50 protein-coding genes (1 of these 50 running past the window's edge) are annotated in these 57,671 nt (G+C 67.6%); 43 read left to right on the top strand and 7 right to left on the bottom strand.

From position 1 onward, the window contains the following. Together ACIPUB_RS02240 and ACIPUB_RS02235 are read right to left on the bottom strand one after the other, a co-directional pair. A protein-coding gene (locus tag ACIPUB_RS02240; RefSeq protein ID WP_264268994.1) for a GNAT family N-acetyltransferase crosses the window boundary here: on the bottom strand, positions 1-534 show its 5' portion. 222 nt of this gene lie to the left of the window's left edge; the window shows 534 of its 756 coding nt (coding positions 1-534); its start codon is at positions 532-534; its stop codon lies beyond the left edge, outside the window. Further along, positions 531-2,552 (bottom strand): M3 family metallopeptidase, encoded by a 2,022-nt coding sequence (locus ACIPUB_RS02235; protein ID WP_407605897.1) that lies wholly within the window; start codon positions 2,550-2,552, stop codon positions 531-533. Before ACIPUB_RS02235 ends, ACIPUB_RS02240 begins: the two co-directional genes overlap by 4 nt. 79 nt (positions 2,553-2,631) lie before the next feature. Between ACIPUB_RS02235 and ACIPUB_RS02230 the strand changes: the two genes are divergently transcribed. The 10 genes from ACIPUB_RS02230 (at position 2,632) to ACIPUB_RS02185 (ending at position 13,988) form a co-directional block, all read left to right on the top strand. Beyond that, positions 2,632-3,894: a CapA family protein gene (locus ACIPUB_RS02230; protein ID WP_407605896.1), complete on the top strand. Its 1,263-nt coding sequence runs from the start codon at positions 2,632-2,634 to the stop codon at positions 3,892-3,894. A 136-nt stretch (positions 3,895-4,030) separates the two neighbouring features. Then, positions 4,031-4,702: a pyridoxal 5'-phosphate synthase glutaminase subunit PdxT gene (pdxT, locus tag ACIPUB_RS02225; protein WP_264268991.1), complete on the top strand. Its 672-nt coding sequence runs from the start codon at positions 4,031-4,033 to the stop codon at positions 4,700-4,702. A gap of 2 nt (positions 4,703-4,704) precedes the next feature. Continuing rightward, on the top strand, positions 4,705-5,460 hold the full coding sequence (locus tag ACIPUB_RS02220) for a YebC/PmpR family DNA-binding transcriptional regulator (protein WP_407605895.1): 756 nt from the start codon (positions 4,705-4,707) through the stop codon (positions 5,458-5,460). A 9-nt stretch (positions 5,461-5,469) separates the two neighbouring features. After that, on the top strand, positions 5,470-6,078 hold the full coding sequence (ruvC, locus tag ACIPUB_RS02215; protein WP_407605894.1) for a crossover junction endodeoxyribonuclease RuvC: 609 nt from the start codon (positions 5,470-5,472) through the stop codon (positions 6,076-6,078). Between the two features lie 120 nt (positions 6,079-6,198). Next, positions 6,199-6,819 (top strand): Holliday junction branch migration protein RuvA, encoded by a 621-nt coding sequence (gene ruvA, locus ACIPUB_RS02210; protein WP_264268988.1) that lies wholly within the window; start codon positions 6,199-6,201, stop codon positions 6,817-6,819. Between the two features lie 9 nt (positions 6,820-6,828). Continuing rightward, complete coding sequence (gene ruvB, locus ACIPUB_RS02205; protein ID WP_302266152.1) at positions 6,829-7,887, top strand: Holliday junction branch migration DNA helicase RuvB; 1,059 nt, start codon at positions 6,829-6,831, stop codon at positions 7,885-7,887. A gap of 175 nt (positions 7,888-8,062) precedes the next feature. Next, positions 8,063-8,518, top strand: coding sequence for a preprotein translocase subunit YajC (gene yajC / locus ACIPUB_RS02200; RefSeq protein ID WP_310287594.1), 456 nt, complete (start codon positions 8,063-8,065; stop codon positions 8,516-8,518). Positions 8,519-8,743: 225 nt separating this feature from the next. Next, a complete protein-coding gene (gene secD / locus ACIPUB_RS02195; RefSeq protein ID WP_264268985.1) occupies positions 8,744-10,477 on the top strand; it encodes a protein translocase subunit SecD in 1,734 nt (577 codons plus the stop codon). Then, on the top strand, positions 10,470-11,453 hold the full coding sequence (gene secF / locus ACIPUB_RS02190; protein ID WP_407605893.1) for a protein translocase subunit SecF: 984 nt from the start codon (positions 10,470-10,472) through the stop codon (positions 11,451-11,453). Before secD ends, secF begins: the two co-directional genes overlap by 8 nt. A 243-nt stretch (positions 11,454-11,696) precedes the next feature. Continuing rightward, positions 11,697-13,988, top strand: coding sequence for a RelA/SpoT family protein (locus ACIPUB_RS02185; protein WP_407605892.1), 2,292 nt, complete (start codon positions 11,697-11,699; stop codon positions 13,986-13,988). 24 nt (positions 13,989-14,012) lie between these two features. Here ACIPUB_RS02185 and ACIPUB_RS02180 read toward each other — a convergent pair whose 3' ends face one another. Both ACIPUB_RS02180 and ACIPUB_RS02175 read right to left on the bottom strand, forming a co-directional pair. After that, positions 14,013-14,657, bottom strand: coding sequence for a type IV toxin-antitoxin system AbiEi family antitoxin (locus tag ACIPUB_RS02180; protein ID WP_407605891.1), 645 nt, complete (start codon positions 14,655-14,657; stop codon positions 14,013-14,015). Between the two features lie 174 nt (positions 14,658-14,831). After that, positions 14,832-16,484 (bottom strand): DUF349 domain-containing protein, encoded by a 1,653-nt coding sequence (locus tag ACIPUB_RS02175; protein WP_407605890.1) that lies wholly within the window; start codon positions 16,482-16,484, stop codon positions 14,832-14,834. Between the two features lie 264 nt (positions 16,485-16,748). On the opposite strand from ACIPUB_RS02175, the gene hisS reads away from it, so the two are divergent. The 3 genes from hisS to ACIPUB_RS02160 all read left to right on the top strand — a co-directional run bounded on the left by hisS (position 16,749) and on the right by ACIPUB_RS02160 (position 20,907). Continuing rightward, positions 16,749-18,095 (top strand): histidine--tRNA ligase, encoded by a 1,347-nt coding sequence (hisS, locus tag ACIPUB_RS02170; protein ID WP_264268980.1) that lies wholly within the window; start codon positions 16,749-16,751, stop codon positions 18,093-18,095. A 226-nt stretch (positions 18,096-18,321) separates the two neighbouring features. Then, a complete protein-coding gene (aspS, locus tag ACIPUB_RS02165) occupies positions 18,322-20,124 on the top strand; it encodes an aspartate--tRNA ligase (RefSeq protein WP_407605889.1) in 1,803 nt (600 codons plus the stop codon). 456 nt (positions 20,125-20,580) lie between these two features. Further along, entirely contained in the window at positions 20,581-20,907 is a 327-nt protein-coding gene (locus ACIPUB_RS02160) for a PadR family transcriptional regulator (protein ID WP_407605888.1), read from the top strand. Positions 20,908-21,039: 132 nt separating this feature from the next. On the opposite strand, the gene dtd is transcribed toward ACIPUB_RS02160, so the two are convergent. Further along, complete coding sequence (dtd, locus tag ACIPUB_RS02155; protein ID WP_407605887.1) at positions 21,040-21,480, bottom strand: D-aminoacyl-tRNA deacylase; 441 nt, start codon at positions 21,478-21,480, stop codon at positions 21,040-21,042. Positions 21,481-21,670: 190 nt separating this feature from the next. On the opposite strand from dtd, the gene ACIPUB_RS02150 reads away from it, so the two are divergent. The 17 genes from ACIPUB_RS02150 to ACIPUB_RS02070 all read left to right on the top strand — a co-directional run bounded on the left by ACIPUB_RS02150 (position 21,671) and on the right by ACIPUB_RS02070 (position 40,244). Further along, positions 21,671-23,377, top strand: coding sequence for a DUF222 domain-containing protein (locus tag ACIPUB_RS02150; protein WP_407605886.1), 1,707 nt, complete (start codon positions 21,671-21,673; stop codon positions 23,375-23,377). Positions 23,378-23,640: 263 nt separating this feature from the next. Continuing rightward, entirely contained in the window at positions 23,641-25,266 is a 1,626-nt protein-coding gene (locus ACIPUB_RS02145) for an AAA family ATPase (protein ID WP_407605885.1), read from the top strand. A 242-nt stretch (positions 25,267-25,508) separates the two neighbouring features. Further along, the gene (gene rpsD, locus ACIPUB_RS02140; protein ID WP_264268975.1) at positions 25,509-26,135 is read left to right on the top strand and encodes a 30S ribosomal protein S4; all 627 of its coding nucleotides are present in this window, start codon (positions 25,509-25,511) and stop codon (positions 26,133-26,135) included. A gap of 158 nt (positions 26,136-26,293) precedes the next feature. Next, entirely contained in the window at positions 26,294-26,665 is a 372-nt protein-coding gene (locus tag ACIPUB_RS02135; RefSeq protein ID WP_264269198.1) for a DUF948 domain-containing protein, read from the top strand. A gap of 110 nt (positions 26,666-26,775) precedes the next feature. Further along, entirely contained in the window at positions 26,776-27,015 is a 240-nt protein-coding gene (locus ACIPUB_RS02130; RefSeq protein ID WP_407605884.1) for a hypothetical protein, read from the top strand. 150 nt (positions 27,016-27,165) lie between these two features. After that, positions 27,166-29,847: an alanine--tRNA ligase gene (gene alaS / locus ACIPUB_RS02125; RefSeq protein ID WP_407605883.1), complete on the top strand. Its 2,682-nt coding sequence runs from the start codon at positions 27,166-27,168 to the stop codon at positions 29,845-29,847. 17 nt (positions 29,848-29,864) lie between these two features. Continuing rightward, entirely contained in the window at positions 29,865-30,377 is a 513-nt protein-coding gene (ruvX, locus tag ACIPUB_RS02120) for a Holliday junction resolvase RuvX (protein ID WP_407605882.1), read from the top strand. A 172-nt stretch (positions 30,378-30,549) separates the two neighbouring features. Beyond that, complete coding sequence (gene mltG / locus ACIPUB_RS02115; protein WP_407605881.1) at positions 30,550-32,655, top strand: endolytic transglycosylase MltG; 2,106 nt, start codon at positions 30,550-30,552, stop codon at positions 32,653-32,655. Then, on the top strand, positions 32,652-33,566 hold the full coding sequence (locus ACIPUB_RS02110) for a shikimate dehydrogenase (protein ID WP_310287575.1): 915 nt from the start codon (positions 32,652-32,654) through the stop codon (positions 33,564-33,566). Before mltG ends, ACIPUB_RS02110 begins: the two co-directional genes overlap by 4 nt. A gap of 32 nt (positions 33,567-33,598) precedes the next feature. Next, positions 33,599-34,801 carry a chorismate synthase gene (aroC, locus tag ACIPUB_RS02105; RefSeq protein ID WP_310287573.1) on the top strand — a complete coding sequence of 401 codons (1,203 nt, stop codon included), beginning with the start codon at positions 33,599-33,601 and terminating at the stop codon, positions 34,799-34,801. Beyond that, entirely contained in the window at positions 34,798-35,340 is a 543-nt protein-coding gene (locus ACIPUB_RS02100) for a shikimate kinase (protein WP_310287570.1), read from the top strand. Before aroC ends, ACIPUB_RS02100 begins: the two co-directional genes overlap by 4 nt. 194 nt (positions 35,341-35,534) lie before the next feature. Then, on the top strand, positions 35,535-36,626 hold the full coding sequence (gene aroB, locus ACIPUB_RS02095) for a 3-dehydroquinate synthase (RefSeq protein WP_264268967.1): 1,092 nt from the start codon (positions 35,535-35,537) through the stop codon (positions 36,624-36,626). Beyond that, positions 36,623-37,294, top strand: coding sequence for a hypothetical protein (locus ACIPUB_RS02090; protein ID WP_310287566.1), 672 nt, complete (start codon positions 36,623-36,625; stop codon positions 37,292-37,294). The genes aroB and ACIPUB_RS02090 overlap by 4 nt, the downstream gene beginning before the upstream one ends. Before the next feature lie 179 nt (positions 37,295-37,473). Then, positions 37,474-38,034, top strand: coding sequence for an elongation factor P (gene efp / locus ACIPUB_RS02085; RefSeq protein WP_310287564.1), 561 nt, complete (start codon positions 37,474-37,476; stop codon positions 38,032-38,034). Then, positions 38,034-38,444 (top strand): transcription antitermination factor NusB, encoded by a 411-nt coding sequence (gene nusB, locus ACIPUB_RS02080; protein ID WP_264268964.1) that lies wholly within the window; start codon positions 38,034-38,036, stop codon positions 38,442-38,444. The genes efp and nusB overlap by 1 nt, the downstream gene beginning before the upstream one ends. A gap of 249 nt (positions 38,445-38,693) precedes the next feature. Further along, positions 38,694-40,091, top strand: coding sequence for an OFA family MFS transporter (locus tag ACIPUB_RS02075; RefSeq protein ID WP_407605880.1), 1,398 nt, complete (start codon positions 38,694-38,696; stop codon positions 40,089-40,091). Beyond that, positions 40,092-40,244 (top strand): hypothetical protein, encoded by a 153-nt coding sequence (locus tag ACIPUB_RS02070; protein ID WP_310287558.1) that lies wholly within the window; start codon positions 40,092-40,094, stop codon positions 40,242-40,244. Between the two features lie 124 nt (positions 40,245-40,368). Here ACIPUB_RS02070 and ACIPUB_RS02065 read toward each other — a convergent pair whose 3' ends face one another. Next, a complete protein-coding gene (locus tag ACIPUB_RS02065) occupies positions 40,369-41,589 on the bottom strand; it encodes a PrsW family intramembrane metalloprotease (protein ID WP_407605879.1) in 1,221 nt (406 codons plus the stop codon). A gap of 94 nt (positions 41,590-41,683) precedes the next feature. Here ACIPUB_RS02065 and pyrR point away from each other — a divergent pair, with 94 nt between their 5' ends. The 13 genes from pyrR to ACIPUB_RS02000 all read left to right on the top strand — a co-directional run bounded on the left by pyrR (position 41,684) and on the right by ACIPUB_RS02000 (position 57,230). Beyond that, complete coding sequence (gene pyrR / locus ACIPUB_RS02060) at positions 41,684-42,274, top strand: bifunctional pyr operon transcriptional regulator/uracil phosphoribosyltransferase PyrR (RefSeq protein ID WP_310287554.1); 591 nt, start codon at positions 41,684-41,686, stop codon at positions 42,272-42,274. Continuing rightward, positions 42,271-43,251, top strand: a complete 981-nt coding sequence (locus ACIPUB_RS02055; RefSeq protein WP_407605878.1) for an aspartate carbamoyltransferase catalytic subunit — start codon at positions 42,271-42,273, stop codon at positions 43,249-43,251. Before pyrR ends, ACIPUB_RS02055 begins: the two co-directional genes overlap by 4 nt. Before the next feature lie 31 nt (positions 43,252-43,282). After that, the gene (locus ACIPUB_RS02050) at positions 43,283-44,617 is read left to right on the top strand and encodes a dihydroorotase (protein ID WP_407605877.1); all 1,335 of its coding nucleotides are present in this window, start codon (positions 43,283-43,285) and stop codon (positions 44,615-44,617) included. Further along, entirely contained in the window at positions 44,618-45,175 is a 558-nt protein-coding gene (locus tag ACIPUB_RS02045) for a hypothetical protein (protein WP_407605876.1), read from the top strand. Further along, the gene (gene carA / locus ACIPUB_RS02040) at positions 45,172-46,365 is read left to right on the top strand and encodes a glutamine-hydrolyzing carbamoyl-phosphate synthase small subunit (protein WP_407605875.1); all 1,194 of its coding nucleotides are present in this window, start codon (positions 45,172-45,174) and stop codon (positions 46,363-46,365) included. Before ACIPUB_RS02045 ends, carA begins: the two co-directional genes overlap by 4 nt. Further along, on the top strand, positions 46,365-49,709 hold the full coding sequence (gene carB, locus ACIPUB_RS02035; RefSeq protein WP_310287540.1) for a carbamoyl-phosphate synthase large subunit: 3,345 nt from the start codon (positions 46,365-46,367) through the stop codon (positions 49,707-49,709). The genes carA and carB overlap by 1 nt, the downstream gene beginning before the upstream one ends. Next, positions 49,702-50,565, top strand: a complete 864-nt coding sequence (pyrF, locus tag ACIPUB_RS02030; RefSeq protein WP_407605874.1) for an orotidine-5'-phosphate decarboxylase — start codon at positions 49,702-49,704, stop codon at positions 50,563-50,565. The genes carB and pyrF overlap by 8 nt, the downstream gene beginning before the upstream one ends. Before the next feature lie 403 nt (positions 50,566-50,968). Next, positions 50,969-51,304, top strand: coding sequence for an integration host factor, actinobacterial type (gene mihF / locus ACIPUB_RS02025; RefSeq protein WP_264268953.1), 336 nt, complete (start codon positions 50,969-50,971; stop codon positions 51,302-51,304). A gap of 11 nt (positions 51,305-51,315) precedes the next feature. After that, complete coding sequence (gene gmk / locus ACIPUB_RS02020) at positions 51,316-51,894, top strand: guanylate kinase (protein WP_407605873.1); 579 nt, start codon at positions 51,316-51,318, stop codon at positions 51,892-51,894. An 87-nt stretch (positions 51,895-51,981) separates the two neighbouring features. Next, positions 51,982-52,245 (top strand): DNA-directed RNA polymerase subunit omega, encoded by a 264-nt coding sequence (gene rpoZ, locus ACIPUB_RS02015; RefSeq protein ID WP_217387924.1) that lies wholly within the window; start codon positions 51,982-51,984, stop codon positions 52,243-52,245. A gap of 113 nt (positions 52,246-52,358) precedes the next feature. After that, positions 52,359-53,648, top strand: coding sequence for a bifunctional phosphopantothenoylcysteine decarboxylase/phosphopantothenate--cysteine ligase CoaBC (gene coaBC / locus ACIPUB_RS02010; protein WP_407605872.1), 1,290 nt, complete (start codon positions 52,359-52,361; stop codon positions 53,646-53,648). Between the two features lie 160 nt (positions 53,649-53,808). Then, positions 53,809-55,014 (top strand): methionine adenosyltransferase, encoded by a 1,206-nt coding sequence (gene metK, locus ACIPUB_RS02005; RefSeq protein WP_310287524.1) that lies wholly within the window; start codon positions 53,809-53,811, stop codon positions 55,012-55,014. A gap of 167 nt (positions 55,015-55,181) precedes the next feature. Further along, positions 55,182-57,230: a primosomal protein PriA gene (locus ACIPUB_RS02000; RefSeq protein ID WP_407605871.1), complete on the top strand. Its 2,049-nt coding sequence runs from the start codon at positions 55,182-55,184 to the stop codon at positions 57,228-57,230. A 79-nt stretch (positions 57,231-57,309) separates the two neighbouring features. Here ACIPUB_RS02000 and ACIPUB_RS01995 read toward each other — a convergent pair. Then, positions 57,310-57,671 (bottom strand): alpha/beta fold hydrolase (locus ACIPUB_RS01995; RefSeq protein WP_407605870.1); only part of this gene is annotated, 362 nt, incomplete at its 5' end.

Genomic DNA, 57,671 nt, shown 5'->3' with positions numbered 1-57,671 from the left:
TCCGCCGAATGCCTGCTGGGCGAAGGCACGGCCCACCAGATCACCCTCGAGGGTGCGGGCTGTGGCCTGTTCTACACGGCGCAACGCCGGGTGTCCGGCGCTAAGGCCCGCGGTGGCCGGATCGCGCCACAGGTTGGCGACCTGGAGTTCCTTCGCATCGGGACCGACGGCCTCGGGGATGTCCGTGCCCAGGCGCACGCGCCCGTCCCAGGGCTCCTCGGGTCCCACCAGTTCCCCGGCATGCCAGGAAATCTGTGCGGCATCGGAGAATCCTGCGGCCTCCAGCGGGCCCGAGGGCGCACCGGAATTGACCCAGGCATCCACCCGGCGTGCACCGAGGCGGGTTCCCTCGGCCAGGCCCGGGCGCAGCCCGGCTTCCTGCGCGTGGGCTGGGAACAGCAATACCAGCCGCGCTCGGGCCGGCTGCCAGGCCCATGAGCATCCGTGGGTGGTGAAGAGTTTGCCGCCCGTGGCAATGGCTACCGCCTGGTGCCAGTGGGAGAGCGCCTCCTGGGCAAAACTAATGGTTGTCACGCTTTGATTTCCTTTGCCAGGCCGCGGCGAAGCAGCAACGGTTCGATCAGTGGCGGGCGGCCGCGGAAGATCTCATAGGACTCCAGCGGGTCCCGCATGTTGCCGCGCGAGAGCAGCTCCGTGCGGAACCTTTCCCCGTTTTCCCGCTTCGGCCCGCCGTTCTCGGTAAACCATTCAACGGTGTCGGCGTCGAGCACCTCTGACCAGATGTAGGAGTAGTACCCGGCCGAGTATCCGCCGTCGAAAATGTGCTTGAAGTACCCGGTTCGGTAGCGCGAGGGGACCAGATCCGGGATCAGCCCGGCCTCGGTGAGCGCCCGATGCTCGAATTCGAGCGGGTCCGCGACGAGTTCGCCGTCGGTGAGCGAGTGCCAGGCCAAGTCCAGGACGGCGGCGGAGAGGTACTCGGTGGTGGCAAAGCCCTCGCCCCACAGGGCAGCGGCCTCCAGCGCCTCGACCGTGCCGTCGGGCAGCGGTTCTCCGGTGCGGGTGTGTGACGCATAGCCTGGCAGCACCTCGGCGTGCAGGGCCCACATCTCGTTGACCTGCGAGGGGTATTCGACGAAGTCCCGCGGGACGCTGGTGCCGGCCAGCGACGGGTATGCGCCATTGGAGAAGAGCCCGTGCAGCGCGTGCCCGAACTCGTGGAAAAGCGTGTTGACCTCGTCCAGGCTCACCAGGGCAGGCTCGCTCGCCGCCGGCTTGGGAATGTTTAGGGTGTTGGTGACCACCGGAAGTTCGCCCAGCAGCGACGCTGATTCGCGGATGGAGTTCATCCACGCGCCGCCGGCCTTGGTGGATCGGGCAAAGTAGTCGCCCAGGAACAGGCCGAGTGTCGACCCGTCTTCGTTGAAGACCTCCCAGGTGCGCACGTCGGGGTGGTAGGTCGGCAAGTCGAAGCGCTCGGTGAAGCCCAGCCCGTACAGCCGGGTGGCGGCGGCGAACACGCCGCGCTCGATCACCGCATCCAGCTCGAAGTATTCGCGCAGCGCCGCGGTGTCCAGCGCGTGGCGTTCGCGCGCCACAGCCGCCGAGTAATAGGCCCAGTCCCAGGGCATGATGGGGGAGCCGGAGATCTTTTCCAGTTCGGCCGCCTCGGCGCGGGCATTGGCCACGGCGGGGGGGATGAGTTCGGCCAGCCGGCCGCGCACGGCGTCCAGGTCGGGGGCGGTGGCCTCCTGCAGCACGACGTCGGCGTGCGTGTTGTGGCCCAGCAGCCGGGCCCGAGTCGAACGCAACGACGCCATCCGGGCCGCCAACTCAAGGGTCCGGTTCTCTCCCTCCAGCCCGCGGTTCACCGAAGCCTCAAAGAGCCGGCGGCGGGAATCGGAACGCACCAGCCGCTCAAGCAAGGGCTGCGAGGTGGGCAGCACCAGGGTCAGCAGGTAGCCGTCGGCGTGGCCGGCGGCCCGGGCTGCATCGGCCGCGGAGGCACGTTCCCCGTCGCTGAGCCCTTCCAGTTCCGCGGCATCGGCAAAGAGCACGGCGGCCTCGTTCATGGCACCCAGGAGCCTGCGCGAATATTCGCTGGAGAGGTCGGTGATCTCGCTGTTCAGGGCACGCAGTCGTGCCTTGCTGGTCTCGTCGAGTTCGGCGCCGGCGGCACGGAAGGTGCGCAGGGTCTCGGCCACCAGCCGGGCATCCTCGCCCACCAGCCCGGCGGCATCCAGGGAGACCAACCGGGCGAAAAGTTCCTCGTCCAGGTGGATGCCATCTTCGTGCGCCGAGACCAGGGCCTGAAGCTCGGGGTCGATTTCGCGCAACTCATCGGTGCCGTGTGCCGAGAACACCGTCCAGTACGTCATCAGGGCCCGGCGCAGCAGCGCACCGCTGCATTCCATGGCCACGAAGGTGTTCTCGAAGGTCGGTGCCTCGGGGTTTTGTGCGATGGCCCGGAGTTCCTCCAGCTGACCGTCCACGCCGTGCCGGACCGCGTCCAGGTAGTGGGGAGCTTCCAGGGCTGAATAATCTGGGAATTCAAACGGCAAGGTGCTTCGCTCAAGCAACGGATTATGCATGCTGTTAACCCTGTCATAAGCCCGCGGTGCTGTCCGTTTCCCGCGCCGCAAGACCCGGCGCAGGGTTAGGCTTTTGGCTATGTCTCATCGATTCGTGCGCGGCACCGTTGGCCGAAGACGCGCAGCCCTGTGCGCGGCGTTGCTGCTCGTCTCCGCGTTGGGTGCCTGCGCCCCCGCGCCGCCTTCGCCGGGGCCCTCCGAAAGCACCGCGGCGACGGCTTCAAGCCTCTCCGCTCCCACCGGGCAGCCCGCGCCAACCGAAGCCGCGAGCGCGCCGGGGACCTCAACCAATGCCGCGTCGGCGTCCCCGAAGGCCCCTGATTGCCCGGGGGATGAGTGCATCGAGGTGGCCGTGGCCGGCGACATCCTGCTGCACCCGGCCTTGTGGGACCAGGCGGAGAAGGACGGGAAGGGATCGATGGACTTCGGGCCGCTGCTGGAGGGCATCGAACCGTACCTGGCGGACAGCGACCTGGCGCTGTGCAACCTGGAAACCCCGGTCGCCGCCCCGGGCGGTCCGTTCAAGGGGTACCCCATGTTCAGCGTTCCGCCATCGGTCATCCCCGCCCTAAAGGACGTCGGCTACGACGGCTGCACCACCGCCAGCAACCACTCCATGGACGCCGGCGTGCCAGGGGTCAAACGGACCCTGGATGCGCTCGATGCGGCGGGGCTGCTCTCCACCGGTTCGTACCGCAGCGCAGCCGAGGCCGCGAAGCCGTTGATGGTTGAGGTCGGTACCGCAAGGGTCGCCGTCATTGCCGGCACCTTCTCGCTCAACGGGGTCGCGGAGGATGCTCCGTGGCGGGTGGACGACATCGCCAAGGCCTCGCTGGTCTCCCGGGCAAAGGCCGCACGTGCGGCCGGCGCTGACATAGTCATGGCGGCGCTCCACGACGGTGCCGAATACAGCAGCGAGCCCACCGCATCTCAAATCACGCTGAATCGCTCGCTGGCCGAGAGCGGGGAATTCGATTTCATCTACTCCCACCACACCCACTCGGTGCTGCCGATCGAGAAGCACAAGGGCACCTGGATCGTCTACGGCCTGGGGAATTCGGTGGCCAAGCACGCAACCAGGACGGTGCTGAACCAAGAGGGCATCACGGCGAAAATGCAATTCGTGCGCACCGGGAAAAGCTGGAGTCCCGGGAAGCTGGTGTGGGCGCCTCACATCATGGCCCAGGACCCGCTGCGGTGGTGCGCGCTGCCCGCCGCCGACGGGGAACCCTGCACCACCAAGCGCCAGGACAGCGCCTCGCTCAAGCGCACCACCGACACCGTGAACTCCATGAACGCACGCACCGATGGCGCGAAAATGTGGTCGTTGCCACAACCGTAGCCGTCCGACGCGCCCGAGAGCGTCATCAAAATATTGCCGAAAGGCTGCCCGGGTTTACGCTGAGCTGTCCACGCGCTCCATCGCGGTGCGCCGGGCACCCACCATTCATTTCCACGAAACCAGAAAGTGATCCACGATGGCGCCACGTATTGGGGTTCTTGCCCTGCAAGGGGATGTACGCGAACACCTGGCCGCACTCGATTCACTGGGCGCGCTGGCGTTGCCGGTGAAGTCCCCGCGCGAGCTGGCAGACCTTGACGGGTTGGTCATTCCCGGCGGCGAATCAACGGTGATCGACAAGCTCTCGCGCATGTACGGCGTGGCCGAGGTGCTCAAGGCCAGGATCGCCGACGGGTTCCCGGTCTACGGGTCGTGTGCCGGAATGATCATGCTGGCCGACACCATCGCCGACCCGACAAGCAACCTCAAAGGCGAACCCCAGCAAAGTTTCGGGGGAATCGATATGGTGGTCAAGCGCAACGCCTTCGGGCGCCAGGTCGACTCCTTCGAGGTGGACCTGGCGATCCGCGGGCTCGAGTCCCTCCCAAGCCAGGACCCGAACCGGGTGACAGCACCGGTGCGGGCGGCATTCATCCGAGCGCCGTGGGTCCAAAGCGTGGGTGAAAAGGTGCAGGTACTGGCCAAGGTCCCCGCCGAAAACACGCCCTTGGGCGCGGATGGGCTTCGGGTGGATAGAATTGTTGCAGTACGTTCGGGAAATTTGCTGGCGACCTCCTTCCACCCTGAGGTGGGCGGAGAGCGTCGGATCCACGAACTCTTTATCCAAATGATCAGAGGAGACGCGTAAGCATGTCCGGCCACTCCAAATGGGCTACCACCAAACACAAGAAGGCTATCCTCGACAGCAGGCGTGCCAAGTCCTTCGCCAAGCTGATCAAGAACATCGAGGTCGCCGCCCGCGCGGGCGGCGCCGACATGGCCGGAAACCCGGGCCTTGAACTTGCGGTATCCAAGGCCAAGAAGACCTCGGTCCCCAGCGACAACATCGATCGCGCCATCAAGCGCGGCGCCGGCCTGACCGGTGAGGTCATTGACTACACCGAGATCATCTACGAGGCCCGCGGCCCGCAGGGTTCGGCGTTGCTCATTGAGTGCCTGACCGACAACAAGAACCGCGCTGCCTCCGAGGTCCGCCTGGGAATCACCCGCAACGGTGGATCGATCGCCGATCCCGGATCCGTTGCCTACATGTTCACCCGCAAGGGCGTCGTGGGCCTGCCGAAGAACGGCCTGACCGAAGACGACGTGCTGATGGCAGTGCTCGACGCGGGTGCCGACGAGGTCAAGGAAGCCGGGGAATCCTTCGAGATCCACTCCGAACCCACCGACCTGCGCTCCATTGTTGCGGCACTCGAGGAAGCCGGCATCGCCTACGAGAGCGACGAAATCGAATTCGTTCCCTCGATGCAGGTGGAACTGGATGCCGACTCGGCCCGCAAGTTCCTGAAGCTGGCCGACGCGCTCGAGGAACTGGACGACGTCCAGAACGTCTACTCGAACGCCGACATCAGTGCCGAGGTCATGGCAGAACTCGAACAGGACTAGTCCTCTTCCATGCCCTTAAGAGTGGTTGGCGTCGACCCCGGACTGACCCGTTGCGGTCTGGCCGTGGTCGACGTCGAGCCCAACCGTCGCGCCACGCTGATTGATGTATCGGTGGTGGGTACCCCTCCGGGCACCCCGCTGGACCAACGACTGTTGGCCATCGCCGATGGCATCGATGCGTGGCTCGACAAGCACAAGCCCGACGTGCTGGCCCTCGAGCGGGTCTTCAGCCAGCTCAATGTCAGCACCGTGATGGGCACCGCCCAGGCCTCGGGCGTTGTCATCGTTGCCGCGGCACGGCGCAACATCCCCGTCGCATTGCACACCCCCACCGAGGTCAAGGCCGCGGTGACCGGATCGGGTGCGGCCAACAAGAACGCCGTGGGCAAGATGGTGGCCAAGATCCTGCGCCTTGATGAGCCTCCCTCGCCCGCCGACGCCGCGGACGCCGCTGCCCTGGCCATCACGCACGGCTGGCGCGGTGCCGCATTCGGCTCCGCCGGCGCCGCCGCCTCCGCCTCGGGATCACGTCCCGCGGGCGGATCTTCGGGCCTGACCCCGGCCCAACGAGCATGGATCGCCGCAGAGGCCAAGGCCCGCTCGGTCAAGGCTCGCTAGCCAATTCGGCGCCTCCACGGGCGCAGCCTTCCGAACCTGTAAGCTGTTCGTAGATATATTCGCATGGCTGGCGTGTTCGACGAACTTCCGCGCGGCCCGGTACCACGGAGGAACGCCCACATGATCAGTACGCTGCGAGGAGTGCCGCAACAGGTCAACCTGAACAATGCGGTCATTGAGGTCGGCGGCTTCGGCATGCTGATCCAAGCCACCCCGCAGACGCTGGCCACCTTGCAGGTGGGCCGCGAAGCGCTGGTGCACACCTCCATGGTGGTGCGCGAGGACTCGATGACGCTCTTCGGCTTCGCCAGCGGGGACGAACGAGAGGTCTTCGAGGTCCTCACCGGGGTCTCGGGCATCGGCCCGCGCACCGGCCTGGCGATCCTCTCGGTGCACACCCCCGAGGAGGTCCGCATCGCCGCGAGCACCAAGGACACCAAGGCCTTCACTAAGGTCTCGGGCATCGGACCCAAGGGCGCCGAGCGCATCGTGTTGGAACTCAACGGCAAGCTCGTCCCCACCGGGGCCCCGGTGCCGGCAGGCAGCCCCGTGGCCGCCAGGTCCTGGGAACCGCAGGTCCTCGAGGCGCTGACCGGCCTGGGCTGGACGGAGAAGGATGCGGTCAAGGCCCTGGACGCCCTGACCAAGAACGACCCGCAAATCGTTGCAAGCGGCAGCGTGCCGGAAATCCTGCGGGCGGTGCTGCGTTCCCTGGGGCGCGGCAACCGGCCGGGAAACTAGGAGTAGGCCATGGCAGAAACCGGTGCGTTGACCGACGCCGGCTCGGAACCCGAGGAGCGGGTGCTCGAGGCGGCGTTGCGCCCCAAGAACCTGGACGATTTCGTTGGCCAGGCGCGCGTCCGCCAGCAGCTTTCGCTGGTGCTCGAGGCCTCCAAGATCCGCGAACGCACCGCAGACCACGTGCTGCTCTCGGGCCCGCCTGGCCTGGGCAAGACCACGCTGTCGATGATCATTGCCGCCGAGATGAACGCGCCGCTTCGCATCAGCTCGGGCCCGGCGATCCAGCATGCCGGCGACCTGGCCGCCATCCTCTCCTCGCTCACCGAGGGGGAGGTGCTGTTCCTGGACGAGATCCACCGGATGAGCCGCCCCGCCGAGGAAATGCTCTATATGGCCATGGAGGACTTCCGGGTCGACATCATCGTGGGCAAGGGTGCCGGCGCGACGGCGATTCCGCTTGAGCTTCCCCCGTTCACCCTGGTCGGTGCCACCACCCGTGCCGGCCTGCTGCCCGGGCCGCTGCGCGACAGGTTCGGCTTCACCGGCCACCTGGAGTTCTACAGCGTCGAGGAACTCGAGCTGGTGCTGCGCCGCTCGGCGATGATGCTCTCGCTGAAGGTCAATTCCGCGGCGTTCTACGAAATCGCCTCCCGCTCGCGCGGCACCCCCCGCATCGCCAACCGGCTGCTGCGCCGGGTGCGCGACTGGGCGCTGGTGAACCGGCTCGAAAGCATCGACGCCCGCGCAGCCTCCGCCGCCCTGGACATGTACGAGGTCGACGCCCGCGGTCTGGACCGCCTGGACCGTGCAGTGCTCCATGCCCTGTGCACCAAGTTCGGCGGGGGACCGGTGGGCCTCTCGACACTCGCGATTGCCGTCGGCGAGGAGACCGAGACGGTGGAGACCGTCGCCGAGCCGTTCCTGGTCCGCGAGGGCCTGCTCGGGCGAACCCCGCGGGGCCGCATCGCCACCGCGGAGGCCTGGAGTCACCTGGGACTCCGGATGCCCGCCGATGCCGTATTTGCCGGGCAGGCCAGCTTCGAGCTCGACGCTGACGACGAGGAATAGGCGCCGGCCAACGCCCCGCGCCGGCGCGAGCCATGATTCAGAGGACATTCGCAGGCCAAAACGCCTGCGCGGTCGGGGTTTGGCCAGAAAGTCCCTATAGTATGGAAAAGCCCACCGGCTGCGCAATTGCGATTGTGCGCGCCGTTGACCATGACTTAGAAACAGGTATTATCTCGTGACCGAAAACGTTTTGGCCCAAGCCGCTGCCGGCGGAGCGGCCCCGTTCGACCCGACCATGTTGATCATGCTCGCCGCCTTTGGCCTGCTGATCTTCATGATGATGCGTGGCCGTAAGAAGGCGGCCAAGGCTCAGGAGGAAATCCGCTCGAATCTTGCCCCGGGCGCCGAGGTGATGACCCAGTTCGGTCTCTTCGGCACCATCTCGAGCATCGACACCGATGAGAACAAGATCGTCCTGGAGGTATCCCCGGGCAGCTTCGTCACCGTGCACTCCCAGGTCGTTGCCAAGGTTGTCGCCCCCGAAGCGGCCGAAGCCGACGCCGTTGAGGTCCCGAACGATGCATCATCGCTGACCTCCGAGCAGGCCGGGAACACCGAAGCCGCCGACGTCGAAAGCCCCGAGGAGACCCTGCGTCGCCTCAACAACGACGACAAGGGCCCCAAGGCCTAACGGGGCCGTGCCCCCCGGGCACCCCCCTCACCCCCGTAGCAGTGAACGGTGGCCGGATTTCTGTGGGCCAAGGGCCCACAGGTGAGCAACCCGGCCTCGACCGAACTTCACCAAGCGGCCCGGAGCCGCCCCGGATCCCTCTGAGGGGGGAGTTGCGGCCGGCTTCGGGTTTTCCGCGGAATCTTCGTCCCCGCGAGGGCGACGGAACAACCAGAAAGCCCCACGATGTCATCTACTGGTCCGATCAAGCAGGCGCGTAAATCCCTGCTGTGGCTCGGCGTGATCTTCCTTATTTCGGCAGCCATCCTCATTACCGGCGTGCTGAGCGGGAAGGCAGCATTTGCCCCCAAACTTGCCCTCGACCTTGAGGGCGGCACCCAAATGATCTTGGCCCCGCGAGTTGAGGGCGGTGCCGCGGCAACGCAGGAGCAACTGGACCAGGCGGTGGAAATCATCCGCCAGCGTGTGGACGGCACCGGTGTGTCCGAAGCCGAGATCACCACCCAGTCCGGGCGCAACGTCGTGGTCTCCATGCCGGGCGTTCCGGACACCCGCACCCGCGAACTGATCCAGGCCTCGGCCAACATGGAGTTCCGTCCGGTCATCCTGGCCGGGCCCTTCACGGCCGTTCCCGAGGACCAGCGACTGCCGGAGGCGGAGCTTCCCAAGCCGTCTGCCGAGCCGGAGAACGGTTCGGACCTGAACTGGATCGACGCGGCCCTGTACCAGCAGTTCGAGGCCTACGATTGCCCCGCCGAGCTCGGCCAGGGATCCGAGGAATCGCACGACCCGTCCAAGCCGATGATCTCCTGCGACCCGGACATGGGACAGAAGTACATCCTGGGTCCAGTTGAGGTTCCCGGCGCCGACATTGCCGATGCCTCCTTCGGCATGGTCCGCGGCCAGCAGGGCGCGGTCACCGGCCAGTGGGGCGTGAACCTGGAATTCAACAACGAGGGCAAGACGAAGTTCGCCGAAGTCACCCAACGACTGGTTGGCATGCAGGGCGCGCAGAACCAGTTCGCGATCGTGCTTGACGGCACCGTGATCTCCGCCCCGACTGCAAACGCGGTGATCCCCGACGGGCGTGCCCAGATCACCGGCAACTTCACCGAGCAGAGCTCCAAGGCCCTGGCCGACCAGCTGAAGTTCGGCGCCCTGCCGATCAGCTTCGACATCCAGTCCGAGCAGCAGATCTCCGCGACCCTTGGTTCGGACCAGCTGCGCAGCGGCCTCATCGCGGGCCTGATCGGCATGGGGCTGGTGGCCATCTACTCGCTCTTCCAGTACCGACTGCTGGGCATGGTGACCATCGTGTCGCTGATCGTTTCCGGACTGCTGACCTATCTGGCGCTGGTGCTGCTTGGCTGGTCGATGAACTACCGGCTCTCGCTGGCAGGCGTTGCGGGCCTGGTGGTGGCCATTGGCCTGATCGCCGACTCCTTCATCGTGTACTTCGAACGCATCCGCGACGAACTGCGCGACGGACGTCCGCTGACCTCGGCGGTGGAGATCGGCTGGAAACGCGCCAAGCGGACCATTCTGGCCTCCAAGGCCGTGAACATCCTGGCCGCGGTGGTGTTGTACATCGTTGCCGTGGGCAACGTGCGGGGCTTCGCCTTCACCCTGGGCCTGACCGCAATTGTCGATATCGTCGTAGTCTTCCTGCTCACCCACCCGACCCTGCAGCTGCTGGCCAAGACCAAGTTCTTCGGCGAGGGGCACCGCCTCTCCGGGCTCGACCCGTCGCTGCTGGGAGCCGTGCCGCTCTACCGCGGTGCCGGACGCGTCCGCAGCTTCAGCCCCGAGGCGGAGGCGGCGCGCGGCAAGAAGAACGCCAATGCGGCCTCCGAGGCCGGGCGCCGGCAGACCATCGCCGAACGCCGCAAGGCCGCGACCAGCGTCTCGGCGCCCACCAAGCAGGACGAACCAGCCGGTAAGGATTCTTCAAATGGCTAATCTCGCAACATGGGGCAACGAGCTCTACACCGGCAAGCGGTCATACCCGTTCACCGGACGGCGCAAGCTCTGGCTGGCGCTCTCCGCGGTCCTGGTGCTGCTGGCCATCCTGGTCCCCGTCGCCAAGGGCGGATTCAACCTGGGCATCGAGTTCCGCGGCGGGTCCGAGTTCACCATCTCGAAGGTGGAACACACCGAGGTGCCCGCCGGGGAGTCCGCCGTCGTGGCGATCGCCCCGGACCACCACCCGCGGGTCACCAACATCGCCCCGAACACCATGCGCGTGCAGACCGACAAGCTCACCGACGACCAGACCCTGGACGTCGCCGAGGCACTGGCCGGCGCCTACGGCGTCACCAAGGCGGAAGTGACCTCGACCTTCGTCGGCCCCACCTGGGGCGCGGACATCTCCAAACAGGCAATCATCGGCCTCATCGTGTTCGTTGTGCTGGTGGCGTTGCTCATGGCAGCCTACTTCCGCACCTGGAAGATGTCGCTCGCGGCAATCATCGGGCTGCTCCAGGTCGTGGTGATCACCGCCGGGATCTACTCGCTCTCCGGCTTCGAGGTCACGCCCTCGGCGATCATCGGCTTCCTGACGATCCTGAGCTATTCGCTCTATGACACCGTGGTGGTCTTCGACAAGGTGCGCGAAAACACTGCCGGGTTCGAAGGGCAATCCAAACGCAACTTCGAGGAACTGGTGAACCTGGGCATCAACCAGACCCTGGTGCGTTCCATCAACACCTCGGTGGTTGCAGTGCTGCCGGTGGCCTCGATCCTGTTCATCGGTTCCTACCTGCTGGGTGCCGGCACGCTGAAGGACCTGTCGCTGGCGCTGTTCATAGGCATCATCGTCTCGGCTCTCTCGACGCTCTTCGTCCAGGCTCCGCTCTACTCGCTGCTGCGCGACGGCGAACCGGAGATCGAACGCCACAACAAGAAGATCGAGGCAAGCCGACTGGCGAACGCCTGATCGTTGCCTGCGCACCGGGTTCATCCGGTGCATTGGACGGCGGGGCCACCGGAGGATGACTCCGGTGGCCCTGCCGTCCGCCTTTGGCCCGGAAGTGCTATAACCTAGCAAGAGGAAGTTGGAGTGGCCTTCGCCCGCGCTGCCCGCAGCGGCACCCGGAACGAGGGCCTGTTTCGACTTCCCGTGAACTTATTGCGGCGCCAGCGCCACGGCGACGGACCCTGATCGAAAAGGAGGCACCAGATGGCCGAGAACCACGGTGTCATGATGCCAGGGGCCCCGAATCCCGCACCCAGGCGCGGGACGATCTCCCGGTTGGTCCGCCTGGCCGGACGCGGGCCCAGCGCCCAGCCCCCGACCCTGGAACCGTTGCTGCGCACCGTGCGCGCCCAGAACCCCAAGGCAGACCTAGACCTGCTGGCCCGAGCCTACGCCGTGGCCGAACGTTGCCACGAGGGCCAGAAGCGCAAGAGCGGTGACCCGTACATCACCCACCCCGTGGCGGTGGCCACGATCCTGGCGGAAATGGGCATGACCGGGGCGATCCTTGCCGCGGCCCTGCTGCACGACACCGTCGAGGACACCGACTATTCCCTGGAGACCCTCACCCGCGAGTTCGGCGAGGAGATCGCCAAGCTGGTGGACGGGGTCACCAAGCTGGACAAGGTGCAGTTCGGGGAGGCTGCGCAGGCGGAGACCGTGCGCAAGATGGTCATCGCGATGTCCAAGGACATCCGCGTGCTGCTGATCAAACTGGCCGACCGCCTGCACAACGCGCGCACCTGGCGCTATGTCTCCCCGGAGTCCAGCGCCAAGAAGGCGCGCGAGACCCTGGAGATCTTCGCACCGCTGGCCCACCGACTGGGCATGAACACCGTCAAGTGGGAACTCGAGGACCTTTCCTTCGCCGCCCTGCACCCCAAGGTGTACGAGGAGATCGTGCGCATGGTCGGGGAACGGACCCCCGAACGCGAGAAGTACCTGGGCACGGTGCGCAGCGCCATCGCCGAGGACATCTCCGCCGCCCGGCTCAAGGCCACCATCAGCGGCCGGCCCAAGCACTACTACTCGATCTACCAGAAGATGATCGTGCGCGGCAAGGACTTCGATGACATCCACGACCTGATGGGCGTGCGGGTGCTCGTTGACACGGTCAAGGACTGCTACGCGGTGCTGGGGTTGATGCACGCGCGCTGGACCCCGCTGCCGGGACGGTTCAAGGACTACATCGCACTGCCCAAGTTCAACCTGTACCAGTCGCTGCACACCACCGTGATCGGGCCCGACGGCAAGCCGGTGGAAATCCAGATCCGCACCCACGACATGCACCAGCGTGCCGAATACGGCGTGGCGGCGCACTTCAAGTACAAGCACGGCGCCCCTTCCGACGGCCGCTCGGTCGAGGAACAGGACATGGACTGGCTGCGCAGCCTCATGGACTGGCAGAAGGAAACTTCCGACTCCAACGAGTTCCTGGACTCGTTGCGCTACGAGATCAACACCGCCGAGGTCTTCGTCTTCACCCCCAAGGGACAGATCATGTCCCTTCCCGTGGGATCCACGCCGGTGGACTTCGCGTACTCGGTGCACACCGACGTCGGCCACCGCACCATCGGCGCGCGTGTGAACGGCAAGCTGGTGCCGCTGAATTCCGAGCTTCACCACGGTGACATGGTGGAGGTCTTCACCTCCAAGGCCGAAAACGCCGGACCCTCCCAGGACTGGCAGGGCTTCGTCAAGAGCGCCCGCGCGCGGAACAAGATCCGGCAGTGGTTCACCAAGGAACGCCGCGAGGAGGCCATTGAGAAGGGCAAGGAGCAGCTGACGAAGGCGCTGCGGAAGAACAATCTTCCGCTGCAGAAGCTGATGACCCACGACGTGCTTTCCGCCGTCGCCCAGGAGCTGCGCCACCACGACATCTCCGCGCTCTATGCGGCAGTCGGCGACGGGCACACCTCCGCGCAGAACGTCATCGAGCACCTCACCGCACTGGTCGGCGGGGAAAACGGCGGCGTCGCGGAGGTGCTGGAGGAAACCCCCATCTACGCGGTGCCGGGCCGGTCGGTCGATTCCGACGCCGGGGTCATCGTCCCGGGCGCAGGAGAAGTGCTGGCCAAGCTGGCACGCTGCTGCACGCCCGTGCCGCCGGACCCGATCCGCGGGTTCGTCACCCGAGGCTCCGGGGTGTCGGTGCACCGGACCGACTGCGTGAACCTCAAGCAGCTCGAGGAGCAGCCCGACCGGCTGGTCGAGGTGCAGTGGGCGCCGACCAAGTCCAGCGTCTTCCTGGTGGAGATCCTGGTCGAGGCGCTGGACCGCAAGTCGCTGCTCTCCGATGTGACGCGGGTGCTCTCCGAGAACCACGTGAACATCCTGGCCGCCAGCGTCTCCACCTCGCGCGACCGCGTTGCGTTCTCCCGCTTTGCCTTCGAGATGGGTGACCCGAAGTACCTCAGCCACGTGCTCAATGCCGTGCGCCGGATCGACGGGGTGTACGACGTGTACCGCACCTCGGGCGGGACCCGCCGCTCCTAGCCGCCGGTCCCGGCTCGCACGCCTTCAGCCCGCCGCGGGCAGCTCCGTGTCCATCAGGCGGGTGATGGCCATCAGCGCGCGGCGCCGGCCCGGCCGGCGCACCTGCGCGTTGATCTGCTCGAACATCTCCCGGTACCCGCAGCGCAGGCGGGCCGAGTCGTTGATGGCGGCCAGGACCGGCAGCGATTCGCGCAGCTCGCAATTGAAGGCAATGTCCATCGCCGTGCGCAAGGGCGAGGTGACGGCGATGCCTCCCACCGTGCAGATCTGGTCTTCGTCCATGGCACCTTCGCTCAGGCGCAGCACCATCCGCGGCGTTGGCGCGCAGGGCCGGTGGTAGCGCGGCACCACGATGTCCAGTTCGCGCGGCATCGGCGCGCAGCCATAGACCCATGCCGCCGTGCACTTGCACAGGGCACGGCCGGGCACCAGTTGCTCCCCGGCCACCGCAGCGGCCACCCCCGCGCGGGTCACCGAATTGTCCGGGTGGGCGGCGGAGACGTAGGCTCCGGGAAGCATCTCGCGCAGGGACCCGCGCAGCCTCAGCGCCTGCAGCTCGTTGAGGGTGAACGGCGCATCGACGAGGATGACCTGCGGGGCGCCGCGGGCCGGGGCGGGGTGCAGGAGTTGTGGTTCGGCCGGTTCGCTCCGGGGGATTGTGCGTTCCATTCCCCCACTCTCACAGGCGCGGGTGCCAGGAGGCAGGGGAGTGGCGGAAACTGTGGATAACCTTCGAGCACCCCCGACGGCGCGGGCATCCGCTTCCGTGGGGGATTAAACGCCGCCGGGCGGGTGCGGTTCGAACGAACCGTACCCGCCCGGCGGAGCAGTGCGTGCGTGCCGTTACTGGAAGTCCGCGGAGGACTTCTGCAGGGTCTCGAGCCACAGGCGACGCGCGTCCAGGGCTTCCTGGGCGGCCTTGATCTTGGACTCGACGCCCGTGGCCTGCGCCTTGGCCAGGTCCTCCTCGAGGCCGGCGATGGCCTCCTCGAGCTGGGTCAGCATGGAGTTCGAGCGTGCCTTGGTCTCCGGGTTGGACCGGCGCCACTGCTCGTCCTCGGCCGAACGAACGGCCTCCTCGACCTGGCGAAGCGAGGACTCCACGCGCTGCATGTCGGCACGCGGAACCTTGCCCGCGGCCTCCCAGCGGTCACGGATCGAATCCAGCGACTTCTTGGTCGCGGCCAGGTCCTTGATCGGCAACAGGGCCTTGGCCTCGACCAGCAGGGCCTCCTTGACGATGAGGTTCGCGCCGAACTCCTCGTCGATGGCGGCGTTCGCGGACTGGCGGGCCTCGAAGAAGACGTCCTGCGCGGCGCGGAAACGTGCCCACAGGGCGTCGTCGTCCTTGCGCGAAGCGCGCTTGGAGGCCTTCCACTCATCCATCAGGCGACGGTATTCACCGGCGGTCGGTCCCCAGTCGGTCGAACGCGAAAGTTCCTCGGCGCGTGCGATCAACGCTTCCTTGGCGGCCTTGGCCTCGGAGTTGGTGGCATCGAGCTGCGAGAAGTAGGCCCGGCGGTGGCGGTCGAAGGTGGTGCGGGCGCCGCGGAAGCGCTTCCACAAGGAATCCTCGGTCGATCGTCCCAGGCGAACGCCTGACTTCTGCGCGGTCTTCCAGGCGTCGAAGAGGTCGTTCATGCGGTTGGAGCCTTGCTTCCACTGCACGGTCGACGGATCCGTGGCGGCCAGCGCCTCGGCCTCGGCGACGATGGCCTCGCGGGCGGCGAGCTCGGTGGCGCGCAGCTCCTCATTGGCCTTGCGCTCGGTGGCAACCAGTTCGGCGACGGCGGCGCGGGCGGTCTCGATGCGCGCTTCCAGTGCCGGGATGTCCCCGACCATGGCACGCTCGGCCACCGTGGCGGCGAGGTGGTCCAGGGTCTTGTTCATGTCAGAGCTCGGGGCCTTGGCGGCGACGCGCTGCTCCAGGAGCATGAGCGAGGAGACAACCTCGTCGTGCTTGCGCACGAAGTAGGCCAGGGCCTCTTCGGCGGTGGCATCCGGGTACTGGCCTACCGGGTGCTCGGAGCCGTCGACGAGAAGGAAGACATGGCCGTCCTCCGAAACGCGGCCGAACTTGGCGGCTTCCTCCGGCGGGGTGGTGAACGTCGGGGGAGCGGCAACGGGTGCGGCGACCTTCGCGGCGTGCTTGCCCGATGGGCGCGCGGACGGGGCCATGGCAGCCGGGGTCGGCACGGCATGTGCCGCGGGCTTGGCTGCTGCCGGCGTTGCCTCGGCGGCTGGTGCTTCCTGAGCCGCTGCTTCCTCAACTGCCGGGGCTTCCGTTTCGGGTGCCTCCGCTGCCGCTTCGGGTTCTGCAACCGGGGTTGCCTCGGCAACGGGTGCTTCCTGCGCTGCCGGGGCTTCCGTTTCCGGTGCCTCCACTGCCGCTTCAGGCTCTGCAACCGGGGTTGCCTCTACCGTGCTTTCGGTTTGCTGCTCCTCGGCCGCTGCTGCTGGCTGGAGATTGTCGTCGGATTGCTGACTGGTGGTCACCGCTGAAACTCTTTCGCTAAGGTTCGGCCCCGGTTATGCGCCGGGACACAACTGTCTCCGCCACTTTACCTGCCATGTCCCAACCCCCGGTACTCCTGCGCCGCAAAACCCTGACGCATTCGCGTCGTTTCGCCATCGGCGCAGTGGCGCGCCATTAGACTTGGTTCCCTACGTGCCCGCCGCCGAAGGCCGAATCCCTCGGACCGGCGGCCCGCGGACCGTGGCAACCAACCAGTTTTCCCCCTCACTAGGAGTACAGACTTCATGGCACGCAAGGCCTCACTATCCGGCTTCCCCGAATGGCTCCCGCAGGAGCGTGCGGTGGAGCAGCATGTATTGGACACGCTGCGTCGGATCTTCGAGCTGCATGGGTTCGGCAACATCGAGACCCGCGCCGTGGAAACCGTCGGACAGCTGCTGCGCAAGGGCGAGATCGACAAGGAGGTCTACGGCCTCTCCCGCCTGGCCGCCGAGGAATCCGCCAAGCACGACCCCAACGCGCTGGCCCTGCATTTCGACCTGACGGTCCCCTTCGCCCGCTACGTGGTGGAAAACGCCGGACACCTGGCCTTCCCGTTCCGCCGCTACCAGATGCAGAAGGTCTGGCGCGGCGAACGCCCGCAGGACGGCCGATTCCGCGAATTCACCCAGGCCGACATCGACGTGGTGGGCGACGGCGAACTGCCCTTCCGCTACGACGTGGAACTGGCCCTGGTCATCGCCGAGGCGCTTTCCGCCCTGCCCATCGGGGACTTCCGCCTGCGCGTGAACAACCGCAAGCTCGCCGAGGGCTTCTACCTGGGCCTGGGACTCGAGGACACCGCCGGCGTGTTGCGCTCCATCGACAAGCTGGAGAAGATCGGTGCCGAGAAGGTGGCCGAGCTGCTCAAGACCGAGCTCGGCGCCAACGACGAGCAGGCTGCCGCTGCCCTGGCACTGGCGCAGATCTGCACCGCAGATGTCTCCTTCGTCGGGCAGGTCCGCGCACTGGGTGTCACCCACCCGCTCATGGAAGAGGGCCTTGACGAGCTCACCCAGGTGATCGAGGCAGCCGTGTTGCGCGCCCCGGGCAAGGTCGTCGCCGACCTGTCCATCGCCCGCGGCCTGGACTACTACACCGGCACCGTCTACGAGACGGTCCTGGTTGGCCACGAATCGCTCGGCTCGATCTGCTCCGGCGGGCGCTACGAATCCCTGGCCTCCACCGGCAAGAAGAACTACCCGGGCGTCGGGCTGTCCATCGGCGTGACCCGCCTGGTCTCGCGCATGCTCGCCGAGAACACCGCCGTAGCTGCACGTTCGGTGCCCAGCGCCGTGTATGTCACCCTGGCCAACGACGATTCCTGGAACGATGCCCAGGACGTGGCCGCCGAGCTGCGCTCCCGCGGCATTGCCTGCGAAGTTGCCGCCAAGGCGGAGAAGTTCGGAAAGCAGATCAAGTACGCGGACAAGCGCGGCATCCCCTTCGTCTGGTTCACCACCGCCGAGGGCACCCACGAGGTCAAGGACATCCGCACCGGTGCCCAGGAAACGGCGGACCCGGCCCTGTGGACCCCTGCGGCCGAAGACCTCAACAACCTGGTGGGTGCGCCGGCCCCGGCCGTGGCCTAGCCAAACCCCTCTGCCGAGTCACGAAAGCGGGTGCCGCCTGCCTCCGCCTTCGTGACTCGGCACACACCTTTCCCGGTTCCGTGGTTGCCACCGACCGCATGCCGGTAAACTCGCACATAGATTCTTCCCAATTCCGCGCTCCCCATGGGGGTGTGCCCGTGCCGCGGGCGCCCGCCCGTGACCGGAAACCCACGCGGAAATTTGCACCTTTGTAGAAAGGAATGCAGTGCTACGCACTCATCAGCTCGGCACCTTGACCGCCGAGCACATCGGAGAAACCGTCACCCTCACCGGTTGGGTGGCCCGCCGCCGCGACCACGGCGGGGTCGCCTTCCTTGACCTGCGCGACGCCTCGGGCTTCGCCCAGGTCGTGGTGCGCGAGGAAGAGGTCTTCCACCCGCTGCGCAACGAATTCGTCCTGCAGATCACCGGCAAGGTCGAGCGCCGCCCCGAGGGCAACGAGAACCCGGCGCTGGCCACCGGCGAGATCGAGGTCATCGCCGAATCCGTCGTCGTGCTGAACACCGCCGCGCCGCTGCCGTTCCAGATCGACGAGCACGTCGAGGTCGGCGAGGAGGCGCGCCTGCGCCACCGTTACCTGGACCTGCGCCGCCCCACCCCGAACCGCAACATCCGCCTGCGCTCCGAGGCCAACCGGATTGCCCGCAACCTGCTGCACGACGACGGCTTCGTGGAAATCGAGACCCCGACGCTGACCCGTTCCACCCCCGAGGGCGCCCGTGACTTCCTGGTCCCGGCCCGCCTGGCGCCCGGGTCCTGGTACGCCCTGCCGCAGTCCCCGCAGCTGTTCAAGCAGCTCTTGCAGGTCGGTGGCTTTGAGAAGTACTACCAGATCGCCCGCTGCTACCGCGACGAGGACTTCCGCGCGGACCGCCAGCCGGAGTTCACCCAGCTGGACATCGAGGCCTCATTCGTCGAGCAGGACGACATCATAGCCGTGGGCGAGGCCCTGGTGAAGGAACTGTGGAAGCTGATCGACGTCGAGATCCCGACGCCGATCGCCCGCATCACCTACCACGAGGCCATGGCCAAGTACGGTTCGGACAAGCCGGACCTGCGCTTCGGCCTCGAGCTGAGCGACATGACCGAGTTCTTCAAGGACACCGAATTCGGCGTCTTCAAGGCCCCGCACGTCGGTGCCGTGGTCATGCCCGGCGGCGCCTCCCAGCCCCGCCGCACCCTGGATGGCTGGCAGGAATTCGCCAAGCAGCGCGGCGCCAAGGGCCTTGCCTACGTGCTCTACAAGGAGGACGGCGAACTTGCCGGCCCCGTTGCCAAGAACCTGACCGACGTTGAGCGCGCCGGCCTGGCCGAGGCCACCGGAGCCAAGCCCGGCGACTGCATCTTCTTCGCCGCCGGTTCCAAGAACGAGGCCCGCGCACTGCTCGGTGCCGCCCGCGTGGAAATCGGCCACCGCACCGGTTTGATCAAGGAAGGCGACTGGGCATTCGTCTGGGTCGTCGACGCACCGATGTTCGAGCCCGCCGCTGCAGCCGTCGCCTCGGGCGACGTGGCCGTCGGCTCCGGCGCCTGGACCGCCGTGCACCACGCCTTCACCTCCCCGAAGCCAGAATTCATGGACACCTTCGACACCGACCCGGAGAACGCACTCTCCTACGCCTACGACATTGTCTGCAACGGCAACGAAATCGGTGGCGGCTCGATCCGTATCCACCAGCGCGACCTGCAGGAGCGTGTGTTCAAGATGATGGGCCTGGACCAGGAAGCGGCACAGACGAAGTTCGGCTTCCTGCTCGAGGGCTTCAAGTACGGCGCCCCGCCGCACGGAGGAATCGCCTTCGGCTGGGACCGCGTGCTGCAGCTGCTCACCGGCTCGGACTCGATCCGCGACGTCATCGCCTTCCCGAAGACCGGTGGTGGATTTGATCCGCTGACATCCGCTCCGGCTCCGATCACGGCCCAGCAGCGCAAGGAGGCCGGCGTCGACTCGAAGCCGGAGGCCAAGAAGGCCGACTCCAACGAACCTGCCCCGGCCGAAGCCAAGTAGTCCGCGCCGCTCCTAAGCGGTTGCCGGAAGGGCGTCCACCATCATGGTGGGCGCCCTCTTGCTTGCCTGCGGGGTTTTGCGCGGGGGAGCGGCAGGGTGTCACGCGGCAGGCCAGGGCAAATCCGGCTGGCGTGGCGGGGAGGCCTTGGGAATGGAATCGGTGCCTTGTCGGAGACCGATTTATTGAGTCCGGCGTTTGCTGTGCTGTCGAATCCTTGACGTGCACTGACGACGTGTGAAACAAGGCGTGGAAAACAGGTGCGAAAAGTGGACAACCTTAGTATTATTAATTATCTAGATAAATTTTTGACTTAGTCCGTCTTTTGGCGGCGTGCGTCATGACGGTACCTCGCCTCCACAGAACGGCCACGACATGAACCCCTTGATCCCGGCATGCTCACGCCGTTTCGACCCGAATCATGGTGCCGAACAACGCCGCACGGCAGGGGAGCGGTCATGCTGAGCCGCGACAAGGAGTTTCCCGGTGCGTGGCAACGGGCGCTGCTGCCGTTGAGCCTGCTCGATGCGTTGGAGGCAGGACCCAACCACGGCTATGCGCTGGAGCGGATGCTCGAAGCGCGCGGGTTCTCTCCCATCAAGGGATCGACGCTGTACCCGGCCCTGGTCAAGCTGGAGGCTGCGGGACTCATGGACAGCATCTGGGAAGACGGCGACGGGGCACCGGGCCGCAAGGTCTACACGCTGACCGGCACCGGCCGTGGCCATCTGGCCGCCCAACGCGAACTCTGGGCCTTCTTCCAGGATGCGGTGCTGCGGGATTGAACACGTGCCCGAATGTCGAGGTGCATCAGCCGTGCCGGCGAGCACGGCCGACCCTCCGCGTTGCCGATGCCCGGGCTCCCACTGCCCTACAGCAGCAGGGCTGACCAGGGCGCCGGAGGAGGTGGGACCGGCTCAGCCGGGCAGGTCGTCGGTGTCGACGATGAGGGTGTAGGGTCCTGAATTCACCAGCGACACCTCCATCATCGCGCCGAAAACGCCGGACTCGACATGCGCCCCGAGCTTGCGGAGCTGATCCATGAACTCCTCGTACAACGGTTCGCTCACCGCGCCGGGAGCCGCAGCGGTCCAGCCGGGACGCCGCCCCTTGCGCACGTCCCCATACAGCGTGAACTGGCTGATGACCAGCAACGGTGCCCCCAGGTCCTCGCACGATTTCTCGCTCTCCAGCATGCGCAGACGCCACACCTTGGCCGCGAGCTTGGCCGCCAACGCCGGAGTGTCGCCGTGGGTCACGCCCAGCAACACCACCAGCCCGGGTCCGTCGATCTTCCCGACCACCAAACCCCCAACCTCGACCGAGGCCCGGGAAACCACCTGCAACACAGCCTTCATGCATCTGCCTTCTCATCGTTGTCCATCGCCGCGGTGCACTTTCGCCGCGCTAGTGCCGCCGAACGTAGCGAGCCTATCGTTTTGCCCGGGCCCGGGCACATTCGAGCGACGCAGGGACGCCGCCCCACTTCCCCGCACAGCCGGGACGATCCCGGGGCAGGGGCGGGCCGGAAAGCGGACACTGGTGGACATGGGCACACCTCTAGCTACGCCCCTTTCGGCGCAGGAGTTGACCGCGGAGCTTGGCCGGAAGATGGCCGCCGCGGCACTTGCCCTGTCCGAGGTCACCGCGCAGCTGGGACAGGTCGCGCTCGATGCCGCCTCCGGTGCGGCGATGATGGGCCTGCTCGAGCGCAGCCACCGCGCCATCGCCTATGGCCAGCTCGTGGTCGTCCAGCGCGCCGCAGCCGCCGAGGTTCACCGACTTGAACCTGTCATCGCCCAGGAGATCGACGAACTCGTGGCCCACCCCGAGGAGCTGGCAAGGGGCACCGCCGCCATCCCGACCGAACAATTGCGCCCCGGGATGGCGCCGCACCGCAACATCCTGGCCTACATGCAGGCGCACCTGCATATTTCCAGTTCCGATGGCCGACGCCGCATCACCGGCGCCAAGCTCCTGGTGGCCCCGGCCAAGCCAGTGAACGACGACGGGCCCTCGGCGGCACCCAGCTACCCTATTCTGGCCAGGGCCGCCGCCGACGGCAGCGCCGACGTCGGCAACCTCGCTTCCGTCGCCGGCCGGCTCGACTCCATGCAGCCGCGCATCAAGCCGCGGCCCGACGCCGGCAAGGTCAACAACGCCATCGAGGAATCCCTGGTCCTTGAGGCACGCAACGGCGAGCCCAAGATGTGCGGCAAGGCACTGCAGGACTGGGGCAGCTTCCTGGCCGAAAACGGGACTCCCCTCAGCGATGAGGAAATCCGTGCCAGGCGGGGCTGCTTCTACCGGGGATTCCGTGACGGCAGCGACGAATACCTGCTGCGCTGCGATCCCCTCGACTCGGAAACCATCGTCGCCTTTGGCGAGGCTTGGACCAATCCCCGCTCGCTGAAGGCCCCGCCGTACTCCGCCTCCACGAACCCCGGTCCCGCCACGTCCGCCCCGGATGACGACACTGCCGCCCCCGCCGGTGGGGCCGCCACCGGGACCCCGCGCTTTTCCCCGGCGGGCGCACCCGCACCGGGGTGGGCCGTGCCAGCAGATGCCGGGGACGAGGACATCCCGCTGAGTGGAATGGCCTGCGGGCTTCCCCCGGAAGGCTCGGGGCTCGCGGCCCTGACGGCACAGGACCCACGCACCAGCCCGCAGCTGCTCCTCGATGCCCTCGTTGCCGCATGCTCCGGAGCATTGAACGGCACCGACATCAGCGAAACCGGCGGCATGCGAGTCAAGATCGGCGTCCTGATCGGCTACCGCAGCCTGCTGGGCCAGTGTGAAGAAGCGGGATTGACCGCACACAACCGTCCCATCTCCGCGGCCAACATCAGGAGACTCGCCTGCAATGGCGACATCCTGCCGGCTGTCCTCGGAGAGAACGGGGAGGTCCTCGACCTGGGCCGCCAAGTCCGCGGCTTCTCCAAGGCCCAGCGCAAGGCCATCGCCATCAGGGATCGCGGGTGCATCATGCCCGGCTGCACGCGGCCCGCCTCGACCTCCGAATGCCACCACGTCATACCCTGGCTCGAAGGCGGCGAAACGAACGTGGGAAATTCGGCACTCCTGTGTGAATACCACCATGTCCAGGTGCATGCGGGACTCATTACGCTTAAGTCGATCGATGGTGTTCCCTATGTCATCGCCATCGACGGACAACCTCGCGGCGCACCGCAGCGGAACCTTTACTGGCACCCCGAGCTTCGCACCGTCGGATTCACGGCGCCCCTGTTCGACTAGGGCCGCCAGCGATTCGCGACGGTGGCGCGCCGGTCGTGCCGCACCAAACTCCCGGGTGTTGTCTTTCCTGCTGGTGGGGTTGTCCCCAGCGCCACCGTTGGGACTGATGTGACAGCACCCGGGCCCTACCGCCGCCGAAGCGCCGTCAGACGCTTTGGGGCGCACCGATGCATCCACGGCCCCATCAAGCCCCGCCGAGGGGGAAAACCACCCTAAGCGGGGGCGGGGAATCGTCGGCGGCAATGCTGAACTAGGCTGGTGGAGTGAACGATCTGCTCAGTGCCTTGGGTGACGACGAGGAAAACGACGAAGAACATGTGCGCCCGCGCGCGCCCTTGGCGGTACGCATGCGCCCGCGCTCGGTCGAGGAACTGGTTGGCCAGCAGCACTTGCTCAAGGCCGGCTCCCCGTTGCGGCAACTGGCCGGCATCGACGGGCCGGGCCCCTCCGGCCCCTCAAGCATCATCCTCTGGGGTCCGCCCGGCACCGGAAAAACCACCATCGCCCACGTGATTGCCCGTGCCCCGGGCCGCCGCTTCGTCGAGCTCAGCGCCATCACCGCTGGAGTCAAGGACGTCCGTCGCGTCATGGACCAGGCACTGGAGGACCGTGACCTGCGCGGCTTCACCACCGTCCTGTTCCTTGACGAGATCCACCGCTTCAACAAGGCCCAGCAGGACGCCCTGTTGCCGGGGGTGGAAAACCGCTGGGTCGTACTTGTGGCGGCAACGACGGAAAACCCGTCGTTCTCCGTCGTCTCCCCGTTGCTCTCGCGCTCATTGCTGCTCACGCTGCGCCCCCTGGTGGAGGGTGACATTGCCGCGCTCATCACCCGCGCCCTGGCCGACGAACGTGGATTCAACGACGAGCTGATCCTGGACCCGGCGGCACTTGACCATCTGGTGCGCATGGCCGGAGGGGATGCGCGCCGGGCGTTGACCGCCCTTGAGGCCGCCGCCGGAGTGGCGTGGAGCGCCGCCGAGTCACACGGACTGCTGGCCCGCCGCACCGCGCAGAAGTCGGACGCGGAACCCGCCGGCGAACCTTCGGACGCACAGCCGGGGAAGGACCCGGCGGAGGAAACGCCCGGAGCACCGCAGGAGCCTGACACTGCCAGTGGCCTGGAAGCCGAGACCAGCGACGGGGACCGTGACGCCGATCCGGGCACGGACGGGAGGCCCGCGGCCGACTCCGCCGAGGAGGCCCCCGATGGCGGTGGACTGAGTCCCACTGGCCAGATCATCATCACCATCGAGCACACCGAACGGGCCATGGACGCAGCGGTGCAGCGCTACGACAAGGCGGGGGACCAGCACTACGACATCATCAGTGCCTTCATCAAGTCCATCCGCGGTTCGGACGTGGATGCGGCCCTGCACTACCTGGCAAAGATGTTGGAGGCCGGGGAAGACCCGCGCTTCATCGGCCGGCGCATCATGATCAGCGCGTCGGAGGATATCGGCATGGCCGATCCCAGCGCCCTTCAGACGGCCGTCGCCGCGGCCCAGGCTGTTCAGCTCATCGGCATGCCCGAGGCCCGGCTCATCCTGGGGCACGCCGTCGTGCACCTTGCCACGGCTCCGAAGTCCAACGCCGCCTACAACGCCATCAACGCCGCCGTCGCGGATGTCAGGGCCGGCCGTGGCAGGGGAGTGCCCATGCATTTGCGCGACGCCCACTATACCGGCGCCCAAGGGCTGGGTCACGGCAAGGGCTACCAGTATTCGCATGACGCCCCGCATTCGGTGGCCACCCAGCAATATGCACCCGATGACCTGCTGGGGGTCGATTACTACAAGCCCACCGCCAACGGGGTCGAACGTTCCATCGGTGAGCGAGTTGAACGCATCCGCGGAATCATCCGGGCCAAGGACCGCCGGACCAAGTAATCGATAGCGGGCAGCGGGCAGATCTCACATGCCCGCCACCCGCCGAAGGTTAACATTGGGTTTGGCGGCGGTGGTAGGATTGATCCTTGGCTGGCAAGCTGTCCAACCGCACACCACCCGAAACCTCGGTCTCGGACGGTGCGCAACGTGGCAGTTGTAGTGCATAGGGAAGCGGCTTCCCACAACTCTCCATCATGGAGGCCAGACCCAATGACAGCCGCTCACAAAAGATAAGGACACTCGTGGCTAACAACACTCGTGCCCGCCGCAAGGTTCGCCTCTCGCGAGCCCTCGGCCTTGCCCTGACTCCCAAAGCTGAAAAGTACATGGAGCGTCGTCCCTACGGTCCGGGCCAGCACGGCCGTGCCCGCAAGAAGCAGGACAGCGACTACGCAGTGCGTCTTCGCGAAAAGCAGCGTTTGCGCGCCCAGTACGGCATCCGCGAAGCACAGATGACCCGTGCCTTCGAAGAAGCCAAGCGCACTGCGGGCCTGACCGGTGAAAACCTGGTTGCCCTTCTGGAAATGCGTCTGGACGCCTTGGTTCTGCGTGCAGGCTTCGCCCGCACCATCGCCCAGGCCCGCCAGCTGGTTGTGCACCGCCACATCATGGTCAACGGCCAGCGCGTGGACCGTCCGTCGTACCGCGTGTCCGAGGGTCAGCTGATCCACGTTCACGAGCGTAGCGAAAAGATGGGCCCGTTCCAGATCGCCGCTGCAGGCGCCCACCGCGATGTTCTCCCCGCCGTTCCGGCCTACCTGGACGTCAAGCTTGAAGCCCTTCAGGCCAAGCTCGTCCGCAAGCCGAAGCGCTCCGAGGTTCCCGTAACCTGCGAAGAGAACCTCGTCGTCGAGTACTACGCACGCTAAATCCGTCGGGTTCACGCCCAACGAATTGAGCTTGCAACACGAAGCCCGTGGCCACGCGCCGCGGGCTTCGTGTTATCCAAGACGTTTCGGTTCCGTGCTATCGCCAACCTTTCGGTAAGGTGGAAAAGCACATGTCACCAACCGTAGAGGAAAAGCACATGACAGGGTCGGATATCGCCGGACTCATCGCGGCAGGCGTTTTTGCCGTGCTGGTGGCACTGCTTGCCATCCCCATCTGGAAGCTCGGCAAGGTGTTCGATGAGCTCCGCGCCGCAGTGAAGGACGTCTCCGACGGCACCACCCCGCTGCTGACCGAGGTCACCAGTACCGTGGCCACCACCAACGACCAGCTGCGCAAGGTCGACGGCATCACTTCGCACGTCTCCGACGCATCGGCGAACATCAGCGCCTTGTCCTCCTTGACCGCAGCCACCGTCGGGCGGCCGCTGATCAAGGTTGCGGCATTTACCGCCGGGGTCCGTTCGGTCCTCGACACCAAGCCGAGCGGCAAGGGACGACGCTCGCGCTGAATCCTGCCCGCGGCAACAAGGGCACCGGTCGCGGCCGCCTGCCGGTACGTGCCATGCAGCAGCACCAGGCAGGGCACGAACCAACCATCCACGAAACGAGGAAACCGCAGATGAAGAAACTATTCTGGGTCGGCATCGGCATCGGAATCGGCGTCGGCGTCCTGACCGCCCGCAAGCTCGGCCAAGCCAGGGATCTTGCCAGCTCCGACGGGCTGAACCGCACCGTTGGGCGCATCAGCGATTCGCTGCAGGAACTGGCCGAGGCCTTCCGCACCGGCATGAATGAACGCGAAACGGAATTGCGCCAGGCCCTGGGCCTGGATGAAACACCCGACCCAAGCCACCACTAGACTTATTTTCGTGGCACGCGTGCCGGTCGCCTCCGCCATGGGGGTTCCCGGCACCACGCAGTTCCCCGGCCGATAGGCCCCGGGGGAGCGGCACGTGTATGCCACACCCGAGCACAGCGCCCGTAAGCACGAAGGGATCGAAGAGGAACGATGAAATCGCAGGAAATTGCACGCCGGTGGGTCGACTACTTTGAGTCGAAGGGCCACACCGCGGTTCCCAGCGCCTCGCTGGTCTCCTCCGACCCGTCGTTGCTGTTCACCGTCGCCGGCATGGTGCCGTTCATCCCGTACCTGACCGCCCGCGAGGAGCCGCCCTTCAGCCGGGCCACCTCGGTGCAGAAGTGCATCCGCACCGGCGACATCGAAGAGGTCGGCAAGACGGTGCGCCACGGCACCTTCTTCCAGATGTGCGGCAACTTCTCCTTCGGGGACTACTTCAAGGAAGGCGCGATTTCCTACGCCTGGGAGCTGCTGACCAGCTCCGTCGCGGACGGCGGCTACGGCCTGCCTGCCGAGAAGCTGTGGATCACGGTCTACCACGAGGACACCGAGGCGCTGGAAATCTGGCGCGACAAGATCGGCATCCCGGAAGAGCGCATCCAGAAAATGGGCAAGGCCGACAACTACTGGTCCACCGGCCAGCCAGGCCCCGCCGGCCCCTGCTCGGAAATCTTCTATGACCGCGGACCCGAGTACGGCATCGAGGGCGGCCCGGAGGCCGACGACACCCGCTACATCGAGATCTGGAACCTCGTGTTCATGCAGTACCAGCGCGGCGAGGGCACCGGCAAGGACAGCTTCGAGATCCTGGGCGAACTGCCCAAGAAGAACATCGACACCGGCCTGGGACTCGAGCGCCTAGCGCTCATCCTGCAGGGCGTCGAGAACATGTACGAGACCGACCAGGTCCGTCCGGTGCTCGACAAGGCAGCTGAACTCTCGGGCAAGGCATACACCTCCACCGAGGATCCCGCAGACCCGCACCACGCCGACGACGTGCGCATGCGCATGGTCGCCGACCACATCCGTTCCTCGCTGATGCTGATTTCCGATGGCGTCTCCCCGGGCAACGAGGGCCGCGGCTATGTGCTGCGCCGCCTGATCCGCCGCGCCGTGCGCGCCATGCGCCTGATGGGTGTGGAAACCGCAGTGCTCCCCGAGCTGCTGCCGGTCTCCCGCGACGCCATGAAGGGCGTCTACCCGATCGTCGAAACCGACTTCGAGCGCATCGCCCGCATCGCGTACGCCGAAGAACGTGCCTTCCTGCGCACCATCGCCTCCGGCACCACGCGCCTGGAAGAGGCACTGGAGGTCTCCAGGTCCAAGGGCGGCTCGCTCTCCGGTGAGGATGCGTTTTCTCTGCACGACACCTACGGTTTCCCGATCGACCTCACCCTGGAAATCGCCGCCGAGGCGGGCCTGGCCGTTGACGAGCCCAGGTTCCGCGAGCTGATGAACGAACAGCGCACCCGCGCGCAGAAGGACGCCAAGGCAAAGAAGGCCGGCCACGCCGACCTGACCGTCTTCACCCAGCTGCACGACGCGGGCGACGTCATCTTCACCGGCTACGAGGAACTGACCAGTGAATCCACCGTGCGCGGCATCGTGCACAACGGCTCCCTGGTGGAGGTGGCCGAACAGGGCCAGCAGATTGAACTGGTCCTCAACGAGACCCCGTTCTACGCCGAGGCCGGCGGACAGGCCGGCGACGTCGGACTGATCACCGGAGACGGCTTCGTGCTCGAGGTGCTCGACGTGCAGGCCCCGATCCGCGGGCTGAACGTGCACCAGGCGATCGTGCGCGAGGGCGAACTGCCCGCCAACGCCAGCGTGCTGGCCGAGGTCGACCGCCAACGCCGCCACTCCGGGGAACAGGCGCACTCCGCCACCCACCTGGTCCATGCTGCACTGCACGAGATCCTGGGCCCCGACGCCCTGCAGTCCGGCTCCTTCAACAAGGCCGGCTACCTCCGCTTTGACTTCTCCTGGACCGAGGCGCTCTCCACAGCTGCCCGCAACGAGATCGAAGAGGTCGTGAACCTGGCCATCCGCAACAACCACCAGGTGAACACCAACGTCATGCCGCTGGCCGAGGCCCGCGCCATGGGTGCCATGAGCCTGTTCGGCGAGAAGTACGGCAACACCGTGCGCATGGTGGAAATCAACGACGCATGGAGCCGTGAGCTTTGCGGTGGCACCCACGTGGGTGCCACCGCGCAGATCGGCACGCTGACGCTGTTGGGCGAAGCCTCCGTGGGTTCGGGCAACCGGCGTGTCGAGGCCCTGGTGGGCATGGAGGCCTTCCGCCACGGTGCTGCCGAGCGCGCCCTGGTGTCCGAGCTTTCCTCGATGTTCAAGGTCCCCGCCGCACAGCTCAATGAGCGCATTTCCGACACTGTTGCGAAACTGCGCACCGCCGAAAAGGAAATCGAGAAGCTCCGCGGCGCGCAACTTGCAGCCCAGGCGGGCGCCCTGGTGGCCAAGGCACGGGAGATCAACGGGATCAAGGTCCTGGCCCACGATGCCGGCGAGGTCCCCTCGGCCGAAGCCCTGCGCACCCTGGCCCTCGACCTGCGGGACCGCCTTGGCTCGGAGGCGTCCACCGTGGCGCTGGCCGGCGCGGCCAACGGCCGCCCGCTGGTACTGGTCGCAACCAACGACGAGGCCCGCACCAAGGGTGCCAAGGCCGGTGCCCTGGTGCGCACCGCGGCCAAGATCCTTGGCGGCGGAGGCGGCGGCAAGGACGACGTGGCACAGGGTGGCGGCCAGGACGTGGCCAAGATCGCCGAGGCGCTTGACGCCATGGTCCGCTCGATCCAGGAGCTGTCATAGCCTCGGCGTCCGGCCCCTTGGCACCGACCCCGCGTCCCGGGGTGCTGCTTGGCGTCGACGTGGGCATGGCCCGCGTCGGCGTCGCGGCCAGCGACCGTGACGGGGTGCTCGCCACCCCGGTGAAGACGCTGAAACGCGACGTGAAGAAGTCCAGCGACATCTCCGTACTGGTGAAGCTGGCCGCCGACCGGGAGGCCACACAAATCTTTGTGGGCCTGCCGCGCTCGATGTCGGGCGGGGAAACCGCTTCCACCACCATGGCGCGTGATTATGCCCGTGACTTGGCGAATGCGCTTTTGCGTTCCGGCTCGAGCGTGGACGTGCGACTGGTGGATGAACGCCTGACCACCGTCAGTGCGCACCGTTCGCTGCACGAAGCCGGACTCGACGGGCGCAAGCACCGCGCAGTCGTTGACCAGGTCGCCGCGGTGGAGATCCTCCAGCAGGTCCTCGAAATGCGCCGCAACGGCCAGCACTCTCCGGGGCAGCTGGCAGCGCCCGACGTCCAGGGGACCGGCGATGACGACTGAGGCGGGACGAGGCACCGCCCCCGGCCAGGGGCCGGCAAGGCCCGACGACCGCGATGTACTGCCCGAAAACCCCGCTTTGGGTTACGATCGCATGAGATCTCAATCGGCTGAAGAAGTGGGCCCGCGTCGCCCCTCGGCTACTACGTTGCCTGCGGGCATGGGAGAATACCGCATGACTAACGAATCGTTCAACGATTCTCCGCGCCGCGATTCCGGGGTATCACCCCGGCGTGCAGCACGTGCCGCGCGCGAAGAGGAAGATCGCACTCGCAGTGCGGCAAGGCCCCCCGTCCCGGAGCAGGAAACTGGCCGGCGGAAATCCACGGAGCCCGCCACGGGCCCGGCGGCTGGCGCCGGAAGCGCTTCCCGGGAACCCGACCGCCATGGCTCGGCCCACCACTACGCCGCGGCCCCTGATCCGGAATCCTCGGCGGCGACCACCGCCGATGAGGCCGCCAAGGCCAAAGCCGACCTCAAGGCGGCCACGGACGCGGCGCAAGCCGAGGAAGCCCGACTCCAGGTAATTGAGGAAGCCCGGGTGCTGGCCGAGGGGGAGCGCACCAAGGCTCTTGACGCCGCCCAACGGGCACGGACCCAGAGCGCCCAACGGGCGCGCAAGGAGGCCATCGAGGCCCAGCGCGCCGCCGCGGAACGCGTCCGCCAGACCCTTCGCGCCAACGCGGCGCCGCTGCGCGACAGGTCGGCAGCCGCCCGAAGTGCCATCACCCCCGCCTCGGCCGCGGCCGCGCCGCTGGCGGAGGACCGGAACCAGGCCAACCCCGCCGGGAACACGCCCTATGACCAGGCCGAGCGGCGGGAGCTGCCCGTGAGCCGGAACATCGCAGAGGTCCCCGATCCATCCCCGGCCAAGGTTCCTGCCCCGGCCGGTTCCCCGGTTCCGCCCCCGGCCCCGTCCAAGCCCCCCGTCGTGAAAACAGATCCGGCCGCCAGGGAAACCCGGCCAGCGACGATGGGCGCGACAATGACCGCGCCAGCGGGCAGGCCGGAAGCCGCCGCGGCGAATCCCTCCCACGAGGATCCGGACCCACACTCCGAGCAGGTCGACTACACCGGCGAATCCCACCACAACGGAGTCGACGAGGCACCGGTGGACCGGCACGTTCCACCGGGGTACAACGCCGTTGACCCCGCCGAGCCGTTCGCACGCCAAAACCTGTTCCTGACCTCCACCGCGACAGACCCCCAGGTCCGCAAGGCCCGGCGCCGCCGCCGCAACTGGATCGTGTTCGCGGTGCTCCTGGGCTTCTTCGCGGCCATCTTCGGCGTCGTGATCTTCCTTCAGGGAGTCCTGGACCGGCTGAGTCCCCCGGACTTCCCTGCGCCCGGTGGCGAGGCAGTCACCTTCGAGGTGAAATCCGGCTGGGGTCCCCAGCAAATCGGCCGCGAACTCGAAAGCCGGGAGATCGTGGCCAGCGACAAGCTCTTCCTCGAGGCCATCCAACTGGTGGAGACCGAGAGCCGCGAGATCCACCCGGGCACCTACGAGCTGCGTCGCGAAATGCCGGCCCTGTCCGCCGCCGAGATCCTGATCGGCGAACCCGCCGCGAAGGTCTCCTACGTGGCCATCAAGCAGAACACGCGCATGAACCAGGTGCTGGAGGATATTTCCGAGGCCACAGACCTGCCGCTCAACGAACTTCGCCGACTCGCCGAGGACCCCGCGGCCTTCGGCATCAGTGCCGATGTCCCGAACCTGGAAGGATACCTGCATCCCGGTGAATACCGGTTCCCGCTGGATACCGATTCCAAGACGGTGCTCAAGGCGATGGTCGATGCGACCGCCAAGACGTTGATTGACAACGGAATCACCGACGCCGCCCAGCAATACCACGTGCTGCAGGTCGCCTCGATCCTGCAGGCCGAGGCGCGGCCAAACGACTACGGCACCGTGGCCGGGGCACTGGAGAACCGCCTGCACACCAGCAACACCGAGACCAACGGCCTGCTTCAGGTCGACTCGACGGTGATCTACGGGCTGGACAGGTACAGCCTGCAAATGACCGAAGCGGAAAAGAAGGATGCGGGCAACGCCTACAACACCTACATCCACAAGGGCCTGCCGCCGACGCCGATCGGTTCCCCGGGAGACTCGGCCATCAAGGCCGCGGCGCACCCGACCCCGAACGACTTCTACTACTGGGTCACGGTGGACACCAACAGCGGAGAGACGAAGTTCGCGAAGACCTACGCCGAACACCGCGTCAACCAGAACGAATTCCGCGCCTGGTGCGCCGCCAACACGGACGTTTGCAAGTGAGTTCCGCCGCGGCCGCGTGCCGTGCGGCGGTGCTCGGCCACCCGATCGGGCACTCCCGATCCCCGCTGCTGCATTCGGCGGCCTACCGGGCGCTGGGAGTGGACATCGACTACACCGCGATCGACATGCTCCCGCAGGAAGCCGGGTCCTTTGCTGCCCGGCTGCGCACGGAGCCCGGATGGGTCGGCGTCTCGGTCACCATGCCGCTGAAGGCTGCGCTGATCCCGCACCTGGACGTGCTCTCGGAGCGCGTGCTGCGCCTGGGTGCGCTGAACACCGTGGTGGTCGAACACCTTGCCGGTTCCGTCCGGCTGACCGGGCACAACACCGACGTCGACGGGATCGTGCGTGCGATGGAGGAAGTGCTTCCCGCGCGCCGTGGCGACGACGCGCCCCGGGAGAATCCCCGCGCTGCGATCCTGGGCGCCGGCAACACCGCATTGGCGGCGCTGGAGGCCTGTGCCCTGCTCGGGTACACCCACGTGGACCTGGTGGTCCGCAACCCGCAGCGCGCCGCCGCCGCACTGGTCCTGGCCGAAACGCTCGGCCTGGCCTGCGCCACGGTCGATGTTGCAGCTGCCGCGGCCCGGCTGGCTGACTACGGGTCCGTCATCTCCACACTTCCCGCCCATGCCGCGGACTCGCTTATCGCCCCGCTGGGACTTGGCCTGACACCTGCCCGGTCAGGCGTGCTGGCCCCCGGTGCCGTATTGCTGGATGTCGCCTACGACCCGTGGCCCTCGGAGATCGCGGCCGCCTGGGAGGCCGCCGGCGGCACCGTCGTGTCCGGAATGTCGATGCTGGTGCACCAGGGCGTGGAGCAGGTCAAGTACTTTTCAGGAATTCAGGACGCCGACTGGCGCCACGTCACAAATGTGATGTGCGACGCAGTGGGCCTATCCCGGCCCTAATCGGAGCGCGGGGACATGGCAGGATGGAGTACATGTTGCGTTGGTTGACGGCGGGCGAATCACACGGCCCCGCATTGGTTGGAATTATCGAGGGACTGCCCGCGGGCATTGCCATCTCTTCACAGGATGTGCGCGATGCCCTCGCGCGCCGGCGCCTGGGCTACGGCCGCGGCGCCCGGATGAAGTTTGAGCAGGACCAGGTCTCCTTCATGGGCGGGGTGCGCCACGGCGTGACCCAGGGCGGCCCGGTGGCCATCGAGGTGGGAAACACCGAGTGGCCCAAGTGGGAAAAAGTCATGAACCCGGACGCAGTCGATCCCGAGGAGTTGGCCTCGATGGCGCGCAACGCGCCGCTGACCCGCCCGCGCCCCGGACACGCCGACTTCACCGGCATGCAGAAGTACGGATTCGACGACGCCCGCCCGGTCCTCGAGCGCGCCTCGGCCCGCGAGACCGCCGCCCGCGTGGCGCTGGGCTCGGTGGCCGCGAACTTCCTGGCCCAGCTGGGCGTCGAACTGGTCTCCCACACCGTCTCGGTCGGCACCGTCGCCTCCCCGGAAGGTGCCCGGCTGCCGCGTGCGGCCGACGTGCGCGCCCTGGATGCGGATCCGCTGCGCTGCTTTGATACCGACACCTCCGAGGCCATGGTCGCGGAGGTCGACGCCGCCCACAAGGAGGGCGAGACCCTCGGCGGCATCGTCGAGGTGCTGGCCTACAACCTGCCCCCGGGCCTGGGTTCCTACGTGCACTGGGACCGCCGCCTGGACGCGCGCCTTGCAGGAGCGCTCATGGGCATCCAGGCCATCAAGGGCGTGGAGGTCGGCGACGGCTTCCTCACCGCCTCCCGCCGCGGCTCGGCCGCCCACGACGAGATCGTGCGCGGGGAAGACGGCGTCATCGACCGCTCGGGCAACAAGGCCGGCGGCATCGAGGGAGGCATGAGCATCGGCGACGTGCTGCGCGTGCGCGCGGCCATGAAGCCGATCGCCACCGTCCCGCGCGCGCTGCGCACCATCGACACCGCCACCGGCGAGGCAACCACCGCGCACCACCAGCGCTCGGATGTCTGTGCTGTCCCGGCCGCCGGCGTGGTCGCCGAGGCCATGGTCGCCCTGGTGCTGGCCCAGGCCATGCTGGAAAAGTTCGGCGGCGACTCGCTCACCGAGGTCAAGCGGAACCTGGAAAACTACCTCGGGGCCATCCCGCAGAACCTGGGGTCGGTCCGCCTTCCATGAGCACCCCGATCTTCCTGATCGGGCCGATGGCCAGTGGCAAGAGCGCCATCGGGGCGATCCTCGCCCGTCTTCTGGGCGGCACCCTGGTCGACACCGACGCGCGCGTCATCGCCGCCCACGGCCCGATCCCCGACATCTTCGCCGCCCACGGCGAGGCGGGCTTCCGCCGCTTCGAGACCCAGGCACTGGCCGATGCCGTGCCCCCCGCCCCGCGTGGCAACTGCGCGGCGGACGGCGCCGCGCCGGCCGTCGTGGCCACCGGGGGAGGTGCAGTGCTTTCGGCCCGGAACCGGGCGGTCATCGCCACGGGATTCAGCGTGTACCTGCTCACCGACGCCGCCACGGTCGCCCCGCGCATCGGGGCCGACATGACCCGGCCGCTGCTCGGCGACTCGCCGCTGGAATCATGGATCCGCATCTTTGCCCAGCGCAGCGGACTCTACGAGGCCACGGCGACCTTGTGCATCGACACCAGGGGGCGGACGACGGAGGAAATCGCCGAGTCCATCCTCACTGCCTACCGTGATGCCGGACACTGAAACCCCATCTGGCAGGCCTCAACACGTACGCTTAAGTTTGGCAACGGACGCAACGACGCGCCCCGAGCACGGCTAGCCAGTCACCCGCGATGACGGGGTGACGCGTTTTCACTCTCGCGCCGACGGCCCGCAGCAGCACCGCGCAAGCGGAGTTCGGCCCCGGCGCGCTACGCAGCACTTTGGAGGATCCAACGATGAACCCAGCACCCACGACGATTCAGGTCACCGGATCGGCTCCTGCCGAGAACTACGAGGTGATCGTGGGCAACGGCCTGCTGGGCCGCCTGCCCGGCCTGCTGGGCGAACGTGTCAAGAAGGTCCTCATCATCCACCCGCGCGCCCTGCGTGCCACCGGCGACATCGTCAAGGACGAGCTCGAGGCCGCCGGCTACGGCGCGATGAGCGCCGAGATCCCCGACGCCGAAGAGGGCAAGCACATCGAGGTCGCCTCCTTCTGCTGGCAGGTGCTGGGCAAGAACGACTTCACCCGCTCGGATGCAATCGTCGCCGTCGGCGGCGGCGCGGTCACCGACCTGGCCGGCTTCGTGGCCGCCACCTGGCTGCGCGGCACCAAGGTCATCCACATCCCGACCTCCCTGCTGGGCATGGTCGATGCCGCGGTGGGCGGCAAGACCGGGATCAACACCGCCGAGGGCAAGAACCTCGTCGGCGCCTTCCACCCGCCGGCCGGGGTGCTGGTGGACCTGGACACGCTGTCCACGTTGCCCAAGAACGAGCTCGTTACCGGCTTGGCCGAGGTCGTGAAGTGCGGCTTCATCGCCGATGAGCGCATCCTCGAGCTCATCGAGGAGGACCCGGCCGACGCCACCGACGCCACCTCGCCGCGCCTGCGCGAACTCATCGAGCGTGCCATCGCGGTGAAGGCCAAGGTCGTCTCCAACGACCTGCGCGAATCCGGGGAGCGCGAATACCTGAACTACGGGCACACCCTGGCCCACGCCATCGAGCTGGCCGAACGCTACTCGATGCGCCACGGCGCTGCGGTGTCCATCGGCATGGCCTTCGCTGCCGAGCTGGGCCGCAGCGTGGGACGCACCTCCGACGCGGTTGCGGACCGCCACCTGTCCATCCTCAGGACCCTGGGCCTGCCCACCACCTACCGCGGGGACCGCTGGCAGACCCTGCTCGACGGGATGCGCCGGGACAAGAAGACCCGCGGGGACCTGTTGCGCTTCGTGGTGCTCGACGGCATCGGCCGCCCGCGCATGCTCGATGTCCCCGACACCTCCCTCTTGTTCGCCGCCTACCAGGAGATTGCAGAATGAGCACCGCCACGCACATGGACCTGACCCACACCGAGGCACTGCTGCAGGTGCCCGAGGGCGGACTGGCCAGCGCCCCGCGGCAAAACATCGAATCCGGGATCCCCGGGGTGCGGCTGAACCCCACCCTGATGCGCCACGAGATCTTCGACGCCGAGCTTGCCGAGGAAGTCCTGCGAACCGGTGCCCCCAGCTCCCAGGTGGTGGTGCTGCTGGCCAAGGGCGAGCTGCGCGCCGCGAGCGAACTGGTTGCCGAGACGCGGTTCATCGACCCGCAGAACTTCGCCATGCGCGTGCTTGACACCTCGCTGACCCGCGCTGCAGGCGACGCGCCCCGGGCCGTGAACCGGCTGCGAGCCCTGCTGACCGAGTTCAAGGACACCGAGCACGAGTCGATCCTGCAGCAGCACCTGGGCTTCGCCTACGTCGAGAGCGGGGACGTGCTGGCAGCGGCCAACCGCTTCCGCAAGGCCCTGGACCTGCGCACCGCAGCGGATGCCGATGCGCACCTCATCGAGTCCTCGCGCGCCTGCCTGGAATCGGTGCTGGAACACACCGCGAAAACCGCCGGAAGCGCCGATGCCCCGCATCCGGCGGCGGTGAATGCAGCCGCCCAACACCCGGCACCGGCCACCGCAGCGATTGCGCTGCAGCCCCCCGCGGCAGGCTAGGACGCGCGGCGTCCGGAAAATCACTACCGCGGGGAAACCCGCAGCGCCAAGTCGTGCGCTAAGCTTAATCTTGGATTTTTGACAACACGCCTGAGGTCGCCGCCTGGCGGCGACCTCAGTCCGCCCAGCGCCTCGTGCGCATCGCGGGCCCCGGGCGACATACGGAAGAAGAGTAGATCGTGGCATCAACCACTGACATCAAGAACGGACAGGTCCTCAAGATCGAGGGCCAGCTCTGGACCATCATTGACTTCCAGCACGTGAAGCCGGGCAAGGGCGGCGCCTTCGTGCGCACCAAGATGCGCAACGTGCTCACCGGCAAGGTCGTCGACAAGACGTACAACGCCGGCGCCAAGATCGAGACCGCGACCGTTGACCGCCGCGACTACCAGTACCTGTACCAGGACGGCGAAGACTTCGTGTTCATGGACCTGAGCGACTATGACCAGATCACCGTTCCGGGCACCGTCGTGGGCGACCAGGCCGGCTACATGCTGGAAAGCCAGACCGCCACCATCGCCATGCACGAGGGCCTTCCGCTGTACATCGAGCTGCCGGCCTCGGTCGTCCTCGAGATCACCTACACCGAACCGGGCCTGCAGGGCGACCGCTCCTCGGCAGGCACCAAGCCCGCAACGCTGGAGACCGGTGTCGAGATCCAGGTGCCGCTCTTCGTTGAGCAGAACACCAAGGTCAAGGTCGACACCCGCACCGGCGATTACCTGGGGCGTGTCTCCTAGTGAGCGCACGCGCCAAGGCCCGCCGCCGGGCACTTGACATCCTTTTCGAAGCCGAACAACGCGATGTCTCGCCACTGGCAGCCATGCGTTTGCGCCGTGAAGCCACGGACATCACCATCAACGAGTACACCGTCACCCTCATCGAGGGCGTCATGAGCGAGCTGGATAGGATCGACGAGGTCCTTTCCTCCTACTCCAAGGGCTGGACCCTGGAACGCATGCCCACGGTGGACCGCACCGCGCTGCGCATCGGCACCTGGGAGTTGTTGTACAACGACGACGTGCCCGACGGCGTTGCCGTGGCCGAGGCCGTTGCCCTGGTCCGCGAGTTGTCCACCGACGAGTCCCCGGAGTTCGTCAATGGCCTGCTCGGACGCATCCAGCAGATGAAGCCAACGCTGCTGGCCTAGTCGCCCAACTCTTCTCCAGCACCGCCGGCCGGCGGGATCCCGAACCATTCGGGCATCCCGCCGGCCGCCGCCGTTAAGCGGCAATGCGCCACGTCAACGGATAACCTGCAGCGCAGGGCGCACGGCGTGGGCAACGACACGGGCGAGGTGAAATGTGCCACACTGTGTGCTTGGGCCACGGAAACCGGCAACTGCTTGGTTCGGTCCCCGGCATCACCCCCGCATCCACCGCGTCCAGAGGAGAAACCGTTGAATTGGCTTGACCGCTCCCGTTCCCTCGCACCTGAGGGCTTCAACCGCTGGCTGATCCCGCCTGCGGCCCTGGCGGTGCACCTGTGCATCGGCCAGGCCTACGCCACCAGCGTGTACAAATCTGCACTCATCGGCCACTTCGAGGTCTCGCAAACCGCCATCGGCGTCATCTTCTCGATCGCCATCGTGATGCTGGGCCTCTCGGCTGCCTTCATGGGCACTTGGGTGGAGCGCAGCGGACCGCGGAAGTCGATGTTCGTTGCCGCCTCCTTCTGGGGTGCAGGCTTCCTGGTCGGCGCGGCCGGCATCTTCACCGGGCAGCTCTGGCTGCTCTACCTGGGCTACGGCGTCATCGGCGGCATCGGGCTGGGCATCGGCTACATCTCTCCGGTCTCCACGCTCATGAAGTGGTTCCCCGACCGCCCGGGCATGGCCACCGGCATGGCGATCATGGGCTTCGGCGGCGGGGCGCTGATCGCCTCGCCCATGTCCACCGCGCTGCTCAAGGCCTTCGATGGCTTCGACCCGGTCAGCGACGGTGCCGACTGGATCGCCTCGGGCGCCTCGGTCGGCAAGCTCTTCCTGACCCTCGGCGTGGTCTACTTCGTGGTGATGATGTACGGGGTAGCCAACATCCGTGTCCCGGCACCGGGCTGGAAGCCGCGCGGCTGGGACGACTCCAAGACCAAGTCTTCGGCCATGGTCACCACCGGCCACGTCTCTGCTGCAAACGCCATCAAGACGCGCAGCTTCTGGCTGGTCTGGACGGCGCTGTTCCTCAACGTCACCGCCGGCATCGGGATCCTCGAACAGGCTTCCCCGATGATCCAGGACTTCTTCCGCGGCGCCGATGGGAACTCCGCTGTCAATGCGGCGGTCGCCGCCGGATTCGTGGGGATGCTTTCCATCGGCAACATGGCCGGGCGCTTTATCTGGTCCAGCACCTCGGATGTGATCGGCCGCAAGCGCATCTACATGGTCTACCTGGGCATCGGCGCACTCTTCTACGTGGTGCTCGCCTTCTTCGGCGGCAGCTCGATGCTGCTCTTCGTGGCCATGGCGGTGGTGATCATCAGCTTCTACGGCGGCTCCTTCGCCACCGCTCCCGCCTACCTCAAGGACCTCTTCGGCACCTTCCAGGTCGGCGCGATCCACGGGCGCCTGCTCACCGCCTGGTCGGCAGCCGGCATCGCCGGGCCGCTGATCGTCAACGGACTGCTGGACCTGCAGGGCAAACCGGGCACCATGAGTGCCCACAACTATCTTCCGGTGCTGCTGACCATGGTGGTGCTGCTGGTCATCGGCTTCATCGCCACCACGCTCATCAAGCCGGTGGATCCGAAATTCCACGAGCCGGGCGAAGAACTCGCCCCCGCCACCACCAAGGGAGCCTAGATGTCGACGCAACAGCCCGATCCCATCGATGCAGCGGACGTTCCGGTGAACCCGGCCGTGGGCCGGCTGGTCTTCGGCTGGCTATTGGTCGGCGTGCCGCTGGCCTACGGGGTGATCACCACCCTCTCGCGGGTGGGACAGCTCTTCCAATAGACACTCTTCCAATAGACAGACGCCGCATGCCGGACGGCCAGAGGCGTGGAAGGAGCCGGGTGGGCCGGGGAATGGCGGCGGTGGATGCCCGGGCATCCACCGCCGTTCCCGTTCACCCGCCCGGTTACCGTCCCGCGGACCCGGGCTTTGGGCCGATGAGCAGCTGTGCCCGTTGCCGGTGGGATTGATGCAGCAGCGCGGTCTCCCGGGCCAGGTCCGTCCCGGAGCCGTGGCCTGCAACGATCCGCTGGCGGACCGCGGCAAGGTTCATGGCGGTGGTGGTGAATTGCTTCATGTGGCGGCTCCGGCCGATTCCTGCCGCCCATTGCCTGGCCCGGCGCCGGCCCGCGGGCGTGGCAAACATCGCCACCTCCGCGTCGGTGAACCACCCGGCATCCCGGTAGTCGGCAAGGCGCCGCTGCGTCAGCTTCCGCTCGGCCCGCTGCAACAGCACCACGGCGATCACGGCGGCCATGAACAGGGGAACCTGCAACAGGAAATAGAAGCTCAGGAAGTCGGTGAAGAAGATGCCGACCCCGCCGTTCCAGAGGAAGTGCCCGATCATCGCCGGGACAAGGCCCATGAGCAGATACAGCGGCCACCTGCCCCGCCTGCCGCGTTCGGCGCACAGCCCCAGGGCAAAACCCGTCCAGGCGGTGAACATCACGTGGGCGAAGGGGGAGAAGAGCCCGCGCAGCACAAAGACCGTGGCCAGTTCGCCCGGCGTCCCCGGGTCGGCATAGCTGGAACCGAAGTACAGGATGTTCTCGGTGAACGCGAAGCCGGCGCCGACGATGCCGCCGTAGACGATCCCGTCAATGGGCCCGTCGAAATGCGCGCGGTTGATCCAGAAGATCAGCAGCACACCGGCGCCCTTGGCCAGCTCCTCCACGATCGGCGCCTGCACCACCGCGCCGAAGAGGTCCATCTCAAGCCGTCCGGCCGGGTCGAAGAACAGCTCCATGAACACGTCTCCCACCAGCAACGATCCGGCCACCGAGGCGCCCGCGCCCCACAGCAGCCCCAGGGCCAACAGTGAGCGCGGTTCCGGGTCCCAGCGATCCACCCAGCGCAGCCCCAACAGGCACAGTGCCAGGGGGACCATCGCCAGGGCGCCGAGCCACAGCACCGTGCCGGATCCGAAGACCCCGGAGAGGAACCAGGCAACGGCCAGCAGCACTGACGTGCACACCACCAGAGCCAGCGTGACGACGCCCCCGGGGCGGGTTGGCGGGGCGCCGGGCGGCGCCTGCGCGGGCATGGAGCCCGGGGCGGTGCCGCCGGTCCACGGATCGTGCAGTGCGGGATTGGGGGAGGGCTCCGGGGGCTGTGAGGTAACGCGCATGTCTCAAATCCTACGTGGAGCACCCGCTGTGCTAATTTTGATGGAGCAAGCAACCTTTAAATTCCGTCCAGTGAGGCGGGGAAGGAGGCCGCACATGAGCAACGAGCAGAACCATGCCCGTGCCACGGCGCCCGTCAGTGCCCGGATTGTCCTCTCCAGCGAAGACATCGATCGGGTCATCACCCGCATCGCCCACGAAATCATCGAGGCGAACAAGGGAACGGCAGACCTGGTGCTCCTGGGCATTCCCTCCCGCGGCTTCCCCCTGGCCCAGCGGTTGGCGCAGCGCATCGCCGCCACCGAGCCGGGCCTGGACGCCCGGGCCATCACCGGGCAACTCGACGTCACGATGTACCGCGACGACCTCCGCCACTCCACCACCCGCACCCCGGTGCCCACGCGCCTTCCGGCCGGCGGCATCGACGACAAGGTCGTGGTGCTGGTCGACGACGTGCTCTACTCCGGGCGCACCATCCGCGCCGCCCTGGACGCCATCGCCGACCTGGGCCGCCCGCGCATCGTCCGCCTGGCGGTGCTGGTTGACCGCGGCCACCGCGAACTTCCCATCCGCGCCGACCACGTCGGCAAGAACCTTCCCACCGCGACCACCGAAAAGGTGCGCGTGCACCTTTCCGAGGTCGACGGGGAGAACAACAACGAGGTCGTCATCGAGGCCCACGCATGAAACACCTGCTCTCCACCCTTGATCTCTCGCGCGCCGACGCCATCCGCATCCTCGACATCGCCGAGGAAATGGCCGCCGTGGGCACCCGCGAGGTCAAGAAGCTTCCGGCGCTGCGCGGCCGCACCGTGGTCAACCTCTTCTTCGAGGACTCCACCCGCACCCGCATCTCCTTCGAGGCCGCGGCCAAGCGCCTGAGCGCCGACGTGATCAACTTCTCCGCGAAGGGCTCCTCGGTCTCCAAGGGCGAATCGCTCAAGGACACCGCCCAGACGCTGCAGGCCATCGGCGCGGACGCGGTGGTCATCCGCCACGGCGCCTCCGGGGCCCCGGCCCGACTGGCCGCCACCGACTGGATCGACGCCCCGGTGGTCAACGCCGGGGACGGCACCCACGAACACCCCACCCAGGCACTGCTCGACGCGTTCACGTTGCGCGCCCACTGGTCCAAGGTCCGCGGGGAGGGCTCGCTGGGGGCCGATCTTTCCGGCATGAAGGTCGCCATCGTCGGGGACATCCTGCACTCCCGGGTCGCCCGCTCCAACCTCTGGCTGCTGCGCACCCTGGGCGCCGAGGTCACCATGGTGGCCCCGCCGACCCTGCTGCCGCACGGCTCGCACGCCTGGCCGTGCACCATCAGCTACGACCTGGACGCCACGCTGGCCACCGGCGTCGATGCCGTGATGATGCTGCGCGTGCAGGGCGAGCGCATGCACGACTCCTTCTTCCCCAACACCCGCGAGTACTCGCGCCTCTGGGGCTTCGACGACGCCCGGCTGGCGGCGCTGGATGTGCAGCCCGGGACCGAAACCATCATCATGCACCCGGGCCCGATGAACCGCGGCCTGGAAATCTCCTCGGCCGCAGCCGACTCGCCCCGCTCCACCGTGCTGGCCCAGGTGGCCAACGGTGTCGCGGTGCGCATGGCCGTGCTGTACCTATTGCTATCGGGGGACCAGCAGCGTCCCGCCGGCCTCTAAAGAACTTGTCAAGAAACGGGAGCCAATCCTCATGAGCACCACCAACAACGCCTATCTCATCCGCGGCGCCAAGCCGCTGGGCCACGAAGCCAGCGACATCCTCATCCAGGACGGCGTCATCGTCGCCCTCGGCACCGACGCCGCAACGCACGCAGCGGCCGCCACCGCCACGGTCATCGAGGCCGCCGGCCAGATCGCCCTGCCCGGCCTGGTCGATGTGCACACGCACCTGCGCGAACCCGGCCGCGAGGACGCCGAGACCGTGGAAACCGGCACGCGTGCCGCCGCACTGGGCGGCTTCACCGCCGTGCACGCCATGGCCAACTCCAACCCCGTGGCGGACACCGCCGGGGTCGTCGAGCAGGTCTGGTCGCTGGGCAAGCGCTCGGGCTGGGTCGATGTGCGCCCGGTCGGTGCGGTCACCGTGGGCCTGGCCGGTGACCAACTCTCGGAAATCGGCGCGATGGCCGACTCCCGCGCGCAGGTCCGCGTCTTCTCCGACGACGGCATCTGCGTCTTCGACCCGCTGATCATGCGCCGCGCCCTGGAATACGTGAAGGCCTTCGACGGCGTCGTCGCCCAGCACGCCCAGGAACCGCGCCTCACCGAGGGGGCCCAGATGAACGAGGGCGAGGTCTCCGCGGTACTCGGCCTAGCCGGATGGCCGGCCGTCGCCGAGGAATCGATCATCGCCCGCGACGTGCTGTTGGCCGAACACGTGGGCTCCCGCCTGCACGTCTGCCACGTCTCCACCGCCGGGAGCGTGGAAATCATCCGCTGGGCCAAGTCCCGCGGCGTGAACGTCACCGCCGAGGTCACCCCGCACCACCTGCTGCTCACCGACGAACTGGTCAAGAGCTACGACCCGGTCTACAAGGTCAACCCGCCGCTGCGCCGCGAGGCGGACGTCATGGCGCTGCGCGCCGGTCTGGCCGACGGGACCATCGACGTCATCGGCACCGACCACGCACCGCACCCCTCCGAGGCGAAGGAATGCGAGTGGGCCGCCGCGGCCATGGGCATGACCGGGCTGGAAACAGCGCTCTCGGTGGTGCAGCACACCATGATCGAAACGGGCATGATCACCTGGGCCGACTTCGCGCGCATCACCTCCACCGCCCCGGCGGCCATCGGTCGGGTTGAGGACCAGGGCCGCGAGCTGGCCGTGGGCGAACCCGCCAACATCACCATCGTGGATGCCGACGCGCGCTGGGTTGTGGACCCGTTCGCGATGGCCACCAAGGGCCGGAACTCCCCGTTCAAGGGGCTCACGCTGCCGGGCAAGGTCACCGCGGTGTTCTTCCACGGCCACCCCACGGTGCTGGGCGGAGCGTTGAACACCCCGCGGCCCACCGAGGCCGCCTAAATGGGCCAGTACACGGCAGCCGTGGTCATCACCCTGGCGATCGTGGTGCTGATGGTGGCGCTGATCCTGCTGGGTTGGCGCAACCGCCTGCGCCGCCAGGCATCGGTGCCGGCCCCGAGCCCGGTTCCCGAGGACGCCGACGGCGCCCCCGCCCTGGGCGCGCAACTCGGGGACAGTGCCGAGGGCATCTACGTGTGCACCACCACGGCCGGGGACTGGCTTGACCGCATCGCCGCGCACCGGCTGGGCATCCGCACCAACGCGGACCTGTCCATCCACGCTGCCGGCGTGCTGCTGGCCCGCCGCGGGGCAGCCGACCTCTTCATCCCCGCCCACGACCTGACCGGGGTTTCCCGGGCCAGCGGCATGGCAGGGAAATTCGTGGAGAAGGACGGACTGCTGGTCATCAGCTGGGTGCTGGGCACCATGGCCGTGGACACCGGCTTCCGCCCCCGCTACCACCAAGAACTCCCGGACCTCGCCGCGCGGATCGCCGCGCTGGCAGGCACCGGAACCAACGACACGCAACCACCCGCCGAAACAAAGGAAAACCAGTGACAGCAGTACAGGGAACCGAGCAAGCCCTCTTGGTGCTCGAAGACGGACGGGTTTTCCGCGGCCGTAGCTACGGCGCCATCGGCACCGCCTTGGGCGAAGCGGTCTTCTCCACCGGCATGTCCGGCTACCAGGAGACCCTCACCGACCCCTCCTACGCCCGCCAGATCATCGTGCAGACCTTCCCGCACATCGGCAACACCGGGGTCAACGACGACGACGCCGAATCGAACCGCATCTGGGCCGCCGGCTACGTGGTCCGCGACGCCGCGCGCCGCCCCTCGAACTGGCGCGCCCAGCGCAGCCTCGACGAGGAACTGCGGGCCTACGACGTCGTGGGCATCCAGCAGGTCGACACCCGCGCCCTGACCCGCCACCTGCGTGACCGCGGCGCCATGAAGTCCGGCATCTTCTCCGGCGACGCCGCCAAGGCGTCCGTGGAAGAGCTGGTGGCGGCAGTGAACGCCCAGCCGTCCATGGAGGGACAGAACCTCTCCGCACTGGTCTCCACCAGCCAGGGGTACACCGTCGAGCCCAAGGACCACGGTTTCGCCGGAGAGCCGCTGTTCTCCATCGCCGCGATCGACCTGGGCATCAAGGCGATGACCCCGCAGCGCTTCGCCGAGCGCGGGGTGCGCGTCCACGTGCTGCCGCACAACGCCACCTTCGAGGACGTGGCGGCCCTCGGCGCCGACGGCGTGTTCATCTCCAACGGCCCCGGTGACCCGGCCACGGCAGCCACCCAGGTGGAACTGGTCCGCCAGGTGCTCGACGCGAAGATCCCGTACTTCGGCATCTGCTTCGGCAACCAGATCCTGGGCCGCGCCCTGGGCTACGGCACCTACAAGCTGCGCTTCGGCCACCGCGGCATCAACCAGCCGGTGCTGGACAAGGCCACCGGCAAGGTGGAGATCACCAGCCAGAACCACGGCTTCGCCGTCGACGCACCCCGCGAGGGCGCAGCAAACGCCCCGCTGGAGCGCTTCGGCCGCGTAGAGGTGTCCCACATCTCGCTCAACGACTCCGTCGTCGAGGGCCTGGCCTGCCTGGACATTCCCGCCTTCTCGGTGCAGTACCACCCCGAGGCGGCCTCCGGGCCCCACGACGCCAGCCACCTGTTCGACAGGTTCATCACCAACATGCGCGCGGCCAAGAACACCGCCGCCACCGCATCCACCCAGGGAGAGAAGTAATGCCGAAGCGCGAAGACCTCAAGTCAGTCCTGGTCATCGGCTCCGGGCCGATCGTCATCGGCCAGGCAGCCGAGTTCGACTATTCCGGCACCCAGGCGCTGCGGGTGCTCAAGGAGGAGGGCCTGCGGGTCATCCTGGTCAACTCGAACCCCGCCACCATCATGACCGACCCGGAGTTCGCCGACGCCACCTATGTCGAGCCGATCACCCCGGAGGTCGTGGAGAAGATCATCGCCAAGGAGCGCCCCGACGCGATCCTGCCGACCCTGGGCGGACAGACCGCACTGAACACCGCCATCGCCCTTGACAAGGCGGGCGTGCTGGAAAAGTACAACGTCGAGCTCATCGGCGCCAACATCGAGGCCATCGAACTCGGCGAGGACCGCGAGAAGTTCAAGGGCGTCGTGGAGCGCTGCGGCGCCGAGTCGGCCAAGTCCGTCATTGTGCACACCATGGACCAGGCCTTCGCCGCGGTCGAGGAACTGAACTACCCCGTCGTGGTGCGCCCCTCCTTCACCATGGGCGGCCTGGGCTCGGGCATGGCGTACAACGCCGAGGACCTGCGCCGCATCGCCGGTGCCGGCCTGCAGTACTCGCCGACCACCGAGGTGCTCCTGGAGGAGTCGATCCTGGGCTGGAAGGAGTACGAGCTGGAAATGATGCGCGACAAGAACGACAACGTCGTGGTCATCTGCTCCATCGAGAACTTTGATCCCGTGGGCGTGCACACCGGCGACTCGATCACCGTGGCCCCGGCCATGACCCTGACCGACCGCGAGTACCAGAAGCTGCGCGACATCTCCATCGCGGTCATCCGCGAGGTTGGCGTGGACACCGGCGGCTGCAACATCCAGTTCGCCATCGAGCCGGACACCGGGCGCATCGTGGTCATCGAGATGAACCCGCGCGTTTCGCGTTCCTCCGCGCTGGCCTCCAAGGCCACCGGCTTCGCCATCGCGAAGATCGCCACCAAGCTCTCGCTGGGCTACACCCTGGACGAGATCCCCAACGACATCACGCTCAAGACCCCCGCGGCCTTCGAGCCGGCCCTTGACTACGTCGTGGTGAAGGTCCCGCGCTTCGCCTTCGAGAAGTTCCCCGCGGCCGACGCCACGCTGACCACCACGATGAAGTCGGTCGGCGAGGCCATGGCCATCGGCCGCAACTTCACCGAGGCCCTGCAGAAGGCCCTGCGCTCCCTGGAGCAGAAGGGCAGCGAAATCGAGTTCAACAAGCCGATGGACTTCGAGATCGAACAGCTTCTCGAGGACTCGGTCAAGGGTTCCACCAAGCGCCTGTACAACGTGCAGCGCGCCCTGCTGGGCGGGGCCACCATCGAGCAGGTCTTTGAGAAGACGGCGATCGACCCGTGGTACCTTGACCAGCTCGCGCTGATCAACGAGACCGCCGCGATGATCGGTTCCAACCCGGACCTCAACGAGGACGTGCTGCGCGAGGCCAAGCGCCACGGCTTCTCCGACGCGCAGATCGCCAAGCTCACCAACAAGACCGAGGCCGTGGTCCGCGGGATCCGCCATGCCCTGGGCATCCGCCCGGTGTTCAAGACCGTCGACACCTGCGCCGCCGAGTTCGAGGCCTTCACCCCGTACCACTACTCCTCCTACGACGAGGAGACCGAGGTCGCGCTGCACGAGAAGCCCTCGGTCATCATCCTGGGCTCGGGCCCGAACCGCATCGGCCAGGGCATCGAGTTCGACTACTCCTGCGTGCACGCCACCATGGCGCTGCGCAATGCCGGCTACGAGACCGTGATGGTCAACTGCAACCCGGAAACCGTCTCCACCGACTATGACGTCTCCACCCGCCTGTACTTCGAGCCGCTGACGCTCGAGGACGTGCTGGAGGTCATCCACGCGGAGGAATCCACCGGCGGGGTGCTGGGCGTGTTCGTGCAGCTCGGCGGGCAGACCCCGCTGAAGCTCGCGCAGGAACTGGCAGACGCTGGCGTGCCGATCCTGGGCACCTCGCCGGAGGCCATCGACCTGGCCGAGCACCGCGGCGCCTTCCAGCGCGTGCTGGATGCCGGCGGGCTCATCGCCCCGAAGAACGGCACCGCCGTCTCCTTCGAGGAAGCCAAGCGCATCGCCGACGAGATCGGCTACCCGGTCCTGGTCCGCCCCTCCTACGTTTTGGGCGGGCGCGGCATGGAGATCGTGTACGACGAGGCCAACCTCGCCCGCTACATCAAGAACGCCACCGAGATCACCGAGGACCACCCGGTGCTGGTGGACAGGTTCCTCGAGGACGCCATCGAGATCGACGTCGACGCCCTGTTCGACGGCAAGGACCTCTACGTCGGCGGCATCATGGAGCACATCGAGGAGGCCGGCATCCACTCCGGCGACTCCGCCTGCGTGCTGCCCCCCATCACCCTGGGCCGGGACGTGCGCGACCGCGTGGTCGAAGCCACCCGCGCCATCGCCGAGGGCGTGGGCGTGCGCGGGCTGATCAACATCCAGTTCGCGTTGGCGTCCGATGTGCTCTACGTGATCGAGGCCAACCCGCGCGCCTCGCGCACCGTGCCGTTCACCTCCAAGGCCACCGGCGTGCAGCTGGCCAAGGCCGCGGCGATGATCGGGGTCGGCGTGTCCATCGCCCACCTGCGCTCGGTGCACAAGATGCTGCCCGAATCCGGCGACGGTGCCAACCTGCCCGAGGGCGCACCGGTCTCGGTGAAGGAAGCCGTGCTTCCCTTCGCCCGCTTCCGCACCCCGGAGGGCAAGGTCGTCGACTCGCTGCTCGGCCCGGAAATGCGCTCCACCGGCGAGGTCATGGGCATCGACAAGTACTTCGACACGGCCTTCGCCAAGTCCCAGGCCGCTGCCAACAACCCGCTGCCGACCAAGGGCAAGGTCTTTGTCTCGGTCGCCAACCGCGACAAGCGCTCCATCGTGATCCCGGTCAAGCACCTGGCCGACATCGGGTTCGAGATCATCTCCACCGGCGGCACCGCCGAGGTGCTGCGCCGCAACGGCATCCCGTCCACCGTGGTCCGCAAGGTCCGCGAGGGTTCGGTCGAGGGCGAGTCCAACATCGTCGACCTGATCACCGAGGGGGAGATCGCAATGATCCTGAACACCCCCTCGGGCGGCGAGGCACGCGGGGACGGCTACGAGATCCGCGCCGCGGCCGTCTCGGTGGGCACCCCGATCATCACCACCGTCGCCGAATTCGGCGCCGCGATCCAGGCGATCGATGCGATGCGCCACTTCGAGTGGACCGTCACCTCGCTGCAGGAGCACGCCAAGACCCTGCAGGCCGCCGGCGTTGCCGAGGCAAACGCCGCAGCTGCCGCGGTGAATCGGGACGGCGCCAATGCCTAGCGCCGAGGCACGGGCGGCCGCGGCGGCCGCCCGCGCCCCCTTCGGGCAGCGGCTTGCGGCTGCCATGGCCGAGCACGGTCCGCTGTGCGTGGGCATCGACCCGCACCCGTCGCTGCTGGCGGCCTGGGGGCTGGGGGACGACGTGCACGGGCTGCGCAGCTTCTCACTCACCGTGGTCGAGGCCCTGGCCGGCCAGGTAGCGGCACTCAAGCCGCAGGTGGCACTCTACGAACGCCACGGCTCGCGCGGCCTGGCGGTGCTGGAGGAAACCCTGGCGCTGTGCGCCCAGGGCCACGTCCTGTCCATCGCCGACGCCAAGCGCGGGGACATCGGCTCCACCATGGCCGCCTACGCGGATGCCTGGCTGGGGGAGGGCAGCCCGCTGGCCGCCGATGCCGTGACGCTGAGCCCGTACCTGGGCTACGGGTCGCTGCGTCCTGCCCTTGACCTCGCTGCGGCCACCGGCCGCGGAGTGTTCGTCCTGGGCCTGACCTCCAACCCGGAAGGCAAGTCCGTGCAGCACGTCGGCGGCGCCGACTCCGTGGCCAAGGGCATCATCGGACAGGTGGCCGCCGAGAATGCCGGTGCGACCCCGTTCGGGTCCACCGGACTGGTCATCGGCGCCACCGTGGGCGCGGCATTGGAGGAGCTGGGCATCGACCTGGCCGCCTCCAACGCCCCGATCCTGGCACCGGGCCTCGGCGCCCAGGGCGCAACGGGTGCGGACATGAAGGCGTCGTTCGGCGCGTTCTGGCCGCAGGTGCTCGGCACCTCCAGCCGCGACGTGCTCAAGGCCGGTCCCGACGCAGGGGCCTTGCGCGACGCCGCCGCGGCAACCCGGGATTCGCTGCTCTAGCCACGGGATCCCCGTGCAACCGGTATAGGTTCCATGTCAATGCCCCCGGCACACCCACCCAGTGGGTCGCGCCGGGGGCATTGTCGTCCCTTCCCGGGCACCTCGGGGACGGACGAATCGGCCAGGCGGAACCAGGCGATGGCCCGATCCGTCCCGGCGCCGGGCGAGTGGCACATCGGTGCATGTGGGGCGCGCATCGAACCCCGGGAGAAGAATGCGGGATGATCTTGCTTACACCCCTGTCCCGGTAACCCGCCCCACGACCGGAATTTGCCACCCGTTCACGCATTAGCGGTAGCCACAGCGCGATTAACCATTGCATCGAGGCCCATCATTAGTTATCTTCAGTTCAGGGCTTGTTGCCCTGGTGCTTGACCCAATAGATGGAACGGCGGCAAAAGGCATGGTACTGCGAGAACTCTCAGACGAGGACCGTATTCGCGCACGGGCAAAGGCGTTGGCGGCCCGCACGCGCCGGGCCGAAATCAAGAACCAGTTCGGCGCCGGCAAGCTGGGCATCAATGAACTCCTGGACCTCGTTCCCCACGACGAGGCCATCGGACGACTGCGGGTCATGGACCTGCTGGAGTCGGTCCCGGGCGTCGGCGAAATCCGCGCCCACACGCTTATCGATAGACTAGGCATCTCACCCAGCCGACGCCTGCGCGGGCTGGGGCGCAAACAGCGCATCGCATTGGTGGATCATTTCCAGCAATCGCCACCCAAAACGAAAGAGTAACGAAGCACACCATGACGGTTAGCCCCCACCCCGCGGTCACAGTCCTCGCCGGTCCCACGGCCGTAGGGAAGGGAACGATCTCCACCTACATTCGCGACAACTATCCCCAGGTGTGGCTCTCGGTTTCCGCCACGACGCGCAACCCGCGCCCGGGCGAAGTCGACGGTGTGCACTACTTCTTCGTGGGTCCGGAGAAGTTCGGCGAACTGGTCGAAAACGGGGAAATGCTCGAGTGGGCAGTCGTGCACGGCCAGAACAGCTACGGCACCATCCGCACCAAGGTCCAGGAGGCGGTGGCCGCGGGGAAGCGGGTGCTGCTGGAGATCGACCTGCAGGGCGCACGCCAGGTGAAAGAGAATTTGCCGGAAGCGACATTCGTGTTCCTGGCCCCTCCCAGCTGGGAGGAATTGGTGCGCCGACTTGTGGGCCGCGGCACCGAAACCCCCGAGGAGCAGCAGCGCCGGCTGGAAACCGCTAAACTGGAACTTGCCGCGGAATCGGAATTTGACGTGACCATCGTCAACGACGACATTTCGCGGGCCGCAAACGAGCTGGTGACCCTCATGGGGCTGACCCCGCACGCACGCTAAAAAAACTTTTGTGCAAGACCCGCCGCGTCCCGGCGGATGCAGTACCCCCTTACGTCTTGATCCACCATCTAGTTATTTGGAGGCTTCGTGAACACGAACCTTGAAGGCATCATCAGCCCGTCCATCGACTCGCTGCTGACCACCACCGATTCGAAGTACGCCTTGGTGATCAACTCCGCCAAGCGCGCACGCCAGATCAACGCGTACTACGCCCAGCTGCACGAGGGCCTCTTCGAGTACGTCGGCCCGCTGGTCGACACCCGCCTGAACGAAAAGCCGCTGTCCATCGCCCTGCGCGAAATCAACGAGGGCATGCTCAACGTCTCGAAGATCGAGGAAGCCGCCGAGTAGCCACTCGGCCGCAAACGATTACAACGCGTGGGTGCCGGCGCACCTGGGAGGTGCGGCCGTAACGGGCCACAGCCCCCGGGCCGGCGCGACGCACTAACGCATCGGTGGTAGCAGTGAAGCGCATTGTCCTAGGTGTATCCGCAGGGATCGCCGCCTACAAGGCAGCTTTGCTGCTACGGCTGTTTAAGGAGGCCGGCCACCAGGTCGACGTCATCCCCACGGCAGCCTCGCTCGAATTTGTCGGCCTTGCGACCTGGGAGGCGCTGAGCGGACGCCCGGTGCGCACCAGCGTCTTCGAGGCGGTGGACACCGTCAACCATGTCCGCCTCGGGCAGGAAGCGGACCTGGTGGTCATCGCACCCGCCACGGCGGACGTCATGGCGCGGGCCGCCGCCGGTATGGCCAACGACCTGCTCACCGGCACGCTGCTGGCCACTGGCGCCCCGGTGGTCATGGCCCCGGCCATGCACACCGAAATGTGGGAGCACCCCGCCACCGTCGCCAACGTGGCAGTGCTGCGCAGCCGCGGCGTGCACGTGATCGAGCCCGCCGTCGGACGCCTGACGGGCAAGGACTCCGGTGCCGGCCGGTTCCCCGAACCCGAGGACATCTTCGCGGCCCTCGCGCCGTATCTGGAGGGAACGCCGGGTGCGTCCCTTCCCGATGCGGCGGGTGCGGTGGACTCGGCTGCAGGGGCCACCTCTCCGCTGGCCGGGAAGATCGTCGCGATTTCCGCCGGAGGCACCCGCGAGCCGCTGGACCCCGTGCGCTACCTGGGCAACCGCTCCTCGGGCCGGCAGGGCATCGCCCTGGCCAAGGCAGCACTTGCCGCCGGCGCCACCGTCCGCTTCATCGCCGCCCACATGGATGTGCCTGCACCTGCGGGCGTCGAACTCAGCACGGCCTCCACCGCCCGACAGCTGCAGGTGGCCGTCACCGAGGCCGCCCGAGGCGCAGATGCGCTGATCATGAGCGCAGCGGTCGCCGACTTCCGGCCTGCCGAATACGTGGATTCGAAGATCAAGAAATCCGACGACCACGCCGACCCGGTGATCACCCTGGTGCGCAACCCGGACATCCTGGCAACGTTGGTTGCCGACCGAACCGCCGCGGGCTGCACGGGCGACCTGCCGCCGCTGATCGTGGGCTTTGCCGCGGAGACCGGCGACGCGGAGGCGGGAGTGCTCGAGTACGGGGCGGCGAAGCTGAAGCGCAAGGGCTGTGAAATGCTCGTCGTCAACGAGGTGGGGGAGAACCTGACCTTCGGGACCGACGAGAACTCGGTGACCATCCTCTTCGCCGACGGCGCCGCCGCGGTGCACGCCTCCGGGTCCAAGGACGAAGTGGCCGCCTCCGTCATCGATGCGGTTGGACGGGCGCTGGCCCCGGCTCGGCGGCACTGACGGCCCCGGCGGCGGGGAGAAGAGCCAGTCCGCTTCCGCGCGGCGTCATCAAGCGCCGCGGTGCGCCACGAATTGTCATCATGACGGTGTGGCCACTTCCACATGACCTCGACGATCCGCGGATCGATGCGGCGTGTGCTGTTACCGGTAGAGTGGCACAGTGACTTTAGAATCCCCGCAGCTACGCCTCTTCACCTCCGAATCGGTTACGGAGGGCCACCCGGACAAGATCTGTGACCAGATCTCCGATGCCATCCTCGACGCCATGCTGGCCCAGGACCCCAACTCCCGGGTCGCCGTGGAGACCCTGACCACCACCGGACTGGTGCACGTGGCGGGCGAGGTGACCACCGACGGCTATGTGGAGATCCCGGAGATCGTGCGCCGCACCATCCTGGACATCGGCTACGACTCCTCGGCCAACGGCTTCGACGGAGCGCGCTGCGGCGTCTCGGTGTCCATCGGGCAGCAGTCGCAGGAAATCTCCGACGGCGTGTTCAACTCCCTGGAGGTCCGCGAGGGCACCGCCGTTGACCCGCGCGATGCGCAGGGCGCCGGCGACCAGGGCCTGATGTTCGGCTACGCGTCGGATGAGACCGCGACGTTGATGCCCACCCCGATCCACCTGGCGCACCGCCTTTCCGAGCGGCTGACCCAGGTCCGCAAGGACGGCACGCTGTCGCTGCTGCGCCCCGACGGCAAGACCCAGGTCACCATCGGCTACGACGGGGACCAGCCGGTCTCCGTGCAGACCATCGTGGTCTCTTCGCAGCACGCCTCCGAGTTCTCGCTGGAGGACCTGAAGGACGGCCTGTTGGCAGAGGTTGTCAACCCAGTGCTTGCCGGCACCCAGCTCGACACCTCCGAGACCCGCATCATCCTGAACCCCTCGGGCCCCTTCATCATCGGCGGACCGGTGGGCGACGCTGGGTTGACCGGCCGCAAGATCATCGTCGACACCTACGGCGGCTACGCCCGCCACGGCGGCGGCGCGTTCTCCGGGAAGGATCCCTCGAAGGTCGACCGCTCGGCCGCCTACGCCATGCGCTGGGTGGCCAAGAACGTGGTCGCGGCCGGCCTGGCACGACGCGTCGAGGTCCAGGTCGCCTACGCCATCGGCGTGGCTCGCCCGGTGGGCCTGTACGTGGAGACCTTCGGCACCGAGACCGTCGACCCGGCCAAGATCACCGCCGCGATCAATGAGATCTTCGACCTGCGCCCGCTGGGCATCATCGAGGACCTTGACCTCAAGCGCCCGATCTACCAGAAGACCGCCGCGCACGGCCACTTCGGCCGTGAGGAGGCCGACTTCACCTGGGAAAACCTGGACCGCGTCGACGCCCTCAAGGCGTACTTCAACGCCTAAGGGGCGATTCTCCGGCCGGAAGACGTTTGGCGGGAATCGGGTGTCGCGCCCGCAAGGCGATGCGGCACCCGATTCGCGGTTAAGCGCGGTTCGGCCGGGCTGGCCAAGGTTGGCCGGATGCCGACGGTAGGGTAATTCTCAAGGCGGGTAAAGGGGAGGTGCGGTGCATGGAGCGCTCGGCCCAACCATCGTTGTTGGCGGGCTTTGACCTGTCATCCCCGCTGCCAGGCATCCCCAACATGGCCGAGGAACTGCCCGTCGCCCGGGTCGTGATCGATTCCCCCGTCCCGCACCTGGACCGCCCCTTCGACTACCTGGTGCCGGCCGAGCTCGACGAGGCGGCGCAACCCGGGGTCCGGGTCAAGGTTCGCTTTGGCGGGCAGGAACTGGCAGGTCTCCTCGCCGAAAGACTCGAACACTCCGATCCCGGGATCAAGCTGCAGCCGCTGCGCACCGTGGTGTCACCGGAGGTTGTCCTCTCCGCCCCGGTGCTTGCAGTGGCCCGCGCCGTGGCCGAACGCTATGCCGGCGGGGTCTGGGACGTGCTGCGCTCGGCCGTCCCTGCCCGCATGGCCAGGGTCGAGACCGAGAAGGACGCCGTCGGCGAATCCCCGGCGGAGGAACCCTCGCCGCACGGGCCCGTCGAACCCTCCGCCGCCTTGCTCTCGGAGTACCACGGCGGTGCGGACTACGCCCAGGCGCTGCGGACCGGAGGAGCGCCGCGCGCGGTGCTCTCGGCGGTGCCCAACAGGCCCGGGGACTGGCCGGCGCTGCTGCTCGAGGCCGCCGAACTGACCCTGGCCTCCGGACGCGGCGTGCTCATCGTTGTCCCCGACGCCCGCGACCTCACCCGGCTTTGCGCCACCCTCGATGAGCGCATCGGCGAGCACGGCTACGCCCGGCTCAGCGCCGAGGACGGCGCGACCCCCCGCTACCGCAACTTCCTGCGTGTCGCCCGCGGGCAGGCGCGGCTGGTGGTCGGCACCCGCAATGCCGCCTTCGCCCCGGTGAAGGACCTGGGCCTGGCCGTCATCTGGGACGATGCCGACAATTCCCACGCCGAGCCGCGCGCCCCGTACCACCACGCCCGCGAGGTGCTGCTGCTGCGGTGCGGGATCGAGGACGCCGGCCTATTGCTTGCTGCACCAGGGCGAAGCGCCGAGGCCCAGCGGCTGATCCGCAGCGGCTGGGCCGCCGAACTGGTCGCGGAGCGGAAGCTGCTGCGCGCCCACGCGCCGCGGGTCATCGCCGCCTCCGACGAATTCGAGGCCGACCGGGACCCGATGCTGCACGCGGCCCGGCTCCCCGCGGCCGCCTGGCGCGAGGCCAAGGCGGCGCTGGCCCACGGGCCGGTGCTGGTGCAGGTGGCACGGACCGGGTTCATGCCCGCGCTGCGCTGCGAACGTTGCCGCACCCCCGCCCGCTGCACCGCCTGCAACGGCCCGCTGGCCCTTGACGATGCCCGCGGGGCGCCGGCCTGTGGCTGGTGCGGACTGGTGGCAAACCCCTGGAACTGCGTCGAGTGCGGATTCATGCGCCTGCGCGCCGCATCCATCGGCGCGGACCGCACCGCCGAGGAACTGGGCCGCGCCTTTCCCCATGTCAAGGTCGTCGCCGCCACCGGGGCCAAGCCGCTGTACACCGTGCCCGCGACCCCGGCGCTGGTCGTGGCAACCCCGGGTGCCGAGCCGGTGGCCCAGGACGGGTACGCGGCGGTGCTGCTGCTGGACGGGGACCGGATGATGGCCCGCGAAGGGCTGCGCACCGGCGAGGAAGTACTCAACCGCTGGATGGGTGCCGCGCACCTGGCCCGCGGGCGCGATGCGGCCGACGGCCGTCCGGGCGGCGGCACCGTGGTGGTTGCCGGGGAACCAGGCGAGCCGATGCGCGCCCTGGTGCGCTTCGACGCCGCGGCCTACGCGGAGGCCGAACTCGATGAGCGGCGCACCCTGGGCCTGCCCCCGGCCGTGCGCACCGCCATGGTCAAGGGACCCGCGGCGACCGCCGACAAGTTCATGGCGGCGCTGGAGGTGGGCGATGAGGTGCGCCGGCACGGGCCGGTGCTGCTGGGGGAGGGAGAGCACCGTTGGCTGTTGTTCTTCTCCTACGCCCAGGGCCCCGCGGTCACCGCTGCCCTGCGCGCCCTGCGCGCCACCTTCAGCGCGGCGAAGGAGCCCGTCGTCTCCATTCGCATCGATCCGGACGGGATCCTCTGATCCGGTGGCCGATCCCGTGGCCGATCCGGTGGCAGATGCCGGCGGTTGATGCCGACGTGCCGCGACGTTCGCCCGGGCCCTAGTTGTTGTGCTGTGCGTGGTTGCCTGTCGCCACACCCGCAATCCGGTCACGGTACGTGGTGCGCGGTATGCCTTGCGGCACCCAGGGATGCTCGGAGGCCAGGAAGTCCTCGATGAGCGATGCGGCCTCGGCCGCCTTTTCGTAGTGGATCAAGTGCCCGACATCGCCAATGACCCGCATCCGGGCCCGCGGGAAGCTGCGGGCGAGCGCGCGCTGGGCGCGGATCGATCCCAGTTCGTCGTGCTCGCCGACCACCAGCAGCGTGGGCTCGTTGATGCGGGCCGCGACGTCGCGCACCGTCGCGGTGATCGAGGCGCCATAGGCCTCGCGCAGGGTGCTGCGTGAGGTGAAACCGGAGA

It is taken from the genome of Paeniglutamicibacter sp. ORCA_105, from assembly GCF_045798545.1.
In the GTDB taxonomy this organism is placed as follows: domain Bacteria; phylum Actinomycetota; class Actinomycetes; order Actinomycetales; family Micrococcaceae; genus Paeniglutamicibacter; species Paeniglutamicibacter sulfureus.
The sequence above is the reverse complement of the archived record's forward strand: the minus strand, read 5'-3'. Positions and strand labels throughout refer to the sequence as shown.

Excerpts from the sequence above, each read along its gene's own strand:
- aroC (WP_310287573.1), top strand. The coding sequence starts at position 33,599 with ATGTTGCGTTGGTTGACGGCGGGCGAATCACACGGCCCCGCATTGGTT.
- gmk (WP_407605873.1), top strand. The coding sequence starts at position 51,316 with ATGACGGTTAGCCCCCACCCCGCGGTCACAGTCCTCGCCGGTCCCACG.
- dtd (WP_407605887.1), bottom strand. The coding sequence starts at position 21,480 with ATGAAGGCTGTGTTGCAGGTGGTTTCCCGGGCCTCGGTCGAGGTTGGG.
- ACIPUB_RS02235 (WP_407605897.1), bottom strand. The coding sequence starts at position 2,552 with ATGCATAATCCGTTGCTTGAGCGAAGCACCTTGCCGTTTGAATTCCCA.
- ACIPUB_RS02220 (WP_407605895.1), top strand. The coding sequence starts at position 4,705 with ATGTCCGGCCACTCCAAATGGGCTACCACCAAACACAAGAAGGCTATC.
- ACIPUB_RS02055 (WP_407605878.1), top strand. The coding sequence starts at position 42,271 with ATGAAACACCTGCTCTCCACCCTTGATCTCTCGCGCGCCGACGCCATC.
- ruvB (WP_302266152.1), top strand. The coding sequence starts at position 6,829 with ATGGCAGAAACCGGTGCGTTGACCGACGCCGGCTCGGAACCCGAGGAG.
- ACIPUB_RS02045 (WP_407605876.1), top strand. The coding sequence starts at position 44,618 with ATGGGCCAGTACACGGCAGCCGTGGTCATCACCCTGGCGATCGTGGTG.
- carB (WP_310287540.1), top strand. The coding sequence starts at position 46,365 with ATGCCGAAGCGCGAAGACCTCAAGTCAGTCCTGGTCATCGGCTCCGGG.
- ACIPUB_RS02185 (WP_407605892.1), top strand. The coding sequence starts at position 11,697 with ATGGCCGAGAACCACGGTGTCATGATGCCAGGGGCCCCGAATCCCGCA.
- secF (WP_407605893.1), top strand. The coding sequence starts at position 10,470 with ATGGCTAATCTCGCAACATGGGGCAACGAGCTCTACACCGGCAAGCGG.
- ACIPUB_RS02130 (WP_407605884.1), top strand. The coding sequence starts at position 26,776 with ATGAAGAAACTATTCTGGGTCGGCATCGGCATCGGAATCGGCGTCGGC.
- alaS (WP_407605883.1), top strand. The coding sequence starts at position 27,166 with ATGAAATCGCAGGAAATTGCACGCCGGTGGGTCGACTACTTTGAGTCG.
- ACIPUB_RS02150 (WP_407605886.1), top strand. The coding sequence starts at position 21,671 with ATGGGCACACCTCTAGCTACGCCCCTTTCGGCGCAGGAGTTGACCGCG.
- ACIPUB_RS02180 (WP_407605891.1), bottom strand. The coding sequence starts at position 14,657 with ATGGAACGCACAATCCCCCGGAGCGAACCGGCCGAACCACAACTCCTG.
- mltG (WP_407605881.1), top strand. The coding sequence starts at position 30,550 with ATGACTAACGAATCGTTCAACGATTCTCCGCGCCGCGATTCCGGGGTA.
- mihF (WP_264268953.1), top strand. The coding sequence starts at position 50,969 with ATGGTACTGCGAGAACTCTCAGACGAGGACCGTATTCGCGCACGGGCA.
- ACIPUB_RS02100 (WP_310287570.1), top strand. The coding sequence starts at position 34,798 with ATGAGCACCCCGATCTTCCTGATCGGGCCGATGGCCAGTGGCAAGAGC.
- ACIPUB_RS02230 (WP_407605896.1), top strand. The coding sequence starts at position 2,632 with ATGTCTCATCGATTCGTGCGCGGCACCGTTGGCCGAAGACGCGCAGCC.
- ACIPUB_RS02160 (WP_407605888.1), top strand. The coding sequence starts at position 20,581 with ATGCTGAGCCGCGACAAGGAGTTTCCCGGTGCGTGGCAACGGGCGCTG.
- ruvC (WP_407605894.1), top strand. The coding sequence starts at position 5,470 with ATGCCCTTAAGAGTGGTTGGCGTCGACCCCGGACTGACCCGTTGCGGT.
- aroB (WP_264268967.1), top strand. The coding sequence starts at position 35,535 with ATGAACCCAGCACCCACGACGATTCAGGTCACCGGATCGGCTCCTGCC.
- ruvA (WP_264268988.1), top strand. The coding sequence starts at position 6,199 with ATGATCAGTACGCTGCGAGGAGTGCCGCAACAGGTCAACCTGAACAAT.
- ACIPUB_RS02065 (WP_407605879.1), bottom strand. The coding sequence starts at position 41,589 with ATGCGCGTTACCTCACAGCCCCCGGAGCCCTCCCCCAATCCCGCACTG.
- ACIPUB_RS02090 (WP_310287566.1), top strand. The coding sequence starts at position 36,623 with ATGAGCACCGCCACGCACATGGACCTGACCCACACCGAGGCACTGCTG.
- ACIPUB_RS02070 (WP_310287558.1), top strand. The coding sequence starts at position 40,092 with ATGTCGACGCAACAGCCCGATCCCATCGATGCAGCGGACGTTCCGGTG.
- ACIPUB_RS02050 (WP_407605877.1), top strand. The coding sequence starts at position 43,283 with ATGAGCACCACCAACAACGCCTATCTCATCCGCGGCGCCAAGCCGCTG.
- ACIPUB_RS02135 (WP_264269198.1), top strand. The coding sequence starts at position 26,294 with ATGACAGGGTCGGATATCGCCGGACTCATCGCGGCAGGCGTTTTTGCC.
- pdxT (WP_264268991.1), top strand. The coding sequence starts at position 4,031 with ATGGCGCCACGTATTGGGGTTCTTGCCCTGCAAGGGGATGTACGCGAA.
- secD (WP_264268985.1), top strand. The coding sequence starts at position 8,744 with ATGTCATCTACTGGTCCGATCAAGCAGGCGCGTAAATCCCTGCTGTGG.
- ACIPUB_RS02000 (WP_407605871.1), top strand. The coding sequence starts at position 55,182 with ATGGAGCGCTCGGCCCAACCATCGTTGTTGGCGGGCTTTGACCTGTCA.
- pyrF (WP_407605874.1), top strand. The coding sequence starts at position 49,702 with ATGCCTAGCGCCGAGGCACGGGCGGCCGCGGCGGCCGCCCGCGCCCCC.
- hisS (WP_264268980.1), top strand. The coding sequence starts at position 16,749 with ATGGCACGCAAGGCCTCACTATCCGGCTTCCCCGAATGGCTCCCGCAG.
- pyrR (WP_310287554.1), top strand. The coding sequence starts at position 41,684 with ATGAGCAACGAGCAGAACCATGCCCGTGCCACGGCGCCCGTCAGTGCC.